Origin of the sequence: Bacillus sp. YC2, from assembly GCF_019891195.1 — a bacterium.
GTDB lineage: Bacteria > Bacillota > Bacilli > Bacillales > Bacillaceae > Bacillus.
On record NZ_JAHXDO010000010.1, the window covers coordinates 57,672 to 115,342 of the forward strand.

Consider the following 57,671-nt stretch of genomic DNA (forward strand, 5'->3'; position numbering starts at 1 on the left):
ATTTTTGCCGAATGATTTCAAGAACTGCACCGCTGCGTCAACCGTTTGCTCAGACGTTTGGTCCGCGCGGATTACCTCTACAAGCTCCTTCAGCGGCACGGGGTTCATAAAGTGCGCACCGATGACATTCTCAGGATGATGCATAAGCGATGCGACCTTTGTAATCGAAATACAGCTTGTATTGACAAAATAGATGGTTTCCCTGCCGCAAATATCACGCAACTGTTCGTATACCTTCTTCTTAATGTCCCAGTCCTCGGTTACATTTTCGATGATAATATCAGCATTCTGGACATCACTCAGCTGTGTACTGAAATGAATACGCCCGAGCAATTCATCGAGAGAACTGCTGATTTTTCCTTTTCTCATTAATTGAACCAGCCTGAATGTTTTCTTTATATTTTCTTTTGCCGCGGCGAGCTTATCCTCATTAATATCAATGACAGTCGCTTCATACCCGTTTGCCGATAAATCAAGGGCCATATCCGATCCCATGACGCCTCCGCCAATAACACCTGCATGTTTCACTCCCATTTCACACAACTCCTGTCCGACTCAGAATATAATTGATTTTGTCTGTAACTGCTTTAGTCTCTTCATTAATAAAGAAATGATCTCCTTCAAACTCGTAAAAACCGCAATGCCTGTCTGTATATTGGTGCCAGTCATTCAGATCAAACAGCACTGACGGAAGATCACGTTTTCCGTAAAAAATGGAGATATCGCAATGAACCTGCTCTACGGATGTGATGTTATACGTTTCAAGCAGCTGAAAATCCGCCCTTAAAATTGGAATGAAAAAATGAAGCAGCTGCTCGTTTTTACTGAATTCTTCAGGAACACCTCCCATCTGGATTATGGCTTCTTTCAGCGTTGCATCAGAAAGCTGATGCAGCATTTTTTTCTCCGGGATGTGCGGAGGAAACCTGCCGGAAAAAAACAAATGGACAGGTTCTCTTTCGGCCGCCGTTAATTTTTTCTGCAGCTCATAGGCGAGCAAAGAACCCATGCTGTGCCCGAAAATAGCATAATCAGAATCGCCTAAGCGGGTTTGCGCCTGTAAATAAAGATCTTCTGTAACAGCGCCGGAATCTTTCAGCAGCGGCTCCGACATTCTCGTTCCGTGCCCCGGAAGCTCCAGCGCGATAAGCTCAATTGATTGATCCAGATACTTCCTCCAGCTGCTGTAAAGTGTACTGGAGCCTCCGGCATAGGGAAGGCAGAGTAATTTCATCTGATCCGCTCCTTTGCGCAATAATCGGCAAGCCGTTCACAATGCACCGTTTCTAGTTCTGTAATCCTTTTCAAAGATTGAATGATACGAGACTGATATTCAGGGTCTGATTGTCCTGAGAAAAACAGCTTAGCCGTTTGGTGACGTGCCGTTTCCCATTCTTCGATGATATCGGCCAGTAAATCTGCAAAATCTGCCCGCATCGAAAGATAAGAAAGCCTGTATTGTTCGACCCGCTTGGCGTGGATAATACGGTTAAAGGCTTGAAGCATCTTCTCCGTATCTCCTAAACTGCTGAATTGCTCCGTAAAATTCCTGGAGCTCTCTAATCCGGAAAACAGCTCGTCCCGGTGCTGGTTCACATGCAGGGCAAAATAAGAATCGGCATCTGTAAACATACACGAGCCGGTTCTGTCACGTTCGGCTTCATAAGAAAAAGACGCATATGAATGAAAGGACTGAGGAGGGGTAAAAAACCTGTAAAACCCTTTGTACGCCCTCGTCAAGTGATGAAAAGAAATATGCTTGACTTCATAGGAAAGATTATCGAAATGACGATTTTCTAACACAGCTGCCGTGCGGTCAGTTTCGTCGTAGCCGAAAACCAATAGGCAGTTGCGGTAGTGCTTGGTCATGTATTCCGGCCTGTAAGGCTGTGAAAATGTATCGAGCCAAATGATAATCGGTTTTTGACGGTCTATATCCTTTTTGATATCTTCGATGATATCTTCACTCACCGGCTGTTTTTCAGCGGATATTCCCTGAAGATTCATCAGCTTTTCAGGATCATGGACGGAGGTGCATCGGACGGAAAGATAACCATCATCATCCGTTTGGTAGCTGTATATATCATTCAGAAGATACGGATACAGCTCTTTGTTAAACGAACGGACCGCCGCAAAATAACAATTGTAGAAACAGCTCTGATAAAACAGCTCGTTAAACGGCGCAATGCCAAAGATGCGATGTTCACACGTCATATGTTTCACTCCTCGGGGTAAAAGTACGGTACAGGCATTTGGCCAAACCGAATCCACATACCAGAACGATCAGCAGATAATAGACGGCCGCCAAGTAAATAAGAGAAGAAGGCCCCCAGATGAATACCATCTTCCAAGGCAGTCCATTAAAGACCGTAATCGCTATAATTTCAGGCAGGACAAGACCGAAAACCAGCAGAAGCAACCACAGCATCGCTTTTGTTTTCTTCCATTGAAACGCCGTATTCTCTCCCGCTTTCACCTTTCTTCTCCACTTACCAAAACGGTATAACATGAACAGAATCACGGCACTTAGTGACACGGATAAAACAGCAGACAATCGATCAATCACCTGAAAGGGATCGGTCACCGTCTCCGGATTTTTTTGTCCCGATATAAACTGCAAGACCGTCCTTGCCATGTGTTCAGGATACGCACTGTTCATATTGGCCAGCACGCCTACTGCTGTTTCGGTATCCGGGCTGATAATGAAAAACGAAGAATAGTTTGGATTGGAGCCGGCATGAAATATCTCTTTCGGCCGGCCTTCTTTTTCAATTACGGACCAGCCGTATGCATAACGGGTATCCGGTACATCGGTTTTGATCTTTTCGTTTGGCTGATGGCTTATATCAATAAGCCGTGCCGTCTGCTCTCCTCCTTTCTGATTCAGCTGAATCTTAAGCCATTTGGCTAAGTCTTTTCCGTTTGTCATGATATAACCGGCGGGCGTGTTTCCTCTGTAAACGGGAGCTTCATATGGACGCGCCTTAAAGAAACCCATCTTATACCCCCGCGATAAATCAGCATGGCCTTCAGCCGCCTGCCTGCCGGCATAAGAGCCTGTTAACCCGAGGTTTTTCAATACATGCCGGGTTATATATTGTTCATACGACTGTCCTGTAACCTTTTCGATGATATACCCAAGGACGTCGTAATTAATGGTGGCGTATTCATATACGGTTCCCGGTTTATGGGCGAGCTCAAATCCTATTAAGCTTTCGGCCGTCTCCTTTAAAGCATCCTTTCCTTTTCCGGACGCAATGCCGGCGATAGACAAAAACGGAATTCCGCTGGTGTGATGCAGCAGCTGTTCAACGGTAATCTCCCGCTTCTTTCCTTGATAAAAAGCGTAAAAGCCTTTTATGTACCGGCTGACCGGATCCTGAAGATCAATTTTGCCGCTTTCGGCAAGCTGCAGCACGCCGAATGCTGTGAAAGCTTTTGACGTTGAGCCGATTTCAAACAACGCGGAGTCTGTAACCGGACGTTTATTCTCTCTGTCAGCAAAACCGAAACCTTTACTGTAGATCGTCCGGCCCCCTTTGACCGCCACCACTTCAATTCCCGGAATACCGCTTTCGGCGGCCTGTTTTTCGATCTTCGAATCAAGCCCTCCGACATCCAAGGCCTGCGCCTCCATCTTTCCCCCATATATGAAGAAAAGACAAATGATGACACTTACAATCCGCCCGCATTTCATGATCGGCCGCCTCATGTAAACAGCGAGTCCATTTCATCCAGTGTGAAAGATGCTGTTTCAAAATCGGATGGCGTAAAATCAGTTTCTTCTTTATCCGAACAATGCGCCGCAATATGGGAGAGCTGAAGAATGAATTGATCCAGCAGCTCTTCCAGCTCCTCTTTATCAAAAAGGCTTGCACTTGAGATCAGATCAATCGTAAGAAGACCATCATATATTCCCGCTGTCAGATCCAGACTGGCCGTCAAATCATTTTCAATCGCTGACTCAGAACCTGAACCTAAATATGTCATCCTGTAATCCGGATGGCCGGATAACATCTGATCAACTTCGCCTAAGTAGTTAAAGCGCAGTTCCGGCTGATCATGCTCCTTCAGCCGTTTGCTTAAAAAGGTAAGGATTCCATAGCCGCTTCCTTTTCCCGGTATATTTCTGATTTTTTCTTTAACGGTGCGAATCTGGTCTGATACTTGTTCGGTTATCTTGAATACGGCCGGATACATGGCAGTAAACCATCCGATGGTTCTGGAAACATCCGCCTGGTCACCCGCGGCCTCTCTCCCATGCCCTTCCAATTCAAGCGCGATATAATCTTTGCCAGTGCAGTAGCGGCATGCTCTTACCAAGGCAGCCAGCAGCAGCTCATTCGTTTGTGTTTGATACGCTTCATTTGCCGGTCCCGTAAGCAGCTTTGTCAGCTCCTTATCAGCCCTCCGTTTCAGCATCAGCTTGTCCTGCCCTTTTAAAGTGCCTGATGACCGTCCGTAAATCGGTTTAATGAGCTGTACTTCTTCCTCCCAGTAACCCGATTCTTCCAGCAGCTCCGCTGATTCCGCCATCTCATTCAGCTTCGCTGCAAAGTACTGGTAAGAATGGGTTTTGGAAGGGAGAATATCTCTATTCCGGTGATCCGGCGAATGGAACAGCCTCAGAAAATCTTCAATAAGGATCTGCCAGGAAACACCGTCAGTGATCAAGTGATGCGCGGTCAGTAAGAGATGTGTCTGACTGCCGGCTTTTATGACACAAGCCTGAAACAGAGAGCCTCCGAACAACTCTGTGCCTGCTCTCATTCTTTCACCGATGTTTTCAATTTCCTGCTCCCGCTGTTTTTCTGAAAGGGACGTAAGATCATAATATCCAGCCGGTTCAGGTGCGATTTCGTTATTGTAAAACAGCGTCTTTGTCTGTTTGTCTACAGATAGGCGCAATGCGTCATGATGGCCGTACAGCACAGTCAAAATGTCATTTATTTTATTTGAGTCCATTTCTTTTGCTGCTGTCAGCATCACGGATTGGTGCCAATAATTCGGGCGGCTGAGCGATAACGACCAAAACCATTCGGTTATAGGCATTGCCGGTACGCTTCCTTCAGCCTGCTTTTGAGAAATGTCCGCTGCCTCATGATAGGTTACGGCACTGACAAGCTCCCGGAATATCGGATAAGTTAAAACATCCTGCGTTTTAAGGGAAAGGCCTTTTTCTTTCATTTTTGACACGAGCTGAATGGCTTTAATGGAATCACCGCCGAGCTGGTAAAAATGATCACCGGGCTTTATATCCGGTCTGCCAAGAACCTCTCCAGCCGTTTCCAGCAGCTGTTTTTCCGTTTCTTTCTGCTCCTGATTGAGCTGAAGGTGAGTTTGGTCTTGATGCAAAAGAGGGTTCGGAAGCGCAGCCCTGTCTGTTTTTCCGTTTTGGGTAAGCGGAATATGGTCCATCGGTATAAAATAAGCGGGAAGCATATAAGCAGGAAGCTTTTCTGACAGCTTCATTCTGAACTGCAGCGTCCCCGTTCCTTCTCTGCGGACGATATAAGCTGCAAGCTGTTTTTGTCCATCCGGATCCTCGAAATCAATCACGACGGCTTCTTTGATTTCGTTGATGGAAAGGAGCGCAAGTTCGATTTCCCCCAGCTCTATTCGGTATCCCTTAATCTTGACTTGATGATCCTTTCTCCCCGAATATTCAAGCTTTCCGTCTTTCAGCCGTTTTGCCAGATCCCCTGTTTTATACATTTTTCTGCCCTGAATAAAAGGATTGTCCAAGAAACGTTCTTTTTGCATCTCGGGCCTGTTCCAATAGCCTCTGGCAACGCCGTCTCCCGATATATATATTTCTCCGGACGTCCCCGGCAGCACAGGCTCAAGCTGGTCATTCAAAATATAAATTTCCGTATTCTGCATCGGAATTCCGATCGGCACTGAGGCCTGAACATCCGTTTTTGGATCGTATTTGTGAATCATACAGCCCACTGTTGCTTCCGTCGGCCCGTATTCATTACATATGGTGATTTTGTGATGTGATGCTTCCGTAATTTGTCTGGCCAAATCAGCCGATAGCTGTTCTCCGCCTACGATCATTGTTTTTACAGACGCATCTGATAAATCTTGTCCTTTCAAAAGTGCTAAGTGCGCGGGTGTTAACTTTATGATGGATACATTGTTTTCCCGGATGATGCGATTGAGCACAAATTCATCGGTGTCGTCTTGTCTGTATATCAAAATCTTATTTCCAGACATCAATGGAGTATAAATTGAGGTTATCGTTAAGTCGAAAGCAATAGATGAGTACAGTGCAAAACTGTCTTCTTGTGAAGTTATATAATTCTCTGAGGCTGAAGTGATGTAATTGACAAGGTTCTGATGGTCAATCATGACGCCTTTCGGCCGTCCTGTAGATCCTGAGGTATAGATCATGTACGCAATATCCAAGGGATCACTCATAATATCTGGCTGGTGTGTATTAAAGCCTTTATACATAGAATGGTCAAAATGAATGGTGCAGATATGTGCGGATGCTGTTTCGGCATCATGATCTGTGATGAAAAAAGCGGACTGACTGTCTTCCAGTATATAATTTACCCGTTCAGCCGGATAGTCGGGATCAATCGGCACATAAGCGCCGCCGGCTTTTAAAATTCCCAGTAAAACAGCAATTAAATCCGGAGAATGCGCCATACTGACTGCAATAAAATCTCCGCGTTTCAATCCTTTATCCAAGAGATATCGCGCGAGTTGATTTGACTGCTCGTCCAATTCCAAATATGATAATTGCCTGTTTCCGTCTTCAACCGCGATTCGATTCGGGTCACGGCTGACTTGTTCCTGAAACAGCCGGCAGATCGTTTTTGTTTTCGGATATTCGGTCTCTGTTTGGTTCCATTTATAAATCTCGTCCTGTATTTCCTGTTCCGTTAACAGCGGCAGGTCGTACAGCGGCACGTCAGGCTGAGAAATTCCTTTTTGAATGAGAGCTTTTAAACGGCTGCACAGCTGACTGATGTCCTCTTCACTGTAGTCAGCTGATTTGTAATCAAACTGAAGCTCAATGGCTCCCCCGTCATCCCATTCTTTTATTGCGATCTGCAATGAATAAGGCTGGCATCCGCTGCATAATTCTATGTACTTCACCCGGCAACCTTCCATATCTGCGGCGAGATCCGTGCTGTAAGAATTAATATATATATGAAACAGCTGATCATATCCTTCTTTTGCAAGTTGAAGATCCTTGAACAATTCGTCATAAGGATACCTTTGATGCAAGAAATATTTCATGTAAAGAGCGTTGATGTCTTTGAGGAAATTCTGAAAGCTTTGATTTTCATTCAGCTGCGTTCTGAAAGGCATTGTGCTGACCGTCATGCCGGCTGTCTTTTTTTCCTTTACACCTGATCGGTTTAAGACCGGTGTGCCGATAATTAAATCATTCTCCCCGGTTACGCGGTGTAAATAACTGAACAGTGAAACAGTGAAGAGGGTATTTAACGAGCAGCCCTGTGCTTCGGCGAATTGATAAATCTGTTTTGACAGGGCGGGGTCGATTCGGAATGTTTTTCGCTCAGACTGAATGCTGTCGGAACTTTTCAGTAAAAAACTTTCCGGAAGGTCTGAAAACTCAGCTTTCCAAAATGCAGCGTCCTTGCTGCGGCGGCCAGACGACATATACTTCTTTTCCTTCTCAATTAAAACAGAAAAGTCATCTGTCCGGTCATCAGGCTCTTCTCCATTGGTTAGCCGGCAATAAAGCTCTTTTATTTTATCAATGATAATTTTCATGGACCATCCGTCAGCGATCGCATGATGGCATTTAATTAAATAGGCGCTGGACGCCTCACTGACTTTAAGCACATAAAATGCCGCAAGCGGACCGCCATACAAATTAAAAGGGGATTTAAATTCTCTCTCCGCCCATTCAAGCATGCTCTCATGGGGATTGGATTCATTTGAGAAGTCCTTAAGCGGCACAACGGGCTTCGAATGTTCATCTATAAACTGCATGTCGGCCCCGTCCGTATGCTTGAGGCGGAGACGGAGAGATTCTGTCTGACGGATACAGATCATGATTGCCTGCTGCAGTGCCGCAAGCTTCAATTTTCCGTCTATGACAACGAGGCCTCCGATATGATTAATCGGTGTGTCTTTGTAAATATTTTCAATATTCAAAATTCTCTTCTGAGGATGAGAAAGAGGGAACAAACTCGTAGTATGAACCAATTTTTACACCTCTTTACATTTTATATATTACAAAAATAATTTAAACACACCTTTATCAAATTGTAAATAAATATAATATATTGTCTAAATTTGTTCATTTTTGAGTTTCAATGATAGAAATGAAGAAATGGAAAATATAACAAAATTAATATAAAATACGTATTGAACACCAAACATATCGGTGATGCTGCTCATAATCAAAATAGAAGCCCCATATACAAATGTGCTCAGCGTGTGCTGCGCGGATAAAACTTTCGGCAGCAAGGTTTCTTCAATCGTTTCCTGCACATAAGTTCTGATCGCAATTCCCCTCAGCTGGAAGGCGGGTCCCAATAAAAAGACCAAAGCGAGGCTCAGGAACGCAATCTTGTTTATTGCGAGCCCAAAAGCAGCCATTGCGATCACAAGAGACGTCAGCATAATCATTTTAAACAGCTGACGATTGATTTTATCTGAGAGTTTCCATACAATTAAACCGCCGGTAATCGTTCCGGCGAAATAACTTGCGTTGATAAACCCCCACCACGTTTCACCTCGGTGCAGCACTTCACTTACATAGACCAGAATAATCGCGCCGGTCCAAATGCTTCTCCCGAACATCGACAACATTTCTAAGATTGTCAGCATTCTCATATCGGGTTTTTGATAAATCGCGCTCCATCCTGAAAGCAGCTTTTTGCTGAACGTTTCACTTTCTTTTCCCTCTGGTTCGGCTTTGCCTGTATCTTTAACGAATAATAATGAAAAAGCCGATGTCCCGTAAAGAACGAGGGTAACGGTCAAAAGCAATTGGGCGCCAAGCCATTGAATCAGCAATCCCCCAAGCAGCCAGCCCAGCAATAGAACAATCTGATCCGAAGTCAAAACCAGACTGTTCGCTTTCAGCAGCATTGATTTCGGAACTAGCCGAGGAATCATTGAATTCCTGACCGGAATTGTGCCGCCGTCAAGAAGAGACATCATAAAAACAACTGAAAAAAAGATATAAATTGGAATATTATCCAAATTAAACATGAACAGTATAATTAACAAACATAATAAAGCAGCCTGCGTGAATTGCAAAAAAATCAAGATGATTTTTAAACGGTATTTATGAATAAAAACAGGTATAAACACCGCGCTGAGCGATTGCCCGATAAACTGCATCATCGCCACCAAAGATGCTGCCAGAGCTGAATCGGTAATCTGATAAGTTAATAATGTGAGCACCAATACATACAATGAATCCCCTAAATTAGCAATGGATTGCCCCGCCCATACAAAATAAAAGGATTTATTTTTCATATTTTCTACTCATTCCTAGTTATGTAATCATACGCATCATAACATAAATGATTTTCTTCTCCAACGGTATTTACAAATTTAACATGATTGTTAAAAATACTATAATAAAAACCCTTGCTCATTCGGAAATGAACAAGGGCATCTGTGTTAATCATAAATATGGACGGTCGGTTCTTTGTCGCCCGCATTGCGCACGATAAGCGCTTCTTGGCCGTCTGATGAGGTGATGTTGATTTCGACATCGACTGAGCCTTTTGAATAGTAATCCATCAGCTCGCCCGTTAAGAATTGGGTGAAGGCGATCACTTCGCTTTTTCCGTAAAATTGCATCGGAATTTCAATTTTCATTTTTCTCATTTCATCATTTTCATACATTGCCGTTCCGACCACCCCGGTGTAGTTCGGGAAGTAGCTGTCAATGGCATTTTTGAAACGTTTAAACACCTCAGAATCGTCAGGGTATTTCTGTGCTGTCGCTGTGTCCGCCGGATAGAAAACATACTTTTCTTTGACATTATCCCAGCTTGAAATCGTGGATGAGCCGGCTTTGACTTCGGTTTTTGCAATGTAATTCCCCGGTACGATTGATGTTTTTGGCGCTTGTTTATAAAGGGCGATGGTAATCGGTACGTTTTTCAGATTATCCATTTTGCGAAGACGGTTAATGACTTCCTGAGCAATTTGTTCCCCGTGGCTGCGGATCGTTTTGTCGTCGAGCTCTACTTCTTGCTGCGGATCGCCTGTGTTTTCGCGGTAATAGTACACAGAGTTGAGAGCCAGGCCGATCATGACGCCGCCAAGCTGAATGGAATTTTTATCTTTTCTGACTAAGTAGTCCTGCTCCAGCATAGACGCTAAGTAAATCGGGCTGCTTTCATTTTTCGATTTTGCCGAACCTGAGCTTGGCAGGACCGGGTTTAAGCCGAGATTTTCGAAATTGGCATCAGCCTTTTTCGCCTTTTTCAGATCGCTGCCTTCTTTTTTGCGGTCAAGCCAGTTTAATACCGTGTCTTCATCTAAATACTGGCCTTCCTGATAAAGGTAATCATCAGTCGGGAAGGTGTCCTGGGCGAGGCGCATCAGCCCTGTTTCGAATTCATCGATATCGAGTCTCGTATTCAGCCGGTCAGCCGTCAGGCCGCGGGCTTTTCCCGCTTTAAACGGCAGCACCATTTTATAGTAGGAATCAGAGATATTATATTTCGGTATAATCGCTTTTTCAGAGGACTTTTCCGTTTTTTGCGTGATCTCTTCCTCTTTGTTCCCCCCAAAACTCGGCGTGCAGGCCGACAGCATAAACACTGCCGCTGTTGCCGTTGCCGCCAATGCCAACATCTTTTTCAATAGAAAACACTCCTCTTATTTCTTTAGCTCTCCCAATAACTGTGCTTCATTCCATACTTCGATGTTTAATTCCTGCGCTTTTGTCAGCTTGCTTCCCGCCGCTTCTCCGGCGATGACTAAGTCTGTGTTTTTGCTGACAGATCCCGTCAGCTTTCCGCCGAGCGCTTCGATTTGCGCTTTCGCGTCATTTCTGGACAGCTCTTCAAGCTTTCCTGTCAAAACGATGGTCTTGCCGGCAAAATAAGAGTCGCTGTCCTCTGCTTTTACTTTTTTCGGGCCTTTATAGAGTGTGTTCACACCGAGCTCTTCCAGTTCATTCAGAAGCTCGAGCATTTCTTCTTTGCGGAAATAAGTGATGATTGCATCGGCCATTTTTTCACCGATTTCATCCACTGCAAGCAACTCTTCTTCTGTGGCTTTTTTCAGATTCTCCAGGCTTTCAAAATGCATGGCGAGTGTTTTGGCTGCTTTTGCGCCTATAAAACGGATGCCGAGACCGAACAGCAGGCGTTCCAAAGAATTCTCTTTTGATTTTTGGATGGAGCTGATCAGATTGTCCGTTGATTTTTCTCCCATCCGCTCGAGCTGAATGACCTGTTCCTTTGTCAGTTTATATAAATCAGCGACATTGCGGACGAGGTCTTCCCGGAAAAGCTGTGTAATCACCCGTTCTCCAAGCCCGTCAATATTCATCGCATTCCGTGAGACAAAGTGAATCAGGCCCTCTCTGATTTGCGCCGGGCATTCGGGATTAATGCAGCGTAAAGCGACTTCTCCTTCGATGCGCACTAGCTCACTTTCACACTCCGGACAGGCGGTCGGCATATTGAATTCTTTTTCCTCTCCGGTCCGCTGTTCAACTAAGACATTGACGACCTCAGGGATGATATCGCCCGCTTTTTTGATGACGACTTTATCGAGAATGCGGATATCCTTTTCCTTAATTAAATCTTCGTTATGAAGGGATGCCCTTGAGACCGTTGTCCCTGCAACTTTTACCGGTTCAAGGATGGCGGTCGGCGTAATGACGCCCGTTCTTCCTACATTCAGTTCGATGTCGAGAAGCTTTGTCACGACCTCCTCGGCCGGGAATTTAAAAGCAATCGCCCAGCGCGGGCTTTTTGCCGTATACCCCAGCTCCTCCTGCTGATCAAGCGAATCCACCTTGATGACAATGCCGTCAATTTCATACGGCAGCTCGGCTCGTTTCGCCTGCAGCTCTTCGATCATTTCAATCACTTCATCTATTGTCGTGCATTTTTTTCGTTCCTGGTTTGTTTTAAAGCCGATTTCATCGAGAAAATCGAGTCCTTGGCTTTGTGTTTCCACACCCATTTCGTCAAGCTCCGCTATACTGTAGACGAAGATGTCGAGATTTCGTTTCGCTGCAATTTTCGGATCAAGCTGTCTGAGTGAGCCGGCGGCTGCATTCCGCGGATTGGCGAACGGCTCTTCTTCTTTCTTCAGCCGCTCTTCATTAAGCGTTTCAAATGATTGTTTCGGCATGAAAGCCTCGCCGCGCACTTCGATGGAGAGGTTCCGTTTCATTTTCAGCGGAATAGTTCGGATCGTTTTTAAATTCTCCGTGATATCCTCGCCCGTCGTTCCGTCTCCTCTTGTCGCTCCTCTGACGAAATAGCCGTCTTCATAACGGAGAGAAACAGCAAGACCGTCTATTTTCAGCTCCACATTGTATGCGACATCATCACCGACAGCCTGACGGACGCGGCGGTCAAAATCGCGAAGATCATCATCGTTAAAGGCATTGCCGAGACTGAGCATCGGCGTGCCGTGCTGCACTTTTCGAAAAGATTCCAGCACGGCTCCCCCGACCCGCTGTGTGGGCGAATCTGGCGTTCTGAGATCCGGATGCTCTTCTTCTATGGCAATCAGCTCCTGCATCAGCCTGTCGTACTCGGAATCCGGCACGCTCGGTTCATCTAAGGTGTAATATTCATAGCTATACTGATCGATGGTGCGGCGCAATCCTTCTGCCCGGTGTTTCGCTGTTTCTTTGTCCATCATGTTCTTCCTTTCATCTTCAGGTTACTGCTTTTCAATCGGCGCAAAGGCTGCCAAGAGGCGTTTGACGCCGACGGGGCTCGGGAACGCGATATCAAGCTCCGTGCTTTCGCCTTCCCCTTTTACACTGACAACCGTGCCGGTGCCCCATTTTTTATGGCCGGCTTTATCGCCGACAGCCCAGCTGAGCGTGTCGCCGCCTGTTTTACTCGCGTAGGAAACAGGGCGGGAAACGGGACCGCGTTTTGGCTGCATTTTTCTTCCCGGCTGCGTCCGCGGGTTTGTCTTCTCATTTAGGTTCTCCAATAAATCCTCAGGTATTTCCCCAATAAAGCGCGATTCCGGGTTCATATTGGTACGCCCGAACAGGGTGCGCATTTTGGCATTGGTTAAATACAGCTCTTCTTCCGCTCTTGTAATGCCTACATACGCGAGCCTGCGCTCTTCCTCCATCTCTGCTTCCTCCATCAGGGAGCGGCTGTGCGGGAAGACGCCTTCTTCAAGGCCCATTAAGAACACAACGGGGAATTCCAGACCCTTTGCAGCGTGCAGCGTCATTAACGTCACGGCATCCTTGCCGCCTGATTCCTCTTCTTTCTGGTCGAGCTGGTCAATATCCGCAATCAGCGCCAAATCTGTCAGAAACGCGACTAATGTTTTGTCTTCGCTTTTTTGCTCAAAGTTTTTCGTAACAGAAAGAAACTCGTCGATATTTTCCAACCGGCTTTGGGCTTCGATTGATTTTTCCGCCTTCAGCATCTCTCTGTATTCCGTTTTATCAAGAATTTCTTCCGTCAGCTCTGTAATCGACAGGTAATCCTGCATATTCGTCAGATGTTCAATCATCGTGCCGAAGCTGTCGAGCGCGTTGGCCGCTTTGGCGCTGACACCGATGAAATCAACCTGTTTAATCGCCTGAAACAGCGACATGCCGTTCATCGCCGCGTAAGAAGCAATTTTTTCAAGCGATGTGGCGCCGACGCCGCGTTTCGGTACATTGACAATCCGCGTAAAGCTGATGTCATCGTCTGGATTTGAGACAAGGCGCAGGTATGCGAGAATATCTTTAATTTCTTTCCTGTCGTAGAACTTGGTTCCGCCGACGATATTGTAATTTAATCCGGCTTTCAGAAGCGTTTCCTCTATAACACGCGACTGGGCGTTTGTCCGGTATAAAATCGCGATGTCAGATAGCTTCCGCTTGCCCGAACTGTAGAGCTGATGAATTTTTCCGGCGACAAATTGTCCTTCGCCGAATTCATTGTCACCTCTGTAATAAGAAAGCTTGATGCCTTCGTCGTTTTCCGTCCACAGTTTTTTCGGCTTGCGGTTTGTGTTGTTTTTAATGACTTCATTTGCCGCGTTCAGAATCCGCTTAGTCGAGCGGTAGTTTTGTTCGAGCAGAATAACATTTGCGCTCGGGTAATCCTTTTCAAAGGAAAGGATATTGGCGATGTCCGCCCCGCGCCATCTGTAGATCGACTGGTCGGAGTCACCGACGACGCAAATATTTTCCAGACGCGCCGCAAGCTGCTTCACAAGCAGATATTGCGCTCTGTTCGTATCCTGATACTCATCCACGTGAATGTATTGGAATTTGCGCTGATAAAATTCAAGTACTTCAGGCACACGGTCAAAAAGCTTAATCGTTGTCATGATTAAATCATCGAAATCGAGCGATTGGTTTTTCAACAGTTTTTTCTGATAATCCGTGTACACGTCACTCGTGACTTGATCGTAGTAGCTCCCGGCCGTTTTTGCGAATTCCTCAGGTTCGATCAATTCATTTTTTGCGCTGCTGATGGAGCCGAGGATGCTTCTCGGGTCGAATTTTTTCGGATCGATGTTCCGCTCCTTCAAAATCCCTTTGATCACGGAAAGCTGGTCAGCCGTATCAAGAATGGAGAAATTGCGGTTGATCCCGATTCTGTCAATATCCCGCCGTAAAATCCGCACGCACATGCTGTGGAATGTGGATATCCAAATATCATCCGCACCGGGTCCGAGGATGCTCTCCACCCGTTCTTTCATTTCTCTGGCCGCTTTATTGGTAAATGTGATCGCCAGAATGTTCCATGGAGCCACGTGTTTTTCCGCCATTAAGTATGCGATTCTGTGCGTCAAAACGCGTGTTTTTCCGCTTCCCGCGCCTGCCATGAGAAGCAGCGGCCCGTCTGTCGTCTTCACCGCTTCCTGCTGAACAGGGTTTAATCCGCTTAATAATTGATTGCTAATGTAATTCAAAATCCGTTCACCGCCTATCAAACATATGTTCTATCATAAATCAAATCCGCCCGCTTGGCTACTTTTCCTTTACAGCCGCCACCGTTCGGAGCGCCTGGTCGAAATCCTCATATATCGCGTTTCCTACGACAATGACATCCGCATGACGGCCGAACCGTTCCGCCGTTTCCGCGTCTTTAATGCCGCCTCCGTAAAATAGGACGGACTTGTCCAACACAGCCTTCGTTTTCTCCACCGTGTCTATGTCCGCCAGCATACCGCTGTATTCCAAGTAAAAAATCGGAAGATGAAGCAAATGCTCCGCGACCCGCGCATAAGCGAGAATATCTTCTGTCTCTATATTTGTATCAGCCTCTGTCAAAGCAGCCGCCTTACAATCCGGGTTGACGATGCAATAGCCCTCAGGCACAATTTCCTCCATTGACATCAGTTCTCCGTATTCTTTCATCGCCTGATGGTGCATGCCGACAATCCAGTCCGCATTTTGGCTGTTGAGCACACTCGGAATGAAATAAAGATCAAAGCCGGGTACAATCGAATCAATTGTCGACACTTCAAGGACGCACGGGACTAAAAAGCGCCGCACCTTCGACATCAGCCTCAGCACATTGTCTTCGGTTACGTCGTCGCTTCCCCCGATCACAATCGCGTCGGTCCCTGATTCACAAAGAATTTCAAGCTGTTCATCCGGTAAATCTTTATTCGGATCGAGTTTAAAGACGTGCTTCCACTCGTTAACATCGTACATGCGTTTTCGTTCCTCCATTCGTTTCTTGCCATTTAAACATTATAACAAATTCGTTTCGTGCGGAAAAACGGAAAAAGACGTCATTCTCGTGATTCACGAAAAAAGATGTTTCATTCCTACACATAAAAATAATCCATTCATTTACATTTAACAACTGGTTTTTCATGCCGACGTTTGAAGACAGACAAAATGTGGAATGTCAAAGAGTAAAAAGGCAAGGAGTGTGATCTGGATGGAACAAGTAATCATCGTTCTGATTTGTATATTAATCTTCATTATTTTAGTTCCCGCCGTATTGCTGGTTTGGATATACATAAGGGACGAAAAGCAGGAAGAACATTCAGTGCTTCGCAATTATCCCGTGGCCGGAAAGCTTCGCTATATCTTTGAGAAAATCGGGCCTGAGCTTCGGCAATATTTATTCAGCAACGATAATGAGGAACAGCCGTTTTCCCGAAGAGAATACGAGCAGACCGTCCTGTCCGGAAAGTATAAAAGCAGAATGATGGGCTTCGGTTCAGAAAGGGATTTTGATCAGCCGGGGTATTATATCCGCAACGCCCTTTTTCCGAAACAAAGAGAGGAGCTTCGTATCGGCCAATCGCCTAAGATCGAAACGATGGTGTATCATATCGACAAGGACAATCTGCTCAAGCGGAATGAGCATCGCGAAAAAATAAAGGCCGATCCTTATTACCTGCATCCGGACGACGTACAGGTAATCGGCAAAGACACATGCCAGAAACCATTTTATGTAAAAGGCTTGATCGGACAATCAGCAATGAGCTACGGCTCGCTGGGTGACCGTGCGATTACCGCGCTGTCAAAAGGGCTTCGCCAAGCGGGCGGCACATGGATGAATACCGGGGAAGGCGGTCTGTCAGAGCATCATCTGAAAGGCGGAGCGGATATTATATGCCAAATCGGCCCCGGCCTGTTCGGCGTCCGTACTCAAGAGGGCGAATTTTCGTGGGAAGAGTTTAAGAAAAAAAGCCAATTGGAGCAAATCAAAGCATTTGAACTGAAGCTGGCGCAAGGGGCAAAGGCGCGAGGCGGTCATATTGACGGCTCAAAAGTTACTGAAGAAATTGCCGCCATCAGAAATGTAAAACCGGGACAAACCATTGACAGCCCCAATCGGTTCAATGAATTCTCAAGCGTCCCCGCCATGCTCGATTTTATCGAAAAAATGCGGGCCGTCGGCCAAAAGCCGGTCGGAATCAAAATCGTGGCGGGAAGCCGAAAAGATTTGGAGGATCTGATCTCTTGTATGAGTTCGAGCGGCAAGCACCCTGATTTTATTACGATTGACGGCAGTGAAGGCGGAACGGGCGCTTCGTTTCATGAGCTGGCTGATTCCGTCGGATTGCCGATTTTAACAGGCCTCCCCCTCGTTGACGGGCTGCTGAGGGAATACGGCATAAGAGATAAGCTGAAAATTTTCGCATCCGGAAAGCTGCTCACCCCGGATAAAATTGCCGTCGCCCTCGCTTTAGGCGCAGATTTTGTCAATATTGCCCGGGGAATGATGTTTTCAGTCGGCTGTATCCGCGCGCAAGTCTGCCACACCAACCATTGTCCCGTCGGTGTCGCAACGACGGATCCTAAGCTGCAGCGCGCGCTCAGCATCGAAGACAAACAGCACCGCGTATGCAACTACGTGCTTTCATTGCGAGAAGGACTGTTTCACCTCGCTGCGGCGTCAGGCATCAGCTCTCCGATTCATTTTACTACTGAACACATCGTGTACAGAGAAAAAGACGGCACAATAAAGGAACTGCCAGACCTCATGAAACAGCACGCATAAAAAAAGCCGCCTGCCGTTATCGGCAGAGCGGTTTTTTATGTTGCAGAGGAGGATTCTCCTTTGTTTACACGGTCAAGGGCCATTTCATAGGCGTCGTTTCCGTAATTTAAGCAACGTTTCACACGCGAAATCGTGGCTGTCGAAGCCCCCGTTTCGCTTTCAATTTTATGATAGGTATTTCCTTCGCGGAGCATTCTCGCTACTTCCAAACGCTGCGCCAGCGATTGAATTTCATTAATCGTACAAAGATCATCAAAGAAACGATAGCATTCCTCCAGATCTTTCAGCGATAAAATAGATAGAAATAACTGGTCCAGTTCTTTTCCGCGTAATTTATCGATTTGCATCGTCACACACCTTCTCCTTTACTAATGGAAGCTGCATCGAGATCAGGCACGATATTGATCCATGTCTTTCCTGGCACAAACGGAAGAATCTCACCGCCTTTTACGGGCAAAATACGGCCGTCTTTATATTCCCAGTCTGACTCAATAACATCGCCGTGCTGAAGCAAGAGACCTTTACCCCCTGATTGAATATCGATGTCCCGCCTTCCATCTTTGTCTGTAATGCGATGGCCGGCTTCAGCAATAAAAATGTTGTGCATGGCTAAAGGCTTTCCGGTCTCCCGGTCGGTCGCTTTCACACCATCAGAGCTTCTCGTATAAGCATCAGCTTTTTTATCATAATCGTATTCGACAAGATTTGTAATGTTTTGTGTTCCATAATCTATCCGAACATTGTAGGTTTCGTTTCCGGGTTTTGCATCTGATGTTTGAAAAGGGAGCGGCTCTGTTTCTCCGTTCAGCTGAAATCCCTTTTGTTCCGCCGCCTTTTTTATGTTTTCATAAGACGTATAGGAATTGTGGGGAGGCTTGCTGAAATCAGCTCTCCAAAACAGGCTTCCGTCAAAATCCAAACCGTTTATATAATCGTAAGCGCCGGATTCCAGCTGCTTTTTGGCTCCGGGGCTCCAGCCATGATGGACAAAAATGCTGTTAAACCCGCTGCTGAGAGTGACGAAATATTCTCGTGCGCTCCGCACAGGCCCGACAGTTTCCGGCATCTCGCTTTGGAAAATCGCCAAAAATCTTGTGATCGGCCCCTCCGCAAGCGCCTCAATGACAATATCCGCCTTGGAAAGCCCGGATTGCGGCCTGGCCTTCGGGTGGTTGTTCACTGCAACAGCAATCGGACGGCGTTCTGCAAGCTTTTCCTCCGTCTTTAAACCGGTTAAAGGAGCTTCCGGCTTTTTCGTCTGCGCCTGATCGGCATCATTTTGCCGGCAGGCGGCAAGCAGCAAAAACGCAAAACATAACATACAAACGGTTATCCATCTCTTCATATGTCGGCTCCCTGCTCTTTTATATTTTAACGCATTATCGATGGAAAGAGTACAGTTTTTTTCATCACGTCAAATATACCTCTGGGAGTAATGCGAATATAAGGCAGATGTGTGCCTTGCAAAAAGAGCAGCGTATAGATCGGATCACAAAATTGATAGCCGCGATCCTCAAGCAGTGTTCTCAGCTTTTGTTCCTTCTCCAGCACGGCCTCATAATCTTCAGCCGAAGCGCAGCCGTGCAGAGCGAGGGGAATTTCATGCAGAATGTTCCCGTTCTCAGCCAGTACGATTCCCCCGCCGATTTCCTTCATGCGTGAGAAAGCAAGCAGGATATCGTCCTTATTTTTTCCGGCGGCGATAATATCACCGGTCGTCGTATAAGAGCTTACAAATCCCTGCACACGATCGGCAAAGCCTTTCAACATCGTGTTTACCCGCCATTTTCCGTGCTTGTCAAGAAGAGTGAGAAAGCACTCATCATGGTCAAAAGAAAGCTGGTCAACGGAGTTATCAATCTCAATCATATACGGCTCCATAATGACCGCATTGCGCATTTTCACTCCCATCGGCATCGAAAACTGTAAATCATCCATCGTCATATCATATGAAAGCTCAAGAGGGACAAGACCGCCCTTTTTCCAGTCTGTTTCTGTAAACGCCTTCATATTTTGGCCGTCTTCTTTCAGCATGACCCCTTTTGATATAACGGTGACCGGGTTCGGATTCATAGGGTCTTCCAAAATATTTAATGATGCCAGTCTTCCCGGCCCCACTACGCCGAGATAATCGTCAATCTGATAATACTTTGCAATATTAAAGGACGCCATATTGTAAGCATCAATCGCCGGAATCCCTTCTTCCAAAGCGATTCTGATCAATTCATTCGTCATGCCGCCTTTATAGAAATGAGGCGTTGCGCCGTCCGTTGTGTAAAAGAAATGGTCGTAATGGCGGAAGCCTTTTTCATGCAGATCCTTCAAAATCGTTCTCAGGTCAGGCCGGATAGATGAATGCCTGAGTGAAACATAGTAGCCCAATTCAAGCCGTCTCATCACTTCATCGCCATTCATAGCCTCGTGGTCGCAATCGGCTCCGAACAGCTTCATTTTCGTAAGTGTTTTTTCGGACGCTCCGGGAAAATGCCCTTCGATCCGCTTGCGCTGTCTCTTTGTCGCCTGCATGCAGTGCAGCATAAGATCATCACCGTCCATAAGCCGCGGCCATCCCGTCAATTCTCCGCCTTGGATAACATCGGGGTGCTCAATCCACTGCTTGCGGACGTCAAAAGAAAGAAGCTGGTCCTCATTCTGCACTTCGGTTTGCAGGTCGTATCTTGACCACCAGAAATATTGAACAGGCTGTTTTTTCAGTTCCCCCAATATAGTAAGCGCTTTCTTTTTACCGCTGTGCAAAAGGAAAAAAAGGTTATCATTAATAAACGTCGTCGTTCCGAATTGAGACACATATTCGGCGAGCGTTTGGGGATTATATATTTGAAAAGGATGTGTATGCGGTTCAATGTAACCTGGCACAATGTATTTTCCTTCACAATTTATGGTATGAATGTGCTCTGCTGCATCAGGAAGCTCATCACCGACATAAACAATTCTGTCTTGGTAAATCCAAATGTTTTTTTTCAGCCATTGTTTTAAAAAGGGATTTAAGACGAGAGCATTCCGTAAAAGTAGCGTTGGAAGCAGCTTTGAGTCTACAACATCCGCCTGTGATCTGATGTCTTTATTTTTCCAGTTAAAGGTACGTTCGGACATTCACATACTCTCCTTCGCTTATATTAGACCCATCGTATCACATCCGCACAATTATCGCACGGCTAAATCGTTACAAATTATTGAAGATGCACGAAAATTTCATTAGAAGGGAGCTGAAAGCATGAAAACGAATATCAGCCTGCTGAACGCCGTCATCCGAATCACTTGCGGCCTCACCATTCTGTCAGCTGCAGCAGCGAAATACACGAGAAAGCCTTGGTGCAAAATGCATCTTTTCTGTATGATGATGGGCGCTATGAAAGCCGCATCCGGCATAGTACGTTTCTGTCCGGTCACGTATATGTTCCAAGCCGGGATGACTAACCAAAGTGACAGCAATCATCAAGAAAAATAACAAGCCGTTTTCGGCTTGTTATTTATTTTCTCCTTTTATACAACAAGCCCGCCACTCCCAGAATCACCGGATAAAAGAAAGCCCAGCCGCTGAAGCCGTAAACGCCGATGCACAGCAAAAAAGACGCTGACGCAAACCACCAGCCGATGCTCAAACGGCGCAATAACTTGAGCGCGGCCGCCATGGTAAAGACATATGAGGCAATAAATGCGGCACTCGGCCCCTTCAAGAGCACTTCAAGATCAGGCTTAAAGACCCACTGAATCAAAAGCACCGTACAAAACACGGCGCCAAGCCATAACAGCACCCGCACCGGAGTATTGCTTTTTGCATGCAGTCTGGCAAAATACCTCGGGATGTGCCCTTCTCTTGACATAGCGTACACCATTCTGGAAAACCCGGCGATATTGGCATGAATCGTACTGAATGTAATGAACAGCGCCAAGCACGCGGTGATGTAAACACCGCTTTCCCCCGCTCCATTCGCCATTAACAAATTAAGCGAGGCAATGCCTTTTCCGCTCCCATAAGCATGTGTTCCGACTGTTACAAAAGCGGTCATCACATATAACAGAGCCACGCAGGCAGCAGCTGCAAACAGGCTGATCGGAATATCTCTTTTCGGATTCTTGAACTCTTCTGCAAGCGGCGTAATCATTTCCCAGCCGACAAACGAAAAAAAGATCATGACAGAGGCCGAACCGGCAGCATGCCATCCATGCGGAAGAAACGGATGAAAGGAGCCAGATGAGACATGAGGCAGCGAGACGGCAATAGCCGCAGCCAGGAGCAATATGATCAAACAAATGACAAGGGTGCTGATTTTGGCTGAGAGCTGAAGCCCTTTCATGTTGAGAATAAGAGACAAACCGAGCATAACAGCCGCGATCAATATTATGGCTCCCGTCCCTGCTCCGGTGACCGCACCGATATATTGAGCGCCGGTCAGGGCGATAATCGGGACACCGATCGGCACTGACCCAAGCATGATCCAGCCTAAAACGGCTGCTGCCTTTCCTTGAAAAGCGAGTTGTACATATGCTGTAATTCCTCCTGCACTCGGCACTTTCTGCACTAGAACGGAAAGCGTCCCCACAATCGGGAATGTCAATAAAGACATCATCAGCCAAGCAGCGAGCGAGGCCGGGCCTGCCGTATCTGCCGTGACAGAAGGCAAAATTAAAATTCCGCATCCCAGTACGGCGCCTATCGTCAGTGCGGTTCCCTGCACCCAAGTGAGTGAGCGGCGCAGCGTATTCATGATGATTCCCCCTTTTTAAAAGCTGGCTTTATTATAAAAAAAGAAGACAGACAGCCATATGCTACAATTAAGCAAAAACGATTCTTTCTATTTAAAATTGAAGGAATCGGCATAAGATTGCTTAAAAAGAAAAGGAGTGATCATCCTGGATCGAACGGACTTGCATATTCTCTCGCTTTTACAAAAAAACGCCCGGCTGACAATGGTGGAACTCGGCAAGCTTGTCGGACTCAGCTCCCCAAGCGCTGCCGAAAGAGTCAAAAAGCTTGAAGAAAGAGGAGTAATCACAGGCTACAGCGCTAATATTTGCTTTGAAAAGCTTAATAAACAGGTAACAGCATTTATCCTTATGGAGCCGAGAAACTGCAAGCATTACGCCGCCTTTGCCGGGAAGCACCCTGACGTTGCGGAAAACCACAGAATTACCGGTATGTACAGCTACATAACAAAGGTCGTGACGGAATCCGTCCATACGCTTGAGGATTTTATCGATGAATGTATGGCTCACGGCAAGCCGACGACTTTGGTCGTCCTCTCCTCCTCAGCCTATCATCGCACTTTCTCATGAGAAAAACCCCGCAGCTCGGGTGCTGCGGGGTTCTGCTTGCTATCGTTGAGAAGCTTTCAGCGCTCGGGCGCCGATATCGTTTCTGAAAAACAAGCCGGGTTTGGTCAGGTCTGAAACGGCGCTGTATACTTTTTCTCTCGCCGCTTCAAATGTATCAGCAAATGCCGTAACATTAGCTACCCGGCCGCCGTTTGTGACAAATTGGCCGCCGTCTTTTTTCGTGCCGGCGTGGAAAACAGCGATCCCTTCTTCATTTGCAGTCAGAGAACCGATCGGCGTGCCTTTCTCATAGCTTTCAGGGTAACCCTCTGAAGCAAGGACGACGCTGACTGCGGCCGTATCCTTCCATTTCAAGTCAACGTCCTTCTCCTGAAGCAGATCGAGAAGCACTTGGATGAGGTCTGATTCCATTCTCGGAAGAACGACCTGTGTTTCCGGATCGCCGAAGCGGGCATTAAATTCAATCACTTTTGAGCCGTTTTCCGTCAGAATCAGCCCCGCGTACAGCACGCCTGTAAAGGAGCGGCCTTCTTGCACCATGGCTTTTGCCGCAGGCTTCACGATTGTTTCAACGGCGTGCTGCACGATTTCTTCAGAAATGTGCGGAACCGGTGAATAGGCGCCCATTCCGCCTGTATTCGGCCCTTTGTCTCCATCAAACGCACGTTTATGGTCTTGGGCGATCACCATCGGATAGACGGTCTCCCCTTTGACAAACGCCATTAAGGAAAACTCTTCGCCGGCGAGAAATTCTTCAATGACGACAGACGCACTCGCCTCGCCAAACTTTTCATCCTCAAGAAAATCATGCAGGCATTCGATCGCTTCTTCTTCTGTCATCGCAACCGTTACGCCTTTGCCGGCAGCAAGGCCGTCCGCCTTAATAACAATCGGCGCGCCTTTTTTCTGAACGTACGTTTTCGCCTCTTCAAAAGACGTAAATGTGCCATATTCCGCTGTCGGAATGCCGTATTTTTTCATTAAGTCTTTTGCAAATTGTTTGCTTCCTTCAATGATCGCCGCTTGTTTTGACGGTCCGAACACAAGCAGTCCGGCTTTTTCAAATTCGTCGGCAAGCCCTTCGATTAAAGGGACTTCAGGGCCGATAATCGTCAGGCCGACATGATGTTCTTTCGCAAACGCAACGAGCCCGGCATGATCACTTTCTTCAATGCTGACGAGAGTCGCGCTGTTTGCCATACCGTCGTTTCCAGGCGCGGCGTACACTGTGTCAACAAGTGCGCTTTGCGCCGCTTTCCATGCCAGCGTATGCTCTCTGCCGCCTTTACCGATAATCAATACATTCACGCTTTGTTCATCCCCTTAATGTTTAAAGTGTCTGATGCCTGTGAATACCATGGCAATGCCGTATTCATCCGCTTTTTTGATCGAATCTTCATCACGCACTGAACCGCCCGGCTGGATAATCGCTGTTACGCCAGCTTTTGCGGCTTCTTCAACCGTATCCGGCATCGGGAAAAACGCGTCTGAACCAAGAGCGCTGCCCTTTGCTTTTTCTCCGGCCTGTTCGATAGCGATTTTGGCTGAACCGACACGATTCATCTGTCCCGCTCCTACACCGACGGTCATATGGTCTTTCGCAAGGACGATTGCGTTTGATTTCACGTGTTTTACAACTTTCCAAGCAAGCTTCAGGTCTTCCCACTCCTGCTCGTTCGGCTCTCTTTTTGTCGGGATACTGATATCGGCATCGTCAAAGCCGTGCACATCTAAATCTTGAATCAAAAGTCCGCCCTGAACGGATGTCAGCTGCTTTTCTTTCTTTCCTGAAGCGGTCACGTCAAGCGTCAGCAAGCGGAGGTTTTTCTTCGCCGTTAATACCTCAAGCGCTTCTTCACTGAAAGATGGCGCGATAATGATTTCTAAAAAGATGCCGTGAAGGGTCTCAGCCGTCGCCTTATCGACTTCACGGTTGAGCGCGATAATGCCGCCGAAAATAGATGTTTTATCAGCCTCGTAGGCTTTGTTAAACGCTTCTTCGATCGAAGCTCCCGTACCGACTCCGCACGGGTTCATATGTTTAACGGCAACAGCCGCGGGCTCTGTGAATTCACGGACGATTTGAACTGCCGCATCCGCGTCTTTAATGTTGTTGTAAGAAAGCTCTTTGCCGTGAAGCTGTTTTGCAGCCGCAATTGAACCGCTGACCGGAAGTGCGCTTTGGCAGAAAACAGCCTCTTGGTGTGGATTTTCTCCATAGCGAAGCGATTGTTTTTTCTCAAATGTGACAGTAAATTGCTCGGGGTCTTTTTCTCCGGCTTCATTTGTTAAATACTCAGCGATTAATGCATCGTAAGCTGCGGTATGGCGGAATACTTTAGCAGCCAGCTGGCGTTTTTTGTGAAGCGAGACGCCGCCTTGTTCTTTGATTTCACTGATCACGGCGCTGTAATCGGCCGGGTCCACGATAACCGTCACATCCTGATGGTTTTTGGAAGCTGCGCGCAGCATTCCCGGACCGCCGATATCAATGTTTTCTATTGCCTCTTCATATGTCACGTCTTCTTTTGAAATCGTTGCTTTAAACGGATAAAGGTTGACGACTACAAGATCAATGGGCTTAATGCCGTGTTCATTGATTTGCGCCATATGCTCATCATTGTCCCTTACGGCAAGAAGTCCGCCGTGAATATTAGGGTGAAGTGTTTTTAACCGTCCGTCCATAATTTCAGGAAATCCCGTCACTTCTGAAATACCGATGACGTCCGCACCGTTTTCTTGAAGGAGTTTTTTTGTTCCGCCTGTCGAAATGACCTCGACGCCAAGCTCTGTCAGTTCCTTTACGAAAGGTACGAGATTTGTTTTATCAGAAACACTGATTAATGCGCGTTTGATTGTCATGCCTTTTCACCTCTGTTATTTAGTCCCAGCAGCTGTTTAATCATACTTGGATACCACTTGTGCTCAAGCTCGTGTATCGTTTTTTCCATGTCTTCGAGCGTATCATTTTCCTGTATCTCAAATGCTTTTTGCGCGATGATCGGCCCGGTGTCCATTCCTTCGTCTACGTAATGAACGGTGATCCCCGCAACCTTCACACCCGCCCGATGTGCCTGTCCGATCGCGTCAATTCCCGGGAATGCCGGGAGAAGTGATGGATGAATGTTAATGATTTTGCCGCCGTACGCTTTGAGCAAAGTGTCTCCGATCAGCCTCATATAACCGGCAAGAACAATTAGTTCCGCCTCGTGCAGACGAAGCTGTTCGATAATTGCCCGCTCAAAGGCAGCCTTGTTTTCATAAGCTGACGGCTCAAAGGCAAATGAAGGGATGTTCAGCGCCTCCGCCCTTTCAACCGCCTTGGCCTGAGGTTTGTCTGTGACGAGCAGCGACAGCTCCGCATCCCAATTTTCTTCTTTCAGACGATTGGCAATGGCCTCAAAGTTCGACCCGTTTCCAGAAGCAAATACCGCGAACTTTTTCATGAAAGAGCCGCACCGCCGAAAGCAACGCCGTGCCCCTGTTTCACACGCCCGATTAAATATGCCTTTTCGCCATGCGCTTCAAGCGTTTCGATTACTTCCGTCATGCATTCTTCTTTCACAGCCAGGACAAAACCGATGCCCATATTAAAGACGTTGAACATTTCTTCTTCTTTCAGCTTGCCGTGCTCCTGCAAAAACGGAAAAATCGGCGGAATCGGCCATGAGCCGTGATCAATCTCGGCGCTCAGACCTTCCGGCAGCATCCGCGGAATATTTTCGATAAAGCCTCCGCCCGTCACATGCGCCATGCCGTCGATTTTGCCGCTTTTTACCGCCGCAAGCACGGGCTTCACATAAATTTTCGTCGGTTCCAGCAGCTCTTCTCCGAGAGGCCGCTCAAACGGCTCATATACAGAATCCAAATCAAGCCGGGCATCATCCAGAAGCACTTTTCTCACAAGAGAAAACCCGTTGCTGTGAAGGCCGCTTGAAGTGAGTCCGATTAAGAGATGTCCTTCTTCGATCTTTTCGCCGGTTACGATTTCGTCTTTTTCAACGACTCCGACTGAAAAACCGGCAATATCATACTCGTCAGCTGTGTATAAGCCCGGCATTTCCGCTGTCTCACCGCCGACAAGCGCAGAGCCGGACTGCTCGCAGCCGTCTGCCACGCCTTGAACGATCTGCTCAATTTTCACCGGATCAGCCTTGCCGACTGCTAAATAATCAAGAAAAAACAGCGGCTCTGCTCCTTGAGCGAGAACATCGTTTACACACATTGCGACCGCGTCTACACCGATCGTGTCATGCTTATCCATGGAGAATGCAAGTTTCAGCTTTGTGCCGACGCCGTCTGTTCCTGAAATTAAAACAGGCTTTTGATACGGAAGCTCTGACAGATCAAACATTCCGCCAAAACCGCCCAGACTTCCCATCACGCCCAGCCTTTTTGTGCGCTCCACGTGTTTTTTCATTCGTTTGACGGCTTCATATCCGGCTTCGATATCAACTCCGGCGTTTTTATAAGCATCAGACATCCCTACCACTCCTTGTCAATTCGTTTCTCCTTAAAAGGCAGAAAGAGAAAGGCAGCCGGAATTCGCGCTGCCTTTATGTCATTTTCAAAAATTATTTTGTTAACACCGCTTCTTTCACATGAGGAAGCACTGTATCCTGATAAATTTCTGTCGGGTATTTGCCCGTAAAGCATGCGAGACATTGTCCGCAGTTAGTGTCTTCAAATTTACGGCCGACCCCTTTTAACAATCCGTCTACACTTAAGAAAGAAAGTGTGTCGGCACCGATGATTTGGCGGATTTCTTCAACTGAATGGGCGGAAGCGATCAGCTCTTCATGCGTTGAAGTATCGATACCGTAGAAGCACGGATGAGCGATTGGCGGTGAACTGATTTTCACATGCACCTCTGTCGCCCCAGCTTCTCTGAGCATCGTGACGATCCGGCGGCTTGTCGTCCCGCGCACGATGGAATCATCGACCATAACGACGCGTTTCCCTTCAACAACTCCGCGTACGGCTGACAGCTTCATTCTGACCCCTTGTTCGCGAAGAGCCTGTGACGGCTGGATAAAGGTTCTGCCGACATAACGGTTTTTAATGAGGCCGAGCTCGTACGGAATACCCGTTGCCTCGGCGTAGCCGATTGCCGCAGAAATACTGGAATCAGGCACGCCTGTGACGACATCCGCTTCAACCGCCGATTCCTGCGCAAGCATTTTCCCGAGGTTTTTACGTGCGCTGTGCACGTTAATGCCGTCGATATTGCTGTCCGGTCTTGAGAAATAGATATACTCCATGCTGCAAATGGAGCGGTTAATGTTCATGGAGAAACGTTCAGTCTGCATGCCTTCGTCATTAATAATGAGCATTTCGCCAGGCTCGACATCCCGCAGATACGCGGCACCGACAACGTCAAACGCGCACGTTTCACTGGCAACGACATAAGCGTCGCCGAGCATTCCGATGGATAGCGGTCTGAGTCCGTTCGGGTCAAGCGCCACAATCATTTCTGTTTCCGTCATGATTAAGAAGGCGTAGGCGCCTTTCAGCATGGACAGAGAATTTTTGATTTGGTCTTTTAATGTAAAATGGCCGCTGCGTTTAATCAGGTGAGCCAGCACTTCCGTGTCGGAGGAAGTCTGAAAGATGCTCCCTTGGTTTTCAAGCTGCTGCTTCAATTGTGTGGCGTTGACTAAATTGCCGTTATGGGCGAGTGCAAGACTCCCGTTATTTTGCGAGCGGAACAAAAGCGGCTGGACATTTTCATATCCTCCGCCTCCGGCCGTCGCATAACGGACGTGGCCGATGGCGCCTTTGCCCTTCACTTTGCTCAGTTCGCCGTTTTGGAAAACTTCAGTAATGAGCCCCTGGCCTTTGTGCGCTGTCAGCTTTTTGCCGTCAGTTGCCACGATTCCGGCGCCCTCTTGCCCTCTGTGCTGCAGGCTGTGCAGGCCGTAATACGTAATTTGCGGAGCCTCTTCGTGCCCCCAGATGCCAAACACACCGCATTCTTCATTTAGGCCTTTGATTTCAGCAAGCATGGAATAGCTCCTTTCCACGCGCGCTCAAGCTCTTTCGTCTGCGCGTGAACCAATTGTTGTCCTTCTTGGCTTCGGATGGTCAAAAGTCCGTCTGCTGTCACTTCACCGATGTGAACGGCATCTGCCACAGCCGCTTCAAACGCCGCCTTGTTTTCTTCCTTCACGGATACAACGAAACGTGATTGAGACTCACTGAATAACAGAGCCGCTTCATCAAATGCCGTAACGTTTGCGCCGAGGCTGTCTGTCGTCATGACGCTTTCTGCAATCGCCACGCCGAGCCCGCCTTCAGAAACGTCATGGGCTGATTGAACCAACCCTTGTTTAATCGCATTCAGAAGCGCTTTTTGGCGTGCCTCTTCTACGGCCAGGTCAATTTCCGGCGCTCTGCCGTAAATTTTGCCTTCCGTCATTTTTTGCAGCTCGCTTCCCGCAAACTCCGGTTTTGTTTCGCCGATCACATAGATCAGGTCTCCGGCCGCTTTGACATGCTGCGTCGTAATATGAGCTGTATCTTCGATTAAACCGACCATGCCGATGACCGGTGTCGGGTAGATAGCCGTTCCGTTTGATTCATTATAAAGTGATACGTTGCCCCCGATTACAGGGGTGCTGAGTACGTTGCACGCCTCGCTGATCCCGTCGGCCGCTTTTTCAATCTGCCAGAAGATCTCAGGTTTTTCAGGGTTCCCGAAGTTCAGGTTATCCGTGACCGCAAGCGGCTCAGCACCGGAACATACAATATTTCGCGCCGCTTCGGCAACAGCGATTTTTCCGCCGATTTCTGGATCAAGGTATAAATAACGAGCATTACAATCTGTCGTCATCGCCAGCGCTTTTTTCGTTCCGCGGATTCTGAGCACACCGGCGTCAGATCCCGGGGCAACAACTGTATTCGTGCGGACCATATAATCGTATTGGTCATACACCCACTCTTTGCTGGCGATCGTCGGCTGCTGCAAAAGAGCGAAAAGTGTTTCTGTCGCATCCTGCACTTCCGGGGCAGAAACTTCTGTTTCCTGAAACTCACGATAGTATGCCGGTTCACTTGAAGGCTTGTGATATACAGGCGCTTCTTCCGCAAGCGCATCAACCGGAAGTTCGCAAACGACCTTTCCGTTATGGCGGAGGCGGAGCATTTTATCATCGGTTACATGGCCGACAGAAACGGCTTCAAGGTCATATTTTTCAAAAATATCGACGATTTCCTGCTCACGCCCGCGTTCAATGACGAGAAGCATCCGTTCCTGAGATTCAGAAAGCATCATTTCGTAAGCGGTCATGCCTGTTTCACGCTGCGGAATGAGATCAAGATTCATTTCAATGCCGGAGCCGGCTTTACTTGCCATTTCTGCGCTTGAGCTTGTCAAGCCGGCCGCTCCCATGTCCTGAATGCCCACTAACGCGTCGCATTGGATGACTTCAAGGCAGGCTTCAAGCAGAAGCTTCTCCATGAAAGGATCGCCCACTTGTACCGCAGACCGTTTTTCTTCAGATGAATCTGACATTTCTTCCGAGGCGAATGTAGCCCCGTGAATACCGTCGCGTCCTGTTTTCGCACCGACATACATGACGGTGTTGCCGACTCCCTTCGCCTGGCCTTTCTTAATATCCTTATGATCAATTAAGCCGACGCACATCGCATTGACAAGCGGATTGCCTTCATAGCTGGCGTCAAATTGCACTTCTCCTCCGACTGTCGGAATACCGATACAGTTTCCGTATCCCGCAATTCCCGCAACTACTTCTTCAAACAAGTACTTCACACGCGGTGAAGTGAGTTCACCAAATCGAAGAGAGTTTAATACAGCAATCGGACGGGCGCCCATTGAGAATACGTCACGGATGATACCGCCCACTCCTGTTGCAGCTCCTTGGTAAGGCTCAAGCGCTGACGGGTGGTTATGTGATTCAATTTTGAACACAACCGCCTGATTATCTCCGATGTCAACGATTCCGGCGCCTTCTCCCGGGCCTTGCAGCACGCGTTCGCCGCTTGTCGGGAATTTGCGTAAAATCGGCTTAGAGTTTTTGTAGCTGCAATGCTCAGACCACATGACGGAAAAAATTCCGATTTCTGTGTAGTTTGGCAATCTTCCGATAATAGATTCAATGAGTGCGAACTCGTCATCACTGACACCCATTTGCTGATAGAGTTTCTCTTCTTTAATTTGTTCTTTACTTGGTTCAAGCAGTAGCGACATGAGTTTCCCTCCAATTTTTCACGATAGACTGGAATAATTTAAGACCGTCTGCGCTGCCGAGCAACTCGTCAACCGCGCGTTCAGGGTGAGGCATCATGCCTAGTACATTGCCTTTTTCATTTACGACACCCGCGATGCCGCTGACACTTCCGTTAATATCCGTTCCGTATGTGAAGGCGATTTGATTGTTTTCTTTTAATGCTTCAAGCGTTTCGTCGTCACAGTAGAAGTTCCCTTCGCCATGGGCTACCGGAATGGTGATTGATTCGCCTTGTTCATAGGAAGAGGTAAACAGCGTCTTCTCATTTTGCACAACCAACTCAACCGGCCGGCAAATAAATTTTAAATCTTTGTTTCGTCTCATCGCGCCGGGCAGTAGGCCAAGCTCCTGTAAAATTTGAAAACCGTTGCAAACGCCGAGAACCGGTTTTCCCTCGGCAGCCGCTTTTTTGACAGCCGGCATGATGTTTGCGAATCTGGCAATGGCGCCGCATCTTAAATAATCGCCGTAAGAGAAGCCGCCGGGGATGAGCACGCCGTCAAATCCGTCAAGGCTTGTTTCCTCGTGCCAGACATACTCGACTTCTTCGCCTAGTTCGTCCTTTACAGCGTGAAACATATCAATATCGCAGTTAGAGCCTGGTAACACAATCACCGCAAATTTCACTGTGCGACAACCTCCTCAACTTCATATCGGTAGTCTTCGATCACCGTATTGGCGAGCAGTTTTTCACACATTTCTTTCACAAGTCCGTCAAGATCGCGGTCAGATTTTTCAATCGTCAGCTCCATGTATTTTCCGATGCGCACACCCTGCACTTCATTGTAGGTCATACTGTGCAGTGCATGCTGCACCGCGCTCCCTTGCGGATCAAGTACACTTTCTTTTAAGCTGACATATACCTTCACTTTATACATTATGAAATGCCTCCCAGTCTTTTGAAAATCTCTTCGTATGCATCGGTTAAGCTTCCTAAATTCCGTCTGAATAGATCTTTATCAAGCTTTTCGTTTGTGTCTTTGTCCCACAGGCGGCACGTATCAGGAGAAATTTCATCCGCTAACAGCACCTGTCCCTCTGCGTCCGCACCGAATTCAAGCTTAAAATCTATTAATCTGACACCGCAGCCGTCAAAAATGTGCTGAAGCTCTTTGTTCACCTGTTTTGTAATGGATTTGATCGTTTCCACCTGTTCAGGCGAAGCCGCTTTTAACAGCCAAATATGATCTTCTGTAATGAGCGGATCACCGAGTGCGTCATCTTTGTAGTAAAATTCGATAATCGGCTGCGGAAGCTCTGTTCCTTCCGGGATGCCGAGACGTTTGGACATGCTTCCGGCTGCAACGTTTCTGACGACGACTTCAAGCGGTATGATGCTCACTTTTTTGATGAGCTGTTCTGTTTCAGAAATGCGCTCAACGAAATGGTTGTCGATTCCTTGGGCATGCAGATGTTTGAAAATCAGGCTTGAGATTTCATTGTTCAGACGGCCTTTCCCGCTGATCTCCGCTTTTTTCTCACCGTTAAAAGCTGTGGCGGAATCTTTATAAACCACGTAAAGTATCTGTTCGTCTTCAGTTTTGTAAATTCGTTTCGCTTTTCCTTCATAAAGAAGTTCGTTTTTCACAATATTCACGGAAGGCCTCCTAACCCGAATGTTGGGAATTTTCAATCTGGGACGGCTGAAGAAGCCGCCTCCGGCTGGCTTCTTCTATAAACCTAAACGGTCAAAGATCAAGTCGACGTTTTTCAAGTGATAATTGTAGTCAAAGCAGTCAGCAATTTGTTCCGGCGTGAGTCGGGAAGTGATTTTTTCCTCCGCTTCGACAAGCTGGCGGAACGGAACTTGCTTTTCCCACGCTTCCATTGCTTTCGGTTGAACCGTATCATATGCTTCCTCGCGAGGCAGGCCCGTGTCAATTAAAGCGAGCAGCACGCGCTGAGAGTAGATTAAACCGAGCGTGCGGTCCATGTTGCGTTTCATATTTTCAGGGAATACCGTTAAGTTTTTGACGATATTGCTGAAACGGTTCAGCATGTAGTTAAGCGCAATGGTCGCGTCCGGAAGAATAATCCGCTCTGCTGATGAATGAGAAATATCGCGCTCATGCCATAATGGAACATTTTCATATGCCGTCAGCATGTAGCCTCGGATGACGCGCGCCATGCCTGTCATATTTTCTGAACCGATCGGATTCCGTTTGTGCGGCATGGCCGATGATCCTTTTTGTCCTTTTGCGAAAAACTCTTCCACTTCGCGCGTTTCACTTTTTTGCAGTCCGCGGATTTCAACTGCGAATTTTTCAATGCTTGTCGCGATCAGGGCAAGTGCTGCCATGTAATCCGCATGGCGGTCACGCTGCAGCGTTTGCGTTGAAATCGGCGCTGCTTTCAGTCCCAGCTTCTCACAAACATATTGCTCTACAAACGGATCAATGTTCGCATATGTGCCGACCGCGCCGGAAAGCTTACCGACTTCGATGCCTGCTTTCGCCTGCTTGAAGCGTTCAAGATTGCGTTTCATCTCTTCATGCCAAAGCGCAAGCTTCAGGCCGAATGTTGTCGGCTCAGCGTGTACGCCGTGTGTGCGTCCCATCATCACCGTATATTTATGTTCTTTTGCTTTTTCTTTTATGATGTCAACAAATCTCTCAATGTCCTTGAGCAAAATGTCGTTTGCCTGTTTTAATAGGTAAGAAAGAGCCGTATCCACGACGTCGGTTGAAGTCAGGCCGTAGTGCACCCATTTTCTTTCTTCGCCTAATGATTCAGAAACAGCACGGGTAAAAGCAACGACGTCATGACGCGTATCCTGCTCGATTTCTAAAATGCGGTTAATGTCGAAAGACGCGTTTTCGCGCATGACTTTGACGTCTTCTTTCGGAATGACGCCAAGCTCCGCCCAGGCTTCACAGGCTAAAATTTCAACTTCCAGCCATGCTTGGTATCTGTTCTCGTCCGTCCAAATCGCGGACATTTCAGGTCTTGAATAACGTTCGATCATTATGCTAGTCCTCCGTCTCTATTCATCCATATATTCGCTATGTCCTGAATCCATTCGTCATCAGGCTCCCGCAAAAACGTGATATGTCCCATTTTGCGGCCTTTTTTAATGTCATGTTTCCCGTACAGATAAAGCTTGGCTTCCTTTAAAAGCTCCGTCTTTTCCTCAACGAGTTTCACTTCATCTCCGAGAAGATTCACCATCATTCCGGGTTTTAACAGTTCGGTTTTGCCAAGCGGCAAACCGCAAACCGCTCTGATATGCTGCTCGAATTGGCTCGTTTCGCAAAGATCAAGCGTATAGTGTCCTGAGTTGTGCGGACGCGGCGCCAATTCATTGATGAGAAGATCTCCTTCTTCCGTCACAAACATTTCCACCGCAAGCGGTCCGACAAGCCCTAATGTTTCGGCGAGCTGAACGGCGAGCGCCTCGGCCCGCTTTTGAACCGCTTCATCCACCCTCGCAGGCACAATGCTTTGGAACAAAATATTATTGTGGTGAATGTTTTCAGCTGCCGGAAAAGTTGAAATCTCTCCGTGCACTGATCTTGTCACGATGACAGACAGCTCCATTCGGAACGGGACCCAGCTTTCAAGAATGCAGGTTCCGTTCTCTAACAGTGCGGATGCTTCGTCTGCCTGCTCCTCTTCCTTAATGACAAATTGACCTTTTCCGTCATATCCGCCGCGGCAGGTTTTTAAAACCGCCGGCAGTCCGAGTGACTGAATGGCCTGCTTCAGCTCAGTCGCGCTATTGACAATCCGATAAGGGGCGACTTGGCAGCCGGCTGATTGGATTGCTTTTTTCTCCGTCTCACGGTTCTGGGTGATGAGCAGAAGCTCGCTTCCCTGCGGGAGATACGCGTTATCCTTAAGCCAGTTCAGCGCCTCGTAATCAATATTTTCGAATTCATAGGTGATAATGTCACTGATATCCGCCAGTTTCCGAATCGCTTCACGGTCATTATAAGGGGCGGTAATTTCCACATCGGCGACCTGTCCGCACGGCGAGTCTTTAACAGGATCGACGACAGCCACTTTATATCCCATCTGCTTTGCGGCAACGGCCATCATTTTTCCAAGCTGTCCGCCGCCGATTATGCCGATTACGGCACCCGGGTAGATCGTATGACTAGACAAGCTGATCACTGCTTTCCAGCACCGCTTGTTCAGTGGTGTTTCTTCTCGCCTCTAGTCTTTGCGCAATATCTTCGTCAAATGCCGACAAAATTTGCGCGGCTAACAGACCGGCGTTCACCGCGCCCGCTTTTCCGATGGCTGTCGTCGCGACCGGCACGCCGCCAGGCATCTGCACGATGGACAGTAGTGAATCCAGCCCGTTGAGCGCTTTAGACTGAATCGGCACGCCAATGACCGGAAGTGTCGTTTTCGCCGCCGTCATTCCCGGCAGATGCGCCGCTCCTCCGGCTCCGGCTATAATGACTTTTAAGCCTCTGTCTCTGGCGCTCGCTGCGTATTCAAACATCAAATCAGGCGTCCGATGAGCGGATACAACCTGTTTTTCATAAGGAATGTGAAGTTCGTCAAGTATGTCACATGTATGTTTCATTGTCTCCCAATCAGAGGTGCTTCCCATGATGATTCCTGCTAGCGGCTGCATTCTGTTCCCACCTTTTCATGCTTTGTTTTCAGACAAAAAAACCCGGTTCGCATTGCACTATGAGGAAGCAATACAAACCGGGCATGGCGCGTGTATCGTCAGTCGTTCGCTTCTGCGATATCCATGTCAGCTGTTTATCACTTTCCTGCATAGTCCGGCCGTTTACGGCAGCCGGGTAGAAACTTATGGGCCATATTCCCAAGATTATATGAGGTCGTGTTTTGATTTCATGTTTATCTTAACAACGGACTTAGATAATGTCAACGACATTATCGAACGATATAAAAATTCTTTCTTTTAATGTTCGTGTTTAGATCAATTTGCCTTCAAATACGATTTTTTTCCCGCAAGGAACGACTTGAATTGATCCATTTTCTTTCTTTTCTGTAAAGATCGGCTCTTCCATACGCCTGACCGGCATATATCCCTCTTCTTTCATTAAAGTGAGAATGGTATCGATCGTTTCATGTTCTGTCACTTCAAACCGTTTCTTTTTTGGCTTTGTCATTCCTTAATTCTCCTCTTCTTCACTGCTTTTACCCAGAAACCGCCGTGGATGGTTTTCGGCTCGAAGGCGATGATAAACGCTTTTTCGTCAAGCGTTTTAATCGTATCATACAGCTGGAGCTCATATTTTCGCGGTGTCAGAATCTGCATGGCGGTCCGGTCTCCTTCAAGTCCGCCCGCTACCCAGCTTGTGACTCCGTATCCCTTTTCCCGCAGCTGCCTCGGAAGATCTAAATCAAGCTCCTTCGTAATGACATTGACTGTAATATATCCGAGCGCGAGCTTTTCTTCAATTTTCATTCCGACGATGACGCCAAGACCGTAGCCGAGAGCGTAAGCGATGACGTTTTGAATTTGATCCAGATTGCCGAGCACAAGGCTCAGGCCGGTCACATACACAAGAATCTCAATTGTACTGATGCCTGCTGCCAAATAGCGCTGGCCCTTTAACGTCAGAATCATCCTGATCGTAAAAAAAGATACATATATGATGTTAATAATGAGAATAATGAGAACCATGCCTATACTGTTTGATAAGATCGTTTGCATCATTGAACATCCCCCCTCTGATTCAAAAAGCACTCATATTCTGCTGGAGAAAACGGCAGCGATGCAGCCGTACAAACCTTTCGACAAAGATAGTTTACCCTCTTTTGCCCGTTTTCAAAAGAAAAATAAAAAAGCCTGCCTTTTAAAAGGCAGACTTCCATTCTCTTATCAGTGAAACCGGGGCTTCTTTTTCAAACTCATTAATGCTTCATATTCCTTTTCAAGCTCACTCAGCGTATATCCGGCCAGTTCATGGCCCTCACCTTGATAAAAACCTGAGTGAATCAGCTTCGTCTGCAGCAGCTGCTTCTTTCGATTAATGGCTTCGCGCAACAATGGGGCCATCCTCAATCATCCTTTCCGAATCATTAAGTTTGATGCCTCTAGCGTTTTTCTGTTGCTCCTATCATATATCGGCCTGCGCAGTAAAACAACACGTGAAATTAGAAACATTTGTAAACATTGTGTCAGACACATTTCGACTTATAACGGTATCAGCGAAGCCGTAAAGTACTCCGAGACGAGCGGCCATGTCAATGCCGTAAATACAAGCATAATGAATGCGGCCGCCAGAATGCAGTACATCACATCGACCGATGCCCGTTCAGCCGTTTTATACAGTATCTGGACAAACTGCACCATTGCCGAAACAGCCAAAAACAGCGTAAGGGCTGTAAAAATGACGGTGATCACCGGCAGATTCAGTATGGCGAAAATCATCCACACAATAGAGCAGGCTACAGCGGGTACCAAAAGTGAGCCAAACCCAGCAGCCGCATCACGCATCGTAATTTTTTGTTTCATCATATAGCGTGATACAAGCCAGACCGCCCCGGCCGCAGCGGCTAAAAAGACGAGCGAATACACGAGAACAACGGTAAATCCGTCAAAAAACGTATGATGCCGCTCTCCGAACCCGAGAGTTCTTTGCTGGCTTGCCCTCAGCTGAAACCAATTTCCGATTGAAAAAAAGATACTGAACACAAGCATTGAAATAAGGGCATATTTAAAACGGGAGAAGCCGTCCTCCTCCACGATTTTCACCGGTGATTGCAAGATGCGCAAGGCAAAACGGCAATACCGTCTGACAGCACCCCATACAGTGCCGAGCTTTTCCGTAAAAGGCGCAGCCGGGCGCCGCTGCTTTTCCTTTTTCTTTTGCTTCTGATGGCGTCCCGCATTTCTGGACATTCTCGACAGCGGTTCTTCATCTATTTTCTGATTCTGTTTTTCTTCTTCAAACGTTTCTTTTCTTTCTTCCGTCATGTCAGCAACTCCTATCAAAAAAATACGGCGGAATCTATTAAACAAGAAAATAAAACACTTATATAAGGTACCGAAGCGTCCTTGAACAGTCAAGTGATTCCTTTATTCGGACATCCACATGACGTTTTATTGTATGTAATGGTTTTACAAAATACGATAAAAAAACAAAAACCGGCTGGTTGCGCAGCCGGTTTTTCCCATTATTTTAAGAAGATAAAGTACAGAATAAAGATGACGAACAGCCCGTACATAATCGGATGAACGCTTTTTCCTTTTCCTTTACAGATCATTGTAATCGGATAGAAAATAAAGCCGATCGCAATCCCGGTCGCAATGCTGTACGTCAGCGGCATCATGATCATCGTCAAAAATGCCGGCACGGCGACCTCAAATTTATCCCAGGCGATTTTACCGAGCGGCGCCACCATCAGCGCGCCGACAATAATTAAAGCCGGAGCCGTCACATTTGTGGTAACGACGGACAGAAGCGGCGAGAAAAACATCGCAAGCAAAAAGAGAATGCCCGTAACGACAGCTGCAAATCCCGAACGCGCTCCCGCAGCAACGCCTGAGCTTGATTCAACATATGATGTCGTCGTCGATGTGCCGAGCACGGCCCCGATCACAATAGACGTGGAATCTGCAAGAAGCGCTCTTCCCGCGCGCGGAAGTTTATTTTCTTTCATCAGTCCGGCCTGCGTTGCTACAGCCACAAGCGTACCCGCTGTATCAAAGAACCCGACGAACAAGAAGGTTAAAATGACAATCAGCATTTGAACGGAGAAAATGTCCGGCAGGTGCATCCATGCTTGTCCGAAAGTCGGCGCAAGGCTCGGCACACTTCCGATAATATGCGTCGGAACGGGAATCAAACCGCAGATCATTCCGGCAATGGCCGTCAGAAGCATTCCGATAAAAACACCGCCGTTCACGCGAAGCACCATTAAAATGACAGTCACAATGACGCCGAAAATCGTTAACAGCACAGGTCCGCTATGAATGTTGCCGATAGAAACAAGAGTGGATGAGTTCGCTTCAATAATGCCGGAGCCCTGTAAGCCGACAAACGTAATAAACAAACCGATTCCTGCGCCTACCGCCAATTTCAGCTCCGGCGGAATCGCATTTATGATTTTTTCACGCAATCCTGTTAACGAAAGCGCAACGAAAATGATCCCGGAAATCAATACGCCGGAAAGCGCCGCCTGCCAGGAAATCCCCATGCCGAGAACGACAGAGAATGCAAAAAACGCGTTTAATCCCATACCCGGCGCAATCGCAATCGGATACCTCGCGATCAGCCCCATTAAAATACAGCCGGCCGCGGACGCAAGTGCAGTTGCGGTGAAAACCGCTCCCTGATCAATTTTTAATGCTTCCGGAAATCCCTTCACACCGTTTAATGACAGTGTCAGAGGGTTTACGAACAGGATGTACGCCATTGACAAAAAGGTCGTTAATCCGCCGATAATTTCATTACGATAGCTTGTCCCCAGCTCATCAAACTGAAAAAATTGCTTCAAGCCAATTGCCTCCTTCATTCTCTCCCATTTATTCTGCCCGTTATCCGCCAAATAAAAAACGCCCCAACAAATTTGGGACGCTTGACTACATACGTTCAGTTTGAATAATAAATAAGGAATGTATTATTTATATCAAACGATTGAGATTTATCCGTAGTCAAGCCATTTACGGTAGCTTGGTAGAAACTTGCGGGCCATATCCCCGCGATTATACGATATCAATGCATATTTGATTTCTGAGTCTATTGTATCAATTCAATTTTGAAAACTCAATATAAAAAACGAACAATACCGAGAAAAAAAATTAGTTTATTCGTCAATTGACCAAATGATTCCAAAAATAAAGGCGGCAAAACAGCCGCCTTTAAAGGATTTATTACTCTGACTTTTGCCGGATCGGCACTTCGAATGTGAGATCGTTATTTGCCAGCAGATTCATATGGGTTTTCTCAATATAAAGGGCGTATGAGCCGAGCGAGAAATGGCGTAATGAATACTCTTTATTGTGTGAATCATCCAATTCAAAAACGGATTCCATTTCACCTTTTTTAAGATTTGTGACTTTTGCCTTGTTTCCTTTGAGATAAAAGCCTTTCTCATAATCATCTGGGGAGGACCAAGCCTTCATTTTTTTCGTATGGCCCAGACCGATTGTTTCCCCGGCATTAATCAGCTGATCCGCATCTGTTTTTTCCAAGTCGATTCCGGTGAATTGATAGTCGGCAACGACACGCCTGCCTTCTTGCTTGATTTTATTGATTTTTATTCCGACGTGATGATGTTCTGTTTTATAGCTGACCGGCAGTTTTGTTTGCAGAGGTACGATTTCGCTGGTTTCCGTTTCAAATTTCACACCACCCGTAATGAAGAGCTTTTTCGCTTTTGGATCAATCGGTTTGCTGAATTGAGTTTGTCCCCGGGCTCTTTCATCTCCGTTGGATAGTTTCTTTCTGTTCCCCAGTTCAATATTGGATAAGGTCATTTCATAATGGTTGCCTGCATCATCCGTTGCGTCATAAATGGAAATGACGTCTTTTTTGGCAATACCGTGATAGTCAATTGTATATTGCAGAGCAGAACCCCTCGTTCCGTTTTCCGCTCGAATATCGAACAGCCGATACAATCCGTTATTTATCGTCACATCTTTCGTTCCTTCTAAAAAGGTTGAATGCTGTTTTTTTACAGGGAGTTTAAATCGCCAGTTTCCCGGAATGTCCTTAATCTGTGTAATGATAAGCGGGAACTTGTCACCGTCTTTTAGCTTTGAGCCATCTGTGAAAAAACGAAGCTGGCCTCCGTACCTTCCATCTTTCAATTTTTTCAAGTCCTGGCTGTCATTATCTTCAGCTAAAATATTAAGCTCATCCTTATAATCAACTTGAAATGAAATATAGTCTTCATCGGATTTCAGGTGATCAACAATAAAATTATATACGAGCTGGCCGCTGTCGTAATACACACTTTTTACCGTTACTGTGATTCCGCGCGATTCCGCTTTTTCATTCAGCTTCGTCACCAGATTGCTTTTAAAAAGTGCTGAACCCGCCTTATCTTGAAAAAGATTATAAATTTGTCCGGCAACTGGAATATTTCCCATAGCCGTATTAACGGAGGGGATGAACAAGCCGGAGGACAGATAAAGCAAAAACAAAGCAGCAGCGACGGCCAGACCGTTTGTCAGTTTTCTTCCCCATCTCCGTTTGGCTGCGCCTTCTTTTCCGGCACGGGCAGCAGCGCTTTGTATCGCTTTTTTCAATTCCTGCTTCGGCACATCAATGTCTTGATACAATTGTTTCATTTGATGCTTTTCCATGTTTGTTTATCCTCCTTTTCCAGCTCCTGCTTCAATGCTTTTCTCGCGCGGTGCAGATGTGTTTTAACGGTGCCTTCCGCCATGCCGGTCTGCTCCGCAATCATCGGTATCGAAAAGTCCTGAAAATAATAAAGCTGAATCGTCAGCTGCACATGTTCGTCAAGTGTTTCAAGCGCGTTTCGAAGATCTATGTATTCTTCAATGTTTCGGTTCACCGCTCCCACTTCATGCTGCGGTTCAAACGGGATAACATCCCCCTGCTTTTTCTTCATCGCAAAAATCGTATTGAGCAGAATGCGGATGAGCCACGTTTTAAAATACTTCGGCTCCTTGAGTTTCGCTATGTTGAGAAAAGCCTTGTACGCCGTTTCCTGCACCGCGTCCAGCGTGTCTTCCTTATGATGTAAATAGAGATAAGCCGTTTTATATAAAGTCTCCTGATGAGCTGTGATCAATTTTTCAAAGGCGGCGGTATTGCCTTTTCTCGCCTTTGTGATCAATCGTTCTTCCTTCACCTTATCCACCTCCCATGTTGTTAGATACGAAACACCCCGAAACGGTTTCAAAAAGATGACAAGAAAGAAAAAAACGCCTCTTTTTGTAAGAGACGTTTTACGGATACTTTATTTATTCCCACTCAATCGTTGCAGGCGGCTTGCTCGTAATGTCATACACGACGCGGTTAATGTGTTTGACTTCATTTACGATGCGTGTTGAGATCACTTCAAGCACATCCCAAGGGATACGGGCCCAGTCAGATGTCATGCCGTCGATTGATGTAACGGCGCGGATGCCGATTGTGTAATCGTACGTTCTCGCATCTCCCATAACGCCTACGCTGCGGATGTCAGGAAGAACGGTGAAGTATTGCCAGATGTCGCGTTCGAGGCCGTGGTTAGCCACTTCTTCACGCAAAATCGCATCTGATTCACGAACGATTTCAAGTTTTTCCTCGGTTACTTCACCGAGAACACGGATGCCAAGGCCCGGTCCAGGGAACGGCTGGCGCCATACGATGTCATCAGGAATACCGAGTTCTGTGCCGAGCGCACGCACTTCGTCTTTAAAGAGCGTATTCAGCGGCTCAATCAATTCAAACTGCATGTCTTCAGGAAGCCCGCCGACATTGTGGTGTGATTTGATCGTTTGAGCAGTCGCCGTACCGCTCTCGATAATATCTGTGTAAAGCGTTCCTTGCGCAAGGTAATCGATTCCTTTAAGCTTGTCCGCTTCATCATCAAACACGTAAATAAATTCATTTCCGATGATTTTACGTTTTTGCTCCGGATCAGATACACCTTTCAGCTTGTTCAGGAAACGGTCTTGCGCGTCTACTTTAATCACGTTCATGTTAAAACCTTCGCTGAACGTTTTCATGACGCCTTCCGCTTCACCTTTACGCAGCAAGCCGTGATCGACGAAGATACAAGTCAGCTGGTCGCCGATCGCTTTATGAATCAAAACGGCTACGACTGAAGAGTCTACTCCGCCGCTCAACGCGCAAAGCACTTGTTTGTCTCCGACTGTTTCACGGATTTTTTGCATTTCGATTTCGATAAAGTTTTCCATTGACCATTCGCCTTTACATTCACAAGCGTCGAAGACAAAGTTTTTCAGAAGGTCATTTCCGTATTCTGAATGACGAACTTCCGGATGGAACTGAACACCGTACCATTTTCTGTCTTTCTTACTCATCGCTGAATTAGGGCAGTGATGGCTTGTCGCGTCTACCGTAAATCCTTCCGGCACTTTCACGACTAAGTCGCCGTGGCTCATCCAAACCACTTGCTCTTCAGGAAGATCTTTGAACAAATCAGGAGTGCCTTGAATGTGAATGTTCGCTTTTCCGTATTCACGCTGGCTGGCTGCTTCCACTTTACCTCCGAGGTAATGAGTCATCAGCTGCATTCCGTAGCAGATACCCAGTACAGGGATATCCAGTTCAAAGATTTTTTCGTCGCAGCGGAATGATCCTTCATCATACACACTGTTCGGTCCGCCTGAAAGGATAATTCCTTTTGGATTCATTTCTTTGATTTCTTCAGCTGTCAATGTATGGGGATGCAGCTCGCTATATACACCAAATTCACGGATCCGGCGGGTAATCAGCTGGTTATACTGACTGCCGAAATCAAGAACAAGAATCATTTCATTCACTAACTTCGTCATGGTTGTCACCTAATCTCCTCTAAGTTTTTGACACAGAAAAAAACGGAGGACACACGTTCCGCCCTCTGCCGGCAAGACTTGTTCGGAGCCCGGCTTTTAACGCCCCCGGGCTCCCATTTAACATTCATTTATTCTAACAACAGGAACATATGCGGTCAAGACTATCTTCTTTTAATTATATTTTCCCACAACTGTCTCGATTCATTCCAAAGCTCGGCTGGATTGTCATTGCGGTACAAGGCCCGCTCGTAGCGAAGCGTGAGTTCAGACATATCTTCTGTTTCGTATGCAGCGTCTATTCTCGCGGCGAAATCACGCAGCGTTTCACCGTCACCCCTGCCGTATCCTTTTCTTTTCAGCTGGCGGAGCAATGCGGCGTATGCATCAAAAAACGCATCTTCATCGGTTCGCCGTTTCAGTCTGGCGGCTTCAGCAAATGGAATCCAGCGGGAACGGAAAAACCACGCAAGCGCTGCGGCCGCTGCAAAAATGATAAGGACCGCGGCATACGGCAAAAAATGTGCCGCCGCTTGTTTCTGCAAAGCCGGTTTCGGTGTAAACTTGCGCTTTTCTTGGTCTTTCGGCGCAGCTTCCTTTTTCGGCTTTGTTTCTTCGCGCGGCTTTTCGGAAGATTTCTCCGATTTTTTTGCTGAGTCGTTGCTGCCGTCAGCAGAGCTTTTCATCTCTGACGTAAATTCCGTCGGATTGGTGAACCCTTTTGTCGGTTCAAATGTGACCCAGCCCTGATCAGGGAAATAAACCTCCACCCAAGAATGGGCGTTGTTATTGGTCACTTCATAAATTGATCCGTTTTGATCCCCGGCTGCTTTATACTCCCCCGAGGTGTACCCTTTCACCCAGCGGGCCGGAATTCCCGACGATCTCAGCAGCACGGCCATCGCTGAAGAAAAATTGTCGCAATATCCTCTTTTCGTTTCGAAAAGAAACTGGTCGACATAGTCCTGATCCTGTTTCGGCACTGCGACATCTTGCGTATGATATGAAAAGGCGGAAGACCCTAAATAATCTTCGATCGCTTTCGCTTTATCAAACATATTGTGATGATCGCGCGTCAGTTTCTCCGCGAGCTTCCCCACCCTTTCCGGCAGGTTGTCAGGAAGCTGTAAATAACGGTCATTAAATTGATTTTGCGAGCGGTTTTGCTTTACTTTCACCTTTCTGAGTTCATTCAGCTTAAAGACAGGCGACTGAAATGTCAGCGTATACCTGCCCATATTCCGAATGTTGCCCACTTGTTCACTGACGGGTGTGATTTGCTCAGTGTTCCCGTTCATTTCAAGCTGGACGGATTGTTTCGGCTTAATATTGGATACGCCGATCGGATACATGACGTGATTATAGAGGTAATTTTTGTCGATGGACACCTGCGTTGTATAACGCTTTGTCTGTACGCTCCGGTCAAACCACAGGTCTTCCACGTTTCCCCTGTCAATTTTATAAGACATGCCTTGATCTGTTTCCACCCAGCCTTTTCCCGTATACGTATCCTTCGTTTCCACGCGGAAATAAGCCCGTTCCTTCCCCTTCCATTTAAATACAGGAGTATCATCCTGCTGGAAAGGACCGCCCAGCGTTTCATCATGGTTGCCGTAGCCGATTTTACTTTCAGCGGCCGGCACCTGATGCTGATTGGTGATTTTTTTGAAAAACGGCACCGGATCAGGCCAATTCGGGTCTGATTTCGGAGCCGCCAATCCGAATATGACAGAAGCACAAATGAAAAGCGCCAGAGGGAAAAACCATTTGGCGATAAGCCTTTTCTTCAATGCTATGTTTTCCGTCAGGCGAATGCGTTCCATGTACAAAAGCCCCATCATCAGAAAGCCAATGAAGACGATACGGATGACGGCATATGCGGCATCATAAGGCGTAAATGTATCAAGCACCGTAATATATGCCACCGTCATAATAAAAAAGAATAAAATTTTCCGCTGATAGATCACCCAGTAATGCAGCAAATACACGAGCAGCCATAAGAGCACAAAAAACAGCAGTGTGCGGAAAGAAGGGTTCATATCATTCCATCTTCCGGTTCCGATGTGCCCGGCATTCAGCATCACGTCCCGAAAAAAAGAGCTGAGCCATCCCGGATTCAAAATTGATCCTTTATAAAACAAAATATGAATGCTGATTAATGTAAACAGGATACAAGACGGCACGGTTACATACCATCTCATCCGAAAAAATGACAGCAGAAATGTCAGGCCGATAAATACAATGAAAAAACCTGTATGTTTTGTATCCGTAAAATTGTGCAGCGGCCTGAGCCATTCCCATAACAATAAAAAAGCGAGAAAATAAAACAGCAGCAAGCTCAGCCTGCTTCCCTGGTTCTCGTCATGCAGCATGCGGCGCGCCACCTCTCTTTCTATACAACATGAGACACCCGTCCGTCCCTGATCATTTGTACATTTATATTCTTTTGAGCAAAGCGGAGAGCGAGTTTTCGTTCCGACTCCGGAAGCGCGGCATTCGTTTCTTTCGCTACGAAAACGGTCATGTTTGCCGAACCGGCCTCAGCCTGCGCCAGCAGCTCTTCTGAGAGCCTGCCCGTAACGACGGCAATCGCGGCTTGGCGCACTCGCCGGTTTGCCAGTTCTTCCCCTAAACGGCTGATCGGATTCGTGTTCACATCAGCGGCTGAAGCTAAGTAACGCAGGATGTTTCTGAAATGCCGCTCACCCTCCTGAACCGGAAAGACAGTGCGTTCATTGCCCAATGGAACAAATCCGGCAAAAGAGCCGCCGATTAAAACTGTATAAAGAAGAGAAGCGGACGCTGACACCGCTGCTTCAAACGAAGGAGACGACTGGCAGTCCAGAATCAGGACCAGATTCATGCTCGTCAACGGTTCAAATTCCTTTGTCATCAGTTCATTGCGGCGCGCCGATGTTTTCCAATCGACCGCTGAAAACCGGTCGCCCGGCTGATAATTTCTGACGCTTGCGGCGACTGTGGAGCGGTGCATATGAAATGGCGCAGCCGCACCCGCGCCTTCTTCCTGCCGGGCTGCATACGGCTTGTAACGAAGAGCCGAATACGCCGGATAGACTAAAATTGTATCCGCGATTGTAAAAGACGCCGTTTTTTCCAAAAGCCCGAGGACATCGCCTGTCCGCACCCTTACGGTATGTAAACGATGCTCTCCGCGGGGAACCGGTGACAATTGATAGTGAAGCGTCAGTTTTTTTTGAAACCACGGAAATACGAGCTGTTTTGCACGCCGCCTTTCACCAAGCGTTTCCGGCATTACATCCTCAATCACCATATACATCAGCGGAAACGGCAGGCGCCGCTTCAGCGTGACAGTCACGAAAAGCTTGTCTCCTGCGGTTAATTGGGCAGCAGATGTTTCACGCGTCACCTGAAACGCCCGCAGCGGGTACAGAGCGAGCAAGCCGGCGTACACTGTAAACGGCAAGAACGCATAAAATAAAAACCAGCTCACAAACCCGCCCTGAAACATGGCATAAGAGAAAACCGCTGCCGTCAGCATGATCAGCACGAGCAGCTTCCAGCCGTATACCAGCCAATACACTTTCTTTTTCATCAGCGGACCGACGCCCTTTGAACAGGCACTTTCACCGATGACAGGATTTCCTCTATAACCGCTTCCGGCGTTACTTCATTAAATTTCGCCTCAGCATGCAGGATCATCCTGTGCGGCAATGTGAATGGGGCCAGATACTGAATATCGTCAGGAATGACATAATCGCGATGATGAAGCAGTGCGTAAGCCTGCGCCGCTTTCATCAGGGATATGGACCCCCGCGGGCTTACGCCCAAATGCACAGACGGATGGCGCCGTGTCTCCTGAGTGATGCCGACGATGTACGCTTTCACGCCGGCATCCACCCGCACCTGCTCCATGTTTTTTTGCAGACAGATAAATTGTTCTTTAGAAATAACCGGTTCCATTGTTTCAAGCGGATTTCGCCCTTCCTGCAAAGACAGTACCTCAAGCTCCTCCTCGGCAGTCGGATACCCCATCTTCAGCTTAAATAAAAACCGATCAAGCTGAGCTTCGGGCAGCGGGTACGTCCCTTCGTATTCGACCGGATTTTGAGTAGCCATGACAAAAAACGGCTCACCCAGCGGCATCGTCTTCCCGTCTATCGTGACATTCCCCTCCTCCATTGCCTCAAGCAAAGAGGATTGCGTTTTCGGAGAGGTTCTGTTAATTTCATCGGCCAGCACGATGTTTCCCATAATGGGGCCGGGGCGATATTCGAATTCCATCGTTTTCGTATTGTAAATAGAGACACCCGTGACATCTGACGGCAGCAGATCCGGGGTGAACTGAATTCTTTTAAAGTCCGCTCCGATCAATTTTGCCAAAGCGCGGACCATCATTGTTTTACCGACTCCCGGCACGTCTTCCAGCAGCACATGGCCTTTTGCAAGAATGGCGGCCAGGCTGAGTATGGCTATGTCTCTTTTTCCTATAATTACTTTTTCAATATGGTCAACGGCTTTACCCAGCAGCGGATGCAGCTCTTCTTTATAAGCCATTCTTTTCCTCCTAGTCATCTCTCAAATTTCAATTATCGTAATCTAACTTTACCACAAAATATAACCTGTATAAAAAACGTTTCCGGCAAATTGTTTCCAGTCCCGCACAGCAAAAAAGCTTCCCTGTGAAAGGAAGCTTCCTGATTCATTTACTCAGCTGCAGAGGCTCCATGTGAACGTGTGAATGGTCAATGGCATGTTCCTCTTTCATCTTACGCTCTACCTCATTGGCAATATCATGGCTTTCTTTAATATTCAAATCTGACGATACCTCAATCACCACGTCTACATGGACGGAGCTGCCCAAATACCTCGCTTTAATATCTTTTAAGCGGCTGACGCCCGCAATCTGTTCAATCGTTTTTTTATAATCAGACATATGCTTGACATCAAAGCCGTCGGTTAACGAATGTGAGGACTCCTTGAAAATATCCCAAGCGGTTTTGCAAATGATCAAACCGATAATAAACGCAGTGACCGTGTCAACCCAGGCCAAATGGAATTGCGACGCGAAAATACCGACAAACGTACCGATACTGACGAGCGCATCGGATTTGTTATCAGCCGCGGCGGCTTGAAGCGCCTGGCTGTTTACCTTTTTAGCCAGCGTTTTCATATAGCGGTACACGATCAGCATAACAGCGGCGCTTCCCGCAGCTGTCCATGCGGCGATCATATCAGGCGTCTCCTCTTTCACGGAGAAAATAGATTCCGCGGCGCTGAACAGCACCTGCATCCCCACCAGCATCATAATAATAGAAGCAATGAGCGATGCGACGGTTTCCGCCCGGAAATGCCCGTAAGGATGATCTTCGTCAGGAGGTTTTTGAGAGATGCGCAAACCGATGAAAACAGCGGCAGATGCCACAATATCAGTCGTGTTATTTAACCCGTCCGCAAGAAGCGCCTCAGAGTGGAATACATAACCGATTACAAGCTTTACCGCGGACAACACGGCATATGCGGCAATACTGACAAGCGCTCCGGTTTCGCCTTTTTTCAATTCATTATATCTCTCCACTGAAAAAACCTCCTTCCCGTTCAAATTTTTTCTTTCATTATCATACAAAGCGATGGCGCAGTGGGTCTATAGAAACATGATTCACTCTCCACAGAAAAATAGTGAGTATGGAACTTTTTTGGTATAGCGCAAATTATTTTTATTCACAAAAACCTTTCTAACCTCAATAATACCAAGGCTTCTTGCCATCGGTCTTTTTTGGAATAAAATGCATTTCCCTCAAACGGACACAATGACAGAAAATTTTTTCTTTTTTCTTCCGTGTAGTCAGCCGCGGCGCGAATAAAAATGTCACATTTCCTCACACAATTTCTATATGTCATATTCATTTATGGTAGAATAATACTTGTCGGAATATTCAGCATAAATAAAAACCAAAGGAGGCAAAGAATGAATCAGCCTAATTCTTTATCGAAGGGGTTAAAGACCCGGCATATGACGATGATTTCAATCGCCGGCGTGATCGGCGCCGGATTATTTGTAGGAAGCGGCTCAGTCATTCATTCGACAGGACCGGGAGCCATTGTGTCATACGCATTGGCCGGACTTTTAGTCATTTTTATTATGAGAATGCTCGGGGAAATGTCTTCCGTCAACCCGACAAGCGGTTCGTTTTCACAGTATGCCCATGATGCCATCGGTCCGTGGGCCGGCTATACGATCGGGTGGCTGTACTGGTTTTTCTGGGTTATTGTCATCGCCATTGAAGCCATTGCAGGAGCCGGAATCATTCAGTACTGGTTCCCTGACATTCCGTTATGGCTGACGAGTCTGCTTCTGACCGTCTTATTAACGCTGACAAATATTTACTCAGTCAAATCCTTCGGTGAATTTGAATATTGGCTTTCCTTAATTAAGGTGGTCACCATCGTTGTCTTCTTAATCGTGGGCTTTGCTTTTATTTTCGGAATCGCCCCCGGCAGCAAACCGGTCGGACTGGCCAATCTGACGGGCAATGGCGGATTTTTTCCCCAAGGCGTCAGTTCTGTCCTGCTGGGCATCGTCGTCGTGATTTTTTCTTTTATGGGCTCTGAAATTGTTGCGATCGCAGCGGGTGAGACCTCAAATCCGGTCGAATCTGTGATGAAAGCGACGCGCTCAGTCGTTTGGCGCATTATCATCTTTTACGTCGGCTCCATTGCAGTTGTCGTGACCTTGCTTCCATGGAATTCGGCCAATATTTTAGAAAGCCCCTTCGTTGCCGTTCTGGGACATATCGGGGTTCCCGCAGCCGCCCAAATCATGAACTTCATCGTCCTGACAGCCGTTCTGTCCTGCCTGAACTCAGGGCTTTATACTACATCAAGAATGCTTTATTCACTCGCTGAGCGAAACGAGGCGCCGCGCCGCTTTATGAAACTGAGTAAAAGAGGCGTACCGGTTCAAGCCATCATCGCCGGCACCTTTTTCTCTTATATTGCCGTTGTGATGAACTACTTCTCTCCCGACACCGTCTTCTTATTTTTAGTCAATTCATCAGGAGCTATCGCACTGCTCGTCTATCTTGTTATCGCAGTCTCTCAGCTTAAAATGAGAAAACAAATTGAACAGACCGCCCCTGAATCTTTGAAAATCAAAATGTGGTTTTACCCTTACTTAACCTACCTGACCATCATCGCCATTTGCGGAATTTTATTATCCATGCTGTTTATCAGCTCAATGCGGTCTGAATTTCTTCTGACAGGATTTATTACGTTGGTCGTCCTCGTCTCATACGTATTCCACAAAAAACAAAAACCGAAAGAGAGCGCTGCTGAAAGCCGTGTCGCGCAATAAACCAAAACACCTGCCTGAAAAAAGGGCGGGTGTTTTTTTAACCAACCTGTTTCCGCCGGCATTAACTATAGTACAGGATTTGAATAAACGATAAGGACAGGATGAATAATGGAACTTGAGAAATTTGCAGATGAACTTCCGATTATCGAAACCTTAAAGCCTCTGAAGCAATCAAACGGCAGCACATACTACGAAGTTACCATGAAGGAATGCTATCACAAGCTGCACCGCGATCTTCCGCCGACCCGCCTTTGGGGATACAACGGGTTGTTTCCCGGCCCCACCATCGACGTGCAGCAAAATGAAAGTGTGTATATTAAATGGATGAATGACCTGCCGCAAACGCATTTTCTTCCCGTCGATCATACCATCCATCATTCGGAAAGCGGACATTCGGAGCCTGATGTCAAAACCGTTGTCCATTTACACGGAGGAGCGACACCGCCTGAAAGCGACGGCTATCCGGAAGCCTGGTTCACCCGGGATTTTGAAGAAACGGGACCGTATTTTGAGAAAGAAATATATCATTATCCAAACAAACAGCGCGGGGCGCTCTTATGGTATCACGACCACGCCATGGCGATCACCAGGCTCAACGTATACGCCGGGCTTGCCGGCATGTATATCATCCGCGAACAGAAAGAAAAACGGCTGAAGCTTCCTGAAAGAGAATACGACGTTCCGCTCATGATTCTGGACCGCACAATAAATGACGACGGTTCTCTGTTTTATCCGAGCGGACCGGATAATCCTTCCGAAACGCTGCCGAAACCTTCAATCGTTCCGTTTCTTTGCGGAGAAACCATTCTCGTCAACGGAAAAGCTTGGCCGTACATGGAAGTGGAACCGAGAACATACCGTTTCCGCATCCTCAATGCGTCCAATACCAGAACATTCACGCTCGGACTCAGTAACGGCAGTGATTTTATCCAAATCGGTTCTGACGGCGGACTGCTCCCCCGCTCTGTCAAAACGCAGTCAATCAGCTTAGCTCCGGCTGAGCGGTATGACGTGCTCATCGATTTTTCCGCCTTTAATGGAGAAAACATGATCTTAACAAACGGCACCGGATGCGGAGGAGCCGCAAATTCGGAAACCGACGCCAGTGTCATGCAATTCCGCGTAACAAAGCCGCTCACAGGAAAAGACACAAGCCGAAAGCCGAAATATCTTGCTTCCATGCCTGACGTAACAGCCGGAAGAATCCAAAACATCAGAACGCTCAAGCTCACAAACACTCAAGATAAATACGGGCGGCCGGTTCTGACACTCAATAACAAGCGATGGCATGATCCGGTCACAGAAGCGCCTAAGCTCGGGACAACAGAAATATGGTCGATTATCAATCCGACAGGGGGAACCCACCCGATTCATCTGCACTTGGTTTCCTTTCAAGTGCTTGACCGAAGGCCATTTGACATGGATCGGTATAACGAATTCGGCGACATTGTCTTTACAGGACCCGCCATCCCGCCGCCGCCAAGCGAAAAAGGCTGGAAAGACACCGTGCAGGCACACGCCGGAGAAGTCATCAGAATCGCAGCTGTTTTCGGACCGTACAGCGGACGCTACGTATGGCATTGCCATATTTTAGAGCATGAAGATTACGATATGATGAGGCCGATGGACGTAACCGACCTGTCATAATCAAAATGCACCCGCTTTTTCAGCCGGGTGCTTTTGATTTAAAAAAGGAAAAATATCATGGCACTTTTTTGCATATACTGTAATAACAGGTGGACGCTATGCCCCCCTCAAATGGAAATACGGATAGAAAAAGGAATTAGGAGTTTAGGGAAAAGTATGAGACAATGAAAGTGTGCACTAAAATTCATAAGGGAAGAAGTGACTTTATGTCTTACTACAACAAACGTAATCAGGAACCGCTGCCTAAAGAGGATGTAGGTACGTGGGAATGCACGAAAGAGGACTGTAATGGCTGGACCAGAAAAAACTTTGCCGCCAGTGATACCCCGACATGCCCTCTATGCGGCAGTAAAATGATCGACGGCGTCCGTTCGTTGGTGAATCTCCAAAACAACAGTCAAACGGCATCAAGTTAGACCTCCCTTTTACGATTCTCAAACATAGAGAAGGCCTCCATGTCATCATGAGAGGCCTTTGCGTTTTCGTTACCTTTTTATGGTATAATGTGAAGAAAAAGGGGTGATTGACTTGAAAAGCGATCAGCAGCATAAAGATCTGAAAGAAAGGGCAAAGCAGCAAAAATTCAATTTTGCCGCCCAGTCATTCATCGAAACACTTAACTTCGCCGTCCCGATTCTCCGTTTCTTCAAATGGCTCGCCTCAGCCGCAGCCAGCTTCGTTCATTAAAAAAACACCCAGCGGGCGCTGAGTGTTTTTTCGTTATTGTATGACAGAAAAGCTGTTGATAATTCCGTTGTCATGCTGCCAGACTTTTTGAATCTTCTTCGTATCCAGATGATAAGCGTAAATGGTGCGCACCTTCGCCTTCCGTCCGGTTTCATCTTTCAGACGCTTGGCCCCTTTGGCCTCAGCCATGAAATAAATGAGGCTTCCGTCTTTAGAAAACTGAGGCTGGGCATCAATTAACGGCGTAAAATCCTTTTCATTTGAAATAATCGTTTCATATTTTTTCGTTTTGACGTTCATCAGCCGAATGAACGCTTTTTGCTCCGTCCCTTTTTGTGTATACGATGTAAAGACGAGATTCTCTCCGTCCGGTGACATCGCCACATCACTGATAAACTGTTCAAGACTCGTCAGATTCTCAAGAGAGCCGCTCGTTCCAGCCGCAAAACGCACCTTGGCCGGTTCAGGATCTATCCCCTTCTCGTTCGCCTCATCGGTTTTTTTATAGTCCTCTTCCACTGAATAATGCAGAAGCGCAAAGGAGTTTTTCTTGCGGTTATAAAAGAAATTGCTGACACTGTCGTCTTTATTATCCGCCGTGGGAAACAAATTTTGATAACGTTTTGTTTTTAAGTCAAAAGACGCGAGGCGAAAGTTGTCCTCGTCCGCTTTGCCCAGCCGGAAATAAATGTGTGACAGATCCTTAGATAAAAACAAACTGTCTGCACTCGCCGATCCTTTATACAGTGTGCTCTTTTGTTTCGTTTTCAAATCAAGCTTATACAGCCGCATCTCATTTTGATCATTATTACCGACATAATAGAGCACCTGATGAGCGTCATCAAGCGCAAAAGCCGGATATGCCGAGAGTTTTTCCTCGTGCAGGACGCGGTCATCTTCGTAATATTTCGTTAACAGATCCGTGCCTGTAATGGAAACAAGCAGCTTATCATGCCCGCCGGACACAACGGCAGCGTCTTCTCCGCTGCTTTTGCCTTTCATCATCAAAACAGCTGCAAGCACCGCCCCTGCTAAAACAACCGCGGCTAAGATCCAAAACAATAGTTTCTTTTTCATGATTATTCTCTCCATCAATTAGAAAAAGCAAGAATCAGTCTCCTTGCTTTTTACATGGTCTATTTAATAGCTGTAATGTCCGGATACTTTCCCTTTGCTTAACGGGTATCCCAGCGCTTTGAACGCTTTCGGGCTCACATCCAAAACTGCATTCGGCATACGGCCGACATCATTTTTATATACTGTAATAACCTTTTTCGGTTTAGCTTTCGCATAAGCTCTGATTTTTGTTCCGTTTCTCGGTACGTCAAAACCTAACTTTGTCGCACAATCCCAATGTCCCAGTTTTTTACCGGAAGATCCTTTTTTGCCGACTCCATTATACCAAGTAATATTTCCGTTCACTTTTTTAGCACTTGCTGCAGAGGTGTAACTGAACGCTCCCAGCGTACTTCCTGCTAAAATCAAAATGGCTAAGAATAACTTCTTCAAGCTTTCGTCCCCCTGACATGTTTTCTACTAGCAAAATTATACACCAAGATGGCTGTTACAATATTTCATTCACTTTACATGTTGATTACAACTCAGGAGGGATCAAGCACACAAATATGACAACTTTCCAACAAACAAAATAATTCCATGGTAAATTATACTACAAAATTTAAATCATTAGAGGTATAATATCCCTAGAGTATTTCTGCATTCAATATGGACTTTTTATAAGGCCTATTGATAGTTGCGTAATATGATATATTTTGAGAAATCAGGCTTTGGGAAACGCTTTATTCCTTTTCATCAAGGTTCATATTGATCATGTACCTATACTCGTTTCTATCAGACTAGGAGTGATAATCAATGAAAGCGGCAAGATGGCACAATCAAAAAGACATTCGAATCGAAAACATTGATGAACCTAAAGCAGAACCGGGAAAAGTCAAAATTAAAGTCAAATGGTGCGGAATTTGCGGAAGCGACCTTCATGAATACTTAGGAGGCCCTATCTTTATTCCGGTCGGCAAACCGCATCCATTAACAAACGAAACTGCGCCTGTCACAATGGGCCACGAATTCTCAGGAGAAGTCGTGGAAGTGGGCGAAGGCGTCAAAAATTACAGCGTCGGCGACCGTGTCGTCGTTGAACCGATTTTTGCCACACACGGGCATCAGGGAGCCTACAACCTTGATGAACAAATGGGCTTTTTAGGCTTAGCGGGAGGCGGCGGCGGATTTTCTGAATATGTCTCCGTCGACGAAGAATTGCTGTTTAAGCTTCCTGAAGAGCTTTCTTACGAACAAGGCGCACTTGTTGAGCCTTCAGCGGTTGCGCTTTACGCCGTACGCCAAAGCAAATTAAAAGCGGGCGACACGGCTGCCGTTTTTGGCTGCGGACCGATCGGGCTGCTTGTCATTGAAGCCCTGAAGGCAGCGGGAGCTACGGATATTTACGCGGTTGAACTTTCACCTGAACGTCAGGAAAAGGCGAAAGAGCTCGGCGCTATCATCATTGATCCGTCAAAAACGGATGATGTCGTTGAAGAAATCTCAAAACGCACAAACGGCGGCGTTGATGTTTCTTATGAAGTAACAGGCGTCCCTGTTGTTCTCCGTCAAGCGATTCAATCAACAAGCATCGCGGGCGAAACAGTCATCGTCAGCATCTGGGAAAAAGGAGCGGAAATCCATCCGAACGATATCGTAATCAAAGAACGGACCGTTAAAGGCATTATCGGATACCGTGACATCTTCCCTTCCGTCCTCGCACTGATGAAAGAGGGCTACTTCTCAGCAGATAAGCTCGTCACGAAAAAAATCGTGCTCGACGATCTGATAGAAGAAGGCTTCGGCGCTTTAATCAAAGAGAAAAGCCAAGTAAAAATCTTAGTAAAACCGAACTAATCCGTTCAGCAAAATACCAGACACATCCGAAAAGAGCCGTTCAGGCTCTTTTTTTTCATCTCTTCCCCTTTCCTTCCTTTTCCTTTTAAAAATGATGCACTCTGTGCAAACTATTTTTCACCCTGTCCCGTCTATCCTTAGGTAACAGCCTATGATACGTATTTTCAAAAAAGGAGCCCTTTAAAGCAATGAAGAATCAAACAGCCAAAGCGTCGCTTGTGACGTGCATAACTGAGCGTAAGGAAGACTTTTACCGTCTGGCTTACAGTTATGTAAAGAACAAGGACGACGCGTTAGATATTGTACAGGAATCGATTCAAAAAGCGCTGGCGTCAGTCGATTCCGTCCGAAATCCCGATACGATTAAAAGCTGGTTTTATAAAATTTTAGTGCGCACCGCCATTGATTTTCTCCGCAAGCAGAAAAAACTTAAAGTGATGGATGACGAAACGATCGAGTTTTTAAGCCGCGGAAAGGAAGATCACTATAAAGACACAGACCTTCATGAAGCGCTTGAAGAGCTGCCGCACCAATATAAAACAATCATTATTCTGCGTTTCTTCGAAGACTTGAAATTAGAAGAAATCGCGGAGATCACAGGGGAAAACATCAACACCGTCAAAACACGCCTTTACAGAGGCCTGAAGCTTATGCGCATTCAGCTGACGAAGGAGGATCTTTCTTAATGGAAAAGAGATTAGAACAATTAAGAGAAGAGTATAAAAATGTGCCCATTCCTAAAGAACTGGACAGCATTGTCGAAAAAGCCCTTCAGCATAAACCGAAAAAGAAACGAATCGTGATGTGGCCGACATCGGCGGCAGTCGCAGCGGCCGTCTTATTTACCGCCGTTGTGAATATCAATCCTGATGCCGCACAAGCCATGTCAAAAATCCCCGTTATCGGCAAGGTCGTCCAAGCCATCACATTCGTCGAAACGAAAGAAGAAAAAGACCAATCAAGCATCGATGTAAAAACGCCCGCCCTGTCCGGCCTTTCCAATCACGAGCTTGAGGACAGCATCAACCAAAATTATATGAAAGAAAGCAAACAGCTGTATCAGGAATTTATGCAGGCGACCTCCAAAAAGAAAAAAGGCCACCTCAGCATCTACAGCGATTATGAAACCGTAACTGACACGCCGGACCTTATCTCAATACGCCGTGATATTGAAAAAACCCAAGCGTCATCTTACACACAAAGCCGTTATATCACGATTGATAAGAAAAATGAGGCCTTGCTTACGTTAAAGAGCTTATTTAAAGATGACCGATATATTAAAGTCATCAGCCAAAACATAAAAGAACAGATGAAAAAGCAAATGAAAGAGGATCCGGATAAAATATATTGGGTCTCAGGAGATGAAATGACAGTGCCTTTCAAAGCCATTCATGATGATCAAAACTTCTATATTACAGACCATCACAAACTCGTCATTTCATTTGACGAATATGAAGTGGCACCCGGATATATGGGCGTTACAGAGTTTAAAA

At 46.8% G+C, this 57,671-nt stretch carries 50 protein-coding genes and 2 riboswitches (2 of these 52 cut by a window edge); of the genes, 10 read left to right on the plus strand and 40 right to left on the minus strand.

From position 1 onward, the window contains the following. The 10 genes from KY305_RS15440 to pcrB all read right to left on the minus strand — a co-directional run. Positions 1-534: the 5' portion of a 3-hydroxyacyl-CoA dehydrogenase family protein gene (locus KY305_RS15440; RefSeq protein WP_223063296.1), read on the minus strand. It extends 321 nt beyond the left edge of the window; 534 of the gene's 855 nt are visible here — the first part of the coding sequence; the start codon lies at positions 532-534; its stop codon lies beyond the left edge, outside the window. A 1-nt stretch (position 535) separates the two neighbouring features. Next, a complete protein-coding gene (locus KY305_RS15445; RefSeq protein ID WP_223063297.1) occupies positions 536-1,234 on the minus strand; it encodes a thioesterase II family protein in 699 nt (232 codons plus the stop codon). After that, positions 1,231-2,214, minus strand: coding sequence for a BtrH N-terminal domain-containing protein (locus KY305_RS15450; RefSeq protein WP_223063298.1), 984 nt, complete (start codon positions 2,212-2,214; stop codon positions 1,231-1,233). Before KY305_RS15450 ends, KY305_RS15445 begins: the two co-directional genes overlap by 4 nt. Continuing rightward, on the minus strand, positions 2,204-3,697 hold the full coding sequence (locus KY305_RS15455) for a serine hydrolase domain-containing protein (RefSeq protein WP_223063299.1): 1,494 nt from the start codon (positions 3,695-3,697) through the stop codon (positions 2,204-2,206). Before KY305_RS15455 ends, KY305_RS15450 begins: the two co-directional genes overlap by 11 nt. A gap of 11 nt (positions 3,698-3,708) precedes the next feature. After that, positions 3,709-8,193, minus strand: a complete 4,485-nt coding sequence (locus KY305_RS15460) for a non-ribosomal peptide synthetase (RefSeq protein ID WP_223063300.1) — start codon at positions 8,191-8,193, stop codon at positions 3,709-3,711. Positions 8,194-8,277: 84 nt separating this feature from the next. Beyond that, the gene (locus tag KY305_RS15465) at positions 8,278-9,477 is read right to left on the minus strand and encodes an MFS transporter (protein ID WP_223063301.1); all 1,200 of its coding nucleotides are present in this window, start codon (positions 9,475-9,477) and stop codon (positions 8,278-8,280) included. 147 nt (positions 9,478-9,624) lie between these two features. Then, positions 9,625-10,821 carry a CamS family sex pheromone protein gene (locus KY305_RS15470; protein WP_223063302.1) on the minus strand — a complete coding sequence of 399 codons (1,197 nt, stop codon included), beginning with the start codon at positions 10,819-10,821 and terminating at the stop codon, positions 9,625-9,627. 15 nt (positions 10,822-10,836) lie between these two features. Next, positions 10,837-12,843 (minus strand): NAD-dependent DNA ligase LigA, encoded by a 2,007-nt coding sequence (gene ligA, locus KY305_RS15475; RefSeq protein WP_223063303.1) that lies wholly within the window; start codon positions 12,841-12,843, stop codon positions 10,837-10,839. Between the two features lie 24 nt (positions 12,844-12,867). Next, a complete protein-coding gene (gene pcrA / locus KY305_RS15480) occupies positions 12,868-15,087 on the minus strand; it encodes a DNA helicase PcrA (protein ID WP_223063304.1) in 2,220 nt (739 codons plus the stop codon). Between the two features lie 58 nt (positions 15,088-15,145). Then, a complete protein-coding gene (gene pcrB, locus KY305_RS15485) occupies positions 15,146-15,835 on the minus strand; it encodes a heptaprenylglyceryl phosphate synthase (protein ID WP_223063305.1) in 690 nt (229 codons plus the stop codon). A 232-nt stretch (positions 15,836-16,067) separates the two neighbouring features. Here pcrB and KY305_RS15490 point away from each other — a divergent pair, with 232 nt between their 5' ends. Continuing rightward, positions 16,068-17,642: an FMN-binding glutamate synthase family protein gene (locus KY305_RS15490; RefSeq protein WP_223063306.1), complete on the plus strand. Its 1,575-nt coding sequence runs from the start codon at positions 16,068-16,070 to the stop codon at positions 17,640-17,642. Between the two features lie 35 nt (positions 17,643-17,677). Here KY305_RS15490 and KY305_RS15495 read toward each other — a convergent pair whose 3' ends face one another. Genes KY305_RS15495 through KY305_RS15505 form a run of 3 tightly spaced genes read right to left on the minus strand, consistent with a single transcriptional unit; the run spans position 17,678 to position 20,756 of the window. Further along, positions 17,678-17,989 carry a YerC/YecD family TrpR-related protein gene (locus KY305_RS15495; RefSeq protein WP_003155745.1) on the minus strand — a complete coding sequence of 104 codons (312 nt, stop codon included), beginning with the start codon at positions 17,987-17,989 and terminating at the stop codon, positions 17,678-17,680. A gap of 2 nt (positions 17,990-17,991) precedes the next feature. After that, entirely contained in the window at positions 17,992-18,987 is a 996-nt protein-coding gene (locus tag KY305_RS15500) for a DUF3048 domain-containing protein (protein ID WP_223063307.1), read from the minus strand. A 26-nt stretch (positions 18,988-19,013) separates the two neighbouring features. Continuing rightward, positions 19,014-20,756, minus strand: coding sequence for an adenine deaminase (locus tag KY305_RS15505; RefSeq protein WP_223063308.1), 1,743 nt, complete (start codon positions 20,754-20,756; stop codon positions 19,014-19,016). A 121-nt stretch (positions 20,757-20,877) separates the two neighbouring features. On the opposite strand from KY305_RS15505, the gene KY305_RS15510 reads away from it, so the two are divergent. Then, positions 20,878-21,111: a YgaP family membrane protein gene (locus KY305_RS15510; RefSeq protein ID WP_223063309.1), complete on the plus strand. Its 234-nt coding sequence runs from the start codon at positions 20,878-20,880 to the stop codon at positions 21,109-21,111. Positions 21,112-21,133: 22 nt separating this feature from the next. Here the strand turns inward: KY305_RS15510 and KY305_RS15515 are convergent, their stop codons facing one another. Continuing rightward, positions 21,134-22,372, minus strand: a complete 1,239-nt coding sequence (locus tag KY305_RS15515; protein ID WP_223063310.1) for an APC family permease — start codon at positions 22,370-22,372, stop codon at positions 21,134-21,136. Between the two features lie 145 nt (positions 22,373-22,517). Between KY305_RS15515 and KY305_RS15520 the strand changes: the two genes are divergently transcribed. Next, positions 22,518-22,940 (plus strand): Lrp/AsnC family transcriptional regulator, encoded by a 423-nt coding sequence (locus tag KY305_RS15520; RefSeq protein ID WP_223063371.1) that lies wholly within the window; start codon positions 22,518-22,520, stop codon positions 22,938-22,940. 39 nt (positions 22,941-22,979) lie between these two features. On the opposite strand, the gene purD is transcribed toward KY305_RS15520, so the two are convergent. From purD to KY305_RS15640, 24 genes are all read right to left on the minus strand, one after another. After that, positions 22,980-24,248 carry a phosphoribosylamine--glycine ligase gene (gene purD, locus KY305_RS15525; RefSeq protein WP_223063311.1) on the minus strand — a complete coding sequence of 423 codons (1,269 nt, stop codon included), beginning with the start codon at positions 24,246-24,248 and terminating at the stop codon, positions 22,980-22,982. A 15-nt stretch (positions 24,249-24,263) separates the two neighbouring features. Then, positions 24,264-25,802, minus strand: a complete 1,539-nt coding sequence (gene purH, locus KY305_RS15530) for a bifunctional phosphoribosylaminoimidazolecarboxamide formyltransferase/IMP cyclohydrolase (protein WP_223063312.1) — start codon at positions 25,800-25,802, stop codon at positions 24,264-24,266. Continuing rightward, complete coding sequence (gene purN, locus KY305_RS15535; protein WP_223063313.1) at positions 25,799-26,386, minus strand: phosphoribosylglycinamide formyltransferase; 588 nt, start codon at positions 26,384-26,386, stop codon at positions 25,799-25,801. The genes purH and purN overlap by 4 nt, the downstream gene beginning before the upstream one ends. Then, on the minus strand, positions 26,383-27,423 hold the full coding sequence (gene purM, locus KY305_RS15540; RefSeq protein ID WP_223063314.1) for a phosphoribosylformylglycinamidine cyclo-ligase: 1,041 nt from the start codon (positions 27,421-27,423) through the stop codon (positions 26,383-26,385). The genes purN and purM overlap by 4 nt, the downstream gene beginning before the upstream one ends. A 91-nt stretch (positions 27,424-27,514) precedes the next feature. Then, a complete protein-coding gene (gene purF, locus KY305_RS15545; protein WP_223063315.1) occupies positions 27,515-28,945 on the minus strand; it encodes an amidophosphoribosyltransferase in 1,431 nt (476 codons plus the stop codon). Then, positions 28,921-31,149 (minus strand): phosphoribosylformylglycinamidine synthase subunit PurL, encoded by a 2,229-nt coding sequence (purL, locus tag KY305_RS15550; protein WP_223063316.1) that lies wholly within the window; start codon positions 31,147-31,149, stop codon positions 28,921-28,923. The genes purF and purL overlap by 25 nt, the downstream gene beginning before the upstream one ends. Next, positions 31,133-31,816 carry a phosphoribosylformylglycinamidine synthase subunit PurQ gene (purQ, locus tag KY305_RS15555; RefSeq protein WP_223063317.1) on the minus strand — a complete coding sequence of 228 codons (684 nt, stop codon included), beginning with the start codon at positions 31,814-31,816 and terminating at the stop codon, positions 31,133-31,135. Before purQ ends, purL begins: the two co-directional genes overlap by 17 nt. Next, positions 31,813-32,067: a phosphoribosylformylglycinamidine synthase subunit PurS gene (gene purS / locus KY305_RS15560; protein WP_223063318.1), complete on the minus strand. Its 255-nt coding sequence runs from the start codon at positions 32,065-32,067 to the stop codon at positions 31,813-31,815. The genes purQ and purS overlap by 4 nt, the downstream gene beginning before the upstream one ends. Further along, positions 32,067-32,786, minus strand: coding sequence for a phosphoribosylaminoimidazolesuccinocarboxamide synthase (purC, locus tag KY305_RS15565; protein ID WP_223063319.1), 720 nt, complete (start codon positions 32,784-32,786; stop codon positions 32,067-32,069). The genes purS and purC overlap by 1 nt, the downstream gene beginning before the upstream one ends. Before the next feature lie 75 nt (positions 32,787-32,861). Next, positions 32,862-34,154, minus strand: coding sequence for an adenylosuccinate lyase (gene purB / locus KY305_RS15570; protein WP_061520206.1), 1,293 nt, complete (start codon positions 34,152-34,154; stop codon positions 32,862-32,864). Next, positions 34,154-35,293 (minus strand): 5-(carboxyamino)imidazole ribonucleotide synthase, encoded by a 1,140-nt coding sequence (gene purK, locus KY305_RS15575; RefSeq protein WP_223063320.1) that lies wholly within the window; start codon positions 35,291-35,293, stop codon positions 34,154-34,156. Before purK ends, purB begins: the two co-directional genes overlap by 1 nt. Then, on the minus strand, positions 35,286-35,774 hold the full coding sequence (gene purE, locus KY305_RS15580) for a 5-(carboxyamino)imidazole ribonucleotide mutase (RefSeq protein WP_214800513.1): 489 nt from the start codon (positions 35,772-35,774) through the stop codon (positions 35,286-35,288). The genes purK and purE overlap by 8 nt, the downstream gene beginning before the upstream one ends. Before the next feature lie 130 nt (positions 35,775-35,904). Next, positions 35,905-36,006: riboswitch (purine riboswitch) on the minus strand. A 78-nt stretch (positions 36,007-36,084) separates the two neighbouring features. Next, a complete protein-coding gene (locus KY305_RS15585; RefSeq protein ID WP_003155772.1) occupies positions 36,085-36,282 on the minus strand; it encodes an NETI motif-containing protein in 198 nt (65 codons plus the stop codon). After that, positions 36,279-36,833, minus strand: a complete 555-nt coding sequence (locus KY305_RS15590) for a DUF2179 domain-containing protein (RefSeq protein ID WP_223063321.1) — start codon at positions 36,831-36,833, stop codon at positions 36,279-36,281. The genes KY305_RS15585 and KY305_RS15590 overlap by 4 nt, the downstream gene beginning before the upstream one ends. A gap of 165 nt (positions 36,834-36,998) precedes the next feature. Then, positions 36,999-37,175: a Fur-regulated basic protein FbpA gene (locus KY305_RS15595; RefSeq protein WP_223063322.1), complete on the minus strand. Its 177-nt coding sequence runs from the start codon at positions 37,173-37,175 to the stop codon at positions 36,999-37,001. Between the two features lie 138 nt (positions 37,176-37,313). Next, on the minus strand, positions 37,314-38,096 hold the full coding sequence (locus KY305_RS15600) for a hypothetical protein (RefSeq protein WP_223063323.1): 783 nt from the start codon (positions 38,094-38,096) through the stop codon (positions 37,314-37,316). Positions 38,097-38,296: 200 nt separating this feature from the next. Next, the gene (locus tag KY305_RS15605) at positions 38,297-39,619 is read right to left on the minus strand and encodes an NCS2 family permease (RefSeq protein WP_223063324.1); all 1,323 of its coding nucleotides are present in this window, start codon (positions 39,617-39,619) and stop codon (positions 38,297-38,299) included. A gap of 134 nt (positions 39,620-39,753) precedes the next feature. Beyond that, positions 39,754-39,855, minus strand: a riboswitch (purine riboswitch). A 140-nt stretch (positions 39,856-39,995) separates the two neighbouring features. Further along, complete coding sequence (locus KY305_RS15610; protein ID WP_223063325.1) at positions 39,996-41,432, minus strand: DUF4179 domain-containing protein; 1,437 nt, start codon at positions 41,430-41,432, stop codon at positions 39,996-39,998. Then, on the minus strand, positions 41,414-41,947 hold the full coding sequence (locus KY305_RS15615) for a sigma-70 family RNA polymerase sigma factor (protein ID WP_223063326.1): 534 nt from the start codon (positions 41,945-41,947) through the stop codon (positions 41,414-41,416). The genes KY305_RS15610 and KY305_RS15615 overlap by 19 nt, the downstream gene beginning before the upstream one ends. Positions 41,948-42,059: 112 nt before the next feature. Next, positions 42,060-43,601 (minus strand): glutamine-hydrolyzing GMP synthase, encoded by a 1,542-nt coding sequence (gene guaA, locus KY305_RS15620; protein WP_223063327.1) that lies wholly within the window; start codon positions 43,599-43,601, stop codon positions 42,060-42,062. Between the two features lie 161 nt (positions 43,602-43,762). Beyond that, positions 43,763-45,970: a transglutaminase TgpA family protein gene (locus KY305_RS15625; RefSeq protein WP_223063328.1), complete on the minus strand. Its 2,208-nt coding sequence runs from the start codon at positions 45,968-45,970 to the stop codon at positions 43,763-43,765. Between the two features lie 20 nt (positions 45,971-45,990). After that, entirely contained in the window at positions 45,991-47,172 is a 1,182-nt protein-coding gene (locus KY305_RS15630; protein WP_223063329.1) for a DUF58 domain-containing protein, read from the minus strand. Beyond that, a complete protein-coding gene (locus KY305_RS15635; protein ID WP_214800521.1) occupies positions 47,172-48,134 on the minus strand; it encodes an AAA family ATPase in 963 nt (320 codons plus the stop codon). The genes KY305_RS15630 and KY305_RS15635 overlap by 1 nt, the downstream gene beginning before the upstream one ends. A gap of 145 nt (positions 48,135-48,279) precedes the next feature. Further along, positions 48,280-49,155, minus strand: coding sequence for a cation diffusion facilitator family transporter (locus KY305_RS15640; protein WP_223063330.1), 876 nt, complete (start codon positions 49,153-49,155; stop codon positions 48,280-48,282). Positions 49,156-49,545: 390 nt separating this feature from the next. On the opposite strand from KY305_RS15640, the gene gabP reads away from it, so the two are divergent. From gabP to KY305_RS15660, 4 genes are all read left to right on the plus strand, one after another. Then, positions 49,546-50,931, plus strand: coding sequence for a GABA permease (gene gabP / locus KY305_RS15645; protein ID WP_223063331.1), 1,386 nt, complete (start codon positions 49,546-49,548; stop codon positions 50,929-50,931). A gap of 108 nt (positions 50,932-51,039) precedes the next feature. Further along, the gene (gene cotA, locus KY305_RS15650; protein ID WP_223063332.1) at positions 51,040-52,578 is read left to right on the plus strand and encodes an outer spore coat copper-dependent laccase CotA; all 1,539 of its coding nucleotides are present in this window, start codon (positions 51,040-51,042) and stop codon (positions 52,576-52,578) included. Positions 52,579-52,784: 206 nt separating this feature from the next. Next, positions 52,785-52,994, plus strand: a complete 210-nt coding sequence (locus tag KY305_RS15655; RefSeq protein ID WP_223063333.1) for a cold-shock protein — start codon at positions 52,785-52,787, stop codon at positions 52,992-52,994. A gap of 112 nt (positions 52,995-53,106) precedes the next feature. After that, the gene (locus KY305_RS15660) at positions 53,107-53,265 is read left to right on the plus strand and encodes a hypothetical protein (protein ID WP_223063334.1); all 159 of its coding nucleotides are present in this window, start codon (positions 53,107-53,109) and stop codon (positions 53,263-53,265) included. A gap of 33 nt (positions 53,266-53,298) precedes the next feature. On the opposite strand, the gene KY305_RS15665 is transcribed toward KY305_RS15660, so the two are convergent. Continuing rightward, entirely contained in the window at positions 53,299-54,342 is a 1,044-nt protein-coding gene (locus KY305_RS15665; RefSeq protein ID WP_223063335.1) for a hypothetical protein, read from the minus strand. 63 nt (positions 54,343-54,405) lie between these two features. After that, a complete protein-coding gene (locus KY305_RS15670; protein ID WP_223063336.1) occupies positions 54,406-54,774 on the minus strand; it encodes a septal ring lytic transglycosylase RlpA family protein in 369 nt (122 codons plus the stop codon). Positions 54,775-55,137: 363 nt separating this feature from the next. On the opposite strand from KY305_RS15670, the gene KY305_RS15675 reads away from it, so the two are divergent. From KY305_RS15675 to rsiV, 3 genes are all read left to right on the plus strand, one after another. Then, entirely contained in the window at positions 55,138-56,178 is a 1,041-nt protein-coding gene (locus KY305_RS15675; RefSeq protein ID WP_223063337.1) for a 2,3-butanediol dehydrogenase, read from the plus strand. A gap of 188 nt (positions 56,179-56,366) precedes the next feature. Next, on the plus strand, positions 56,367-56,864 hold the full coding sequence (locus KY305_RS15680; RefSeq protein ID WP_223063338.1) for an RNA polymerase sigma factor SigV: 498 nt from the start codon (positions 56,367-56,369) through the stop codon (positions 56,862-56,864). Further along, on the plus strand, positions 56,864-57,671 hold the 5' portion of the coding sequence (gene rsiV, locus KY305_RS15685; protein ID WP_223063339.1) for an anti-sigma-V factor RsiV. Its footprint extends 53 nt past the window's final position; the window shows 808 of its 861 coding nt (coding positions 1-808); it begins with the start codon at positions 56,864-56,866; its stop codon lies beyond the right edge, outside the window. The genes KY305_RS15680 and rsiV overlap by 1 nt, the downstream gene beginning before the upstream one ends.

What these genes read in the sequence shown, in the direction of transcription:
- KY305_RS15445 (WP_223063297.1), bottom strand. Translation starts at nt 1,234, where the DNA reads ATGAAATTACTCTGCCTTCCCTATGCCGGAGGCTCCAGTACACTTTAC.
- KY305_RS15450 (WP_223063298.1), bottom strand. Translation starts at nt 2,214, where the DNA reads ATGACGTGTGAACATCGCATCTTTGGCATTGCGCCGTTTAACGAGCTG.
- KY305_RS15455 (WP_223063299.1), bottom strand. Translation starts at nt 3,697, where the DNA reads ATGAAATGCGGGCGGATTGTAAGTGTCATCATTTGTCTTTTCTTCATA.
- KY305_RS15465 (WP_223063301.1), bottom strand. Translation starts at nt 9,477, where the DNA reads ATGAAAAATAAATCCTTTTATTTTGTATGGGCGGGGCAATCCATTGCT.
- ligA (WP_223063303.1), bottom strand. Translation starts at nt 12,843, where the DNA reads ATGGACAAAGAAACAGCGAAACACCGGGCAGAAGGATTGCGCCGCACC.
- pcrB (WP_223063305.1), bottom strand. Translation starts at nt 15,835, where the DNA reads ATGTACGATGTTAACGAGTGGAAGCACGTCTTTAAACTCGATCCGAAT.
- KY305_RS15490 (WP_223063306.1), top strand. Translation starts at nt 16,068, where the DNA reads ATGGAACAAGTAATCATCGTTCTGATTTGTATATTAATCTTCATTATT.
- KY305_RS15495 (WP_003155745.1), bottom strand. Translation starts at nt 17,989, where the DNA reads ATGCAAATCGATAAATTACGCGGAAAAGAACTGGACCAGTTATTTCTA.
- KY305_RS15500 (WP_223063307.1), bottom strand. Translation starts at nt 18,987, where the DNA reads ATGAAGAGATGGATAACCGTTTGTATGTTATGTTTTGCGTTTTTGCTG.
- KY305_RS15505 (WP_223063308.1), bottom strand. Translation starts at nt 20,756, where the DNA reads ATGTCCGAACGTACCTTTAACTGGAAAAATAAAGACATCAGATCACAG.
- KY305_RS15510 (WP_223063309.1), top strand. Translation starts at nt 20,878, where the DNA reads ATGAAAACGAATATCAGCCTGCTGAACGCCGTCATCCGAATCACTTGC.
- KY305_RS15515 (WP_223063310.1), bottom strand. Translation starts at nt 22,372, where the DNA reads ATGAATACGCTGCGCCGCTCACTCACTTGGGTGCAGGGAACCGCACTG.
- purH (WP_223063312.1), bottom strand. Translation starts at nt 25,802, where the DNA reads ATGACAATCAAACGCGCATTAATCAGTGTTTCTGATAAAACAAATCTC.
- purN (WP_223063313.1), bottom strand. Translation starts at nt 26,386, where the DNA reads ATGAAAAAGTTCGCGGTATTTGCTTCTGGAAACGGGTCGAACTTTGAG.
- purM (WP_223063314.1), bottom strand. Translation starts at nt 27,423, where the DNA reads ATGTCTGATGCTTATAAAAACGCCGGAGTTGATATCGAAGCCGGATAT.
- purF (WP_223063315.1), bottom strand. Translation starts at nt 28,945, where the DNA reads ATGCTTGCTGAAATCAAAGGCCTAAATGAAGAATGCGGTGTGTTTGGC.
- purL (WP_223063316.1), bottom strand. Translation starts at nt 31,149, where the DNA reads ATGTCGCTACTGCTTGAACCAAGTAAAGAACAAATTAAAGAAGAGAAA.
- purS (WP_223063318.1), bottom strand. Translation starts at nt 32,067, where the DNA reads ATGTATAAAGTGAAGGTATATGTCAGCTTAAAAGAAAGTGTACTTGAT.
- purB (WP_061520206.1), bottom strand. Translation starts at nt 34,154, where the DNA reads ATGATCGAACGTTATTCAAGACCTGAAATGTCCGCGATTTGGACGGAC.
- purE (WP_214800513.1), bottom strand. Translation starts at nt 35,774, where the DNA reads ATGCAGCCGCTAGCAGGAATCATCATGGGAAGCACCTCTGATTGGGAG.
- KY305_RS15585 (WP_003155772.1), bottom strand. Translation starts at nt 36,282, where the DNA reads ATGACAAAGCCAAAAAAGAAACGGTTTGAAGTGACAGAACATGAAACG.
- KY305_RS15590 (WP_223063321.1), bottom strand. Translation starts at nt 36,833, where the DNA reads ATGATGCAAACGATCTTATCAAACAGTATAGGCATGGTTCTCATTATT.
- KY305_RS15595 (WP_223063322.1), bottom strand. Translation starts at nt 37,175, where the DNA reads ATGGCCCCATTGTTGCGCGAAGCCATTAATCGAAAGAAGCAGCTGCTG.
- KY305_RS15600 (WP_223063323.1), bottom strand. Translation starts at nt 38,096, where the DNA reads ATGACGGAAGAAAGAAAAGAAACGTTTGAAGAAGAAAAACAGAATCAG.
- KY305_RS15610 (WP_223063325.1), bottom strand. Translation starts at nt 41,432, where the DNA reads ATGGAAAAGCATCAAATGAAACAATTGTATCAAGACATTGATGTGCCG.
- guaA (WP_223063327.1), bottom strand. Translation starts at nt 43,601, where the DNA reads ATGACGAAGTTAGTGAATGAAATGATTCTTGTTCTTGATTTCGGCAGT.
- KY305_RS15625 (WP_223063328.1), bottom strand. Translation starts at nt 45,970, where the DNA reads ATGCTGCATGACGAGAACCAGGGAAGCAGGCTGAGCTTGCTGCTGTTT.
- KY305_RS15630 (WP_223063329.1), bottom strand. Translation starts at nt 47,172, where the DNA reads ATGAAAAAGAAAGTGTATTGGCTGGTATACGGCTGGAAGCTGCTCGTG.
- KY305_RS15635 (WP_214800521.1), bottom strand. Translation starts at nt 48,134, where the DNA reads ATGGCTTATAAAGAAGAGCTGCATCCGCTGCTGGGTAAAGCCGTTGAC.
- gabP (WP_223063331.1), top strand. Translation starts at nt 49,546, where the DNA reads ATGAATCAGCCTAATTCTTTATCGAAGGGGTTAAAGACCCGGCATATG.
- cotA (WP_223063332.1), top strand. Translation starts at nt 51,040, where the DNA reads ATGGAACTTGAGAAATTTGCAGATGAACTTCCGATTATCGAAACCTTA.
- KY305_RS15655 (WP_223063333.1), top strand. Translation starts at nt 52,785, where the DNA reads ATGTCTTACTACAACAAACGTAATCAGGAACCGCTGCCTAAAGAGGAT.
- KY305_RS15665 (WP_223063335.1), bottom strand. Translation starts at nt 54,342, where the DNA reads ATGAAAAAGAAACTATTGTTTTGGATCTTAGCCGCGGTTGTTTTAGCA.
- KY305_RS15675 (WP_223063337.1), top strand. Translation starts at nt 55,138, where the DNA reads ATGAAAGCGGCAAGATGGCACAATCAAAAAGACATTCGAATCGAAAAC.
- KY305_RS15680 (WP_223063338.1), top strand. Translation starts at nt 56,367, where the DNA reads ATGAAGAATCAAACAGCCAAAGCGTCGCTTGTGACGTGCATAACTGAG.